A 57,671-nucleotide genomic window follows, 5' to 3' on the forward strand; every position below is an offset into this window, starting at 1 on the left:
GGTATGTTTCGAACGATGTTACAGTACAAATCTAAGAAAAAAGGAAAATATTACATCGTTGCGGATAAGTATTTTGCATCGAGTAAATTATGCAGTGAGTGTAATCACAAAAAAGGGAAGTTAAAATGATCTGAAAGAATCTATACGTGTGATAATTGTGGCACGAAAATCGATAGAGATTACAATGCGGGTCGTAATCTAAAATATTATGGCATTCGTATTCTGCACGAACAAAGTATAATTGCGTAGTTTGTATCGATTTTATTAGCGGTAGGGACGCCGCGAATTCAAGGCTTTGGACATGAGCCGCTAGGCTTGTGGATGAATTAGCAATAAAAGAGAAAGTCTTTTGACTTTTGAAGCCCCCACTTCAAACAGACAGTAAGGTCGTTAAGTGGTGGGTAGTTCACCAGATTAATACCAGCAAATCCTCCGCCTAAAATAACAATATGTTTCATCTTCATTCCCCCTTTACCCTTAAAACGATTTCACCTATTTACTTGTGACATATTGAAAGGAGAAATTTTTAAAAATGAAACAACCTGTCCCTTTTTCATGAAACAAAAAAACATCCCCTATACTAAGGGGATGTTACTATTTATTTTGCTTCTTTATACATAGCTTCTACTTGTTTCTGAAGCTCTTCGTTTTCTAAATACTCATCATATGTCGACTGTTTATCAACTAAACCGTTCGGTGTTACTTCAATAATGCGATTTGCAATTGTTTCAACAAACTGATGGTCATGTGATGTGAATAAAATTGTTCCTTTAAATGCGATTAAACCATTGTTTAATGCTGTAATAGACTCAAGGTCTAAGTGGTTCGTTGGATCATCAAATGTTATTACGTTTGCGCCGCTTAACATCATTTTGGAAAGCATACAACGTACTTTTTCTCCTCCAGAAAGAACAGAAACGTTCTTCTTCACTTCTTCACCAGAGAACAGCATGCGACCTAAGAATCCGCGTAAGAAACTTTCAGACTCATCTTGTGGCGAGAATTGACGTAACCACTCCACTAAGTTATATTCGCTATTTTTGAAGAACTCAGAGTTATCACGCGGGAAGTACGCCTGAGATGTTGTAACGCCCCATTTAAATGAACCGCTATCTGGCTCCATCTCACCTGCTAAAATTTTAAATAAAGTTGTAATTGCGATTTCATTACGACCAACGAATGCAATTTTATCACCTTTATTAACAGTGAAATACACGTTATCTAATACTTTCTCACCATCGATTGTTTTAGAAAGACCTTCCACTGATAATAAATCATTCCCTACTTCACGCTCTGGTGTAAAACCAACGAACGGATAACGACGAGAAGATGGTTTAATATCATCTAATGTAATTTTTTCTAATAATTTCTTACGAGAAGTTGCTTGTTTCGCTTTTGAAGCGTTCGAGCTGAAACGCGCAATAAAGTTTTGTAATTCTTTTACTTTCTCTTCTTTTTTCTTATTAGCATCTTGTGTTAACTTTAATGCTAATTGACTAGATTCATACCAGAAATCGTAGTTACCAACATAAAGTTGAATTTTACCAAAGTCAAGATCCGCCATATGCGTACATACTTTGTTTAAGAAGTGACGGTCATGGGATACAACGATAACTGTATTTTCAAAGTTCATTAAAAAGTTTTCTAACCATTGAATTGCTTTTAAGTCTAAATGGTTGGTAGGCTCATCCAGTAATAAAATATCTGGTTGACCAAATAGCGCTTGAGCAAGTAATACTTTTACTTTCTCTGCCCCTGTTAACTCAGACATTTTTTTCGCATGAAGGTCTTCACCAATGCCTAGACCTTTCAAAAGAATCGCAGCTTCTGATTCTGCTTCCCAACCGTTTAACTCAGCGAATTCGCCTTCTAACTCAGCTGCGCGCATACCGTCTTCATCGCTGAAATCTTCTTTCATGTAAATCGCATTCTTCTCTTGCATTACTGCATAAAGACGTGTGTGTCCCATAATAACTGTTTCTAAAACTGGGAATTCTTCATATTCAAAGTGGTTCTGTTTTAAAACAGCTAAACGCTCACCTGGTGTAATATGAACATCTCCTGTTGATGGATCAATTTCACCAGATAAAATTTTTAAAAATGTAGATTTACCAGCACCGTTTGCTCCGATTAAACCGTAACAGTTACCTGGTGTGAATTTTATGTTAACATCATCAAAAAGTTTACGATCTGCAAAACGTAAACTTACGTTACTTACTGTAATCATGTAGTTCCTCCTAATAATACCGCTGTTTTCAGCGTTTTCTCACACATTCATTCAAAAAGACAGATTACGATTCACGTATTTTAAACTGTATTCACATTATACAGTAGTAAATATAGGAAAGACAATAGATATATTAAACGCTTGACTTTACTGAATTATTAGCGAACTATTCATATCAATTACTACATACTAAATTCTATATCAATAGTTTACTAATCTCATATTTTCTGGGTATATTAAAGTTATAATATAGTAGGTTTTGCTAGTTTTATAAAAATATAGAAGGAATGATGGAGGCAGTTAATATATGAACGATGTTATACAGACTCTTCAAGAAAGAGTAAAATTACTTCAAAACGCTAAAAAAATTGAAGAATTAGCAAAAGGATACTCACCAGATAAAAAATATGTAGCTCATTTTGATAATGAAAAATTATTATTACGAGTAGGTGATATACAGGGCTATAAAAAGAAGAAAATAGAGTTCCGAATATTACAAAATATGAAAAATATTAGAATTAAATCTCCTCAGCCTATTGATATAGGTATGATTGAAGAATTCAACTCCTGCTATAATATATACTCTTTTATAGATGGCGTAGACGCAAAAGATATGATACAAACACTAACAAAGGAAGATCAATATAAAATTGGAATAGAAGCAGGAATACAACTATCTAGGATGCATTCGTATGAAGCTCCTTCAACAATTAATACCTGGTATGACCGCGCGATGGAAAAGCATTATAGATACCTAAGTGCTTACAAGTCTTGTGGTATAAAGATTAAAAATGATGAAAAAATTATTGATTTCATTGAGGAAAATAAACAGCATATAAAAAAACGTCCTAATCGATTTCAACATGATGATTTTCATCTAGAAAATATTATTGTGAAAGATAAAAAATTTGCTGGTGTCATTGATTTTAATAATTTTGATTGGGGAGATCCACTTCATGACTTTGTAAAAGTAGCTTTATTCCAAAGAGAACGAAGTGTCCCGTTTTCAATCGGACAAATTGATGGATATTTTAATAACAATGTTCCCGAAGATTTTTGGAGGCTTTATTCTATCTATTCTGGAATGGTTATCTTTTCATCGGTTGTATGGTCCTTACGTTTTGCACCAGAACAGTTAGAAGAAATGATAGGCCGATTATACGTTATACTGGAAGACCACAAAAATTTTGAAATTCTAAAACCTACATGGTACGAATCAAGTAGTTATTTAACTCATACATCAGTTAGCCCAATAACATCCAAATAATGTTGTTGGGATAGATAAGGTTATTTGTAGTAAGAAGAGAATTTTCTTCTAATACGAAAGTTAAAAGGGTTGGTAACACGTAGCACCAACAATAAATGTACCCCAATACCAAACGCAATCAGACTGTGATTCTAAACTAAAATAATCGTTTAATTTTGTTAGCATTGTGTTACCCCTCATCTTGTACATTCATAGACAGTAACACGCTCAGTAAGCGTTCTTTTTATTGGAGAAATTTACCGTAATATTTGTTATCCTTAACGTAGATAAACTACGGGGAGATTTTCTGAATTATAAGTGGAAGCAAATTGTACGTAAAGGTACAGAAAAATTACTTGTAGTATCTGTAAAAAGTTAACTTGTATTGAATGACGATAGTGAATTGTAGCTATATTATTATCTATAAAGTAGGTGCATTATTATGATGATTTTGGATGACACGAATACGATAGGAGCTCTTGCTTTTCTATTTTTTATGATTTATCTTGCAACTGATCCGAGAGACATGAGCTTACTAGCAATTCCGGCTTACTTCGGTGGAATGTTAGTCACTCACTGGCTTATTGAAAATGGATTTCAAGATACATATATTTATACGAGTTGGATTGTAGCCTATTCCATCACAATGATTTACCTTATCATTGCTTCAATTCTTCTAGGTATAAATAACGTAATTTATATTAAGGAAAAAATAAGAAAACGCAGCGCTTTAAAGAGATAATATATAAAACCGCCTAACATAGGCGGTTTTATATATTAAGGGGGACTAGACTAGTAATGAAAAACAATTTAATCAAAACAGTGACAGTTGGAGCACTAATGACTGGAGTTCTTAATGCTTGTTCAAATTCAATCAAATATTAAATCTATACAATAATTGTTGGTCTCATCGTTTTAGACAACTACCCAATTATGCAAAGACAATCATCTAATATATACAGAACTCAATACACTATAACGAAACTAAGATTAAAACAAGGAGTGATAAACGTGTTTCGTCGTCCAACTTGTATGGAATCTTGTTTAGCACACGGAAAACCGTACCAAGAATGTGAAATATGGTGTTATCCACCTACTGCGATCCCTACCGATTCCTACTTAGTGCCAACGGCTTATACAGTACCTATAGCACCTTATAATTTAAATCAAGCCGTCTCTAACATTCCAACTACACAGCCATATCCGTATTATACCTATGGTAGTCCAATGGCCAACCGTTGGGAATGTTATCGCCGATGTATCCGAAGCGGAGGAAGTCCTGCAAGCTGTTGCTATTATTGCGAATTATGTTAATAGACACGCCTCCTAGTTATACGGATGCCCACTGCCGTAATATACAATCGATTTCAAGTTGGCAAAAGCATCCGTCATAATCTCACAACTGCTGACCGGCTGCACTCCTAATTTTCGCATAATCTCGTCAAACTGATTATGGTCCCAACGTTATTAACCACGTAATCTACTTCGAATGCCTCGACGTATCGCCGCGTATCATACGTTAAATCTTCCCTGATAAATACATCGCCAGCTTTTTCAGCACGCTCAATACTCAAGTCAACTACATCTCTGAATTAATTAGCTTTAAAATTATAAATCGGTTTTATAATACGTTTGATATCAATTGTATCTTTAGTATTTGCTACAATTTCATCCATTGGTTTATATACCATTGGTGCTTCATCTAAAGTACTTTCGGCAACAGAAGTGGTCCAAACATCAGTCATTGTATTCTGAAAGTCTTCTAAGTTAAGTACCGCTTTAGCTTTCTTTCGGCTCATAATACGCCCTGCTCCATGTGGTCCAGAGAAGTTCCAATCAGGATTCCCTTTACCAAATGCGATAATTGAACCATCTCTCATATTGATTGGAATGATTACTCGTTCATCTTTCTGAGCGGAAATAGCTCCTTTTCGTAGAATCATATTTTCCATGTCTATATAGTTATGGATTGTAGTAAATTGATCAGTTACTTTCCAATCCATTCTAGTGACGATTTCATCAATCATTGCTTTACGATTTAATTCAGCATACTTTTGAGCAATCTTCATATCATTCATGTAATCTTTGAATCCTTGACCTTCTAAATAAGCTAGTTCTTTGCGAACATTAGGCTTTTTAACTTCTCGTAAGGCTTCATGTATTTCTTTTTGTCTACCCTCTTTTGTCAATCGTTCAATGATTTCGTCTTTAACAGATTTAACATCTATAAGTTGCTCATATGCGAAGTTTTGATAGTACTCTGCTACTTGTTTACCTAAATTACGGGAACCACTATGAATAACGATATATACATTACCTTTATCATCCTCGTTAAGTTCAATAAAATGGTTTCCTCCTCCAAGGGTACCAATACTCTTTTGAGCACGTTGTAATGTAAATGGTGCTCTCACGCCGTCAAAATGAATCATTTTTGAAAATCTATGTTCTTTATCTCGGATATTGAAGCCGCTTGGAACGTATTTACGAATCGTGTCATCTAATTGATCAAAGTTAATCTCTTCTTTTTTCTTATTAATTACAACGACTTCCATACCACAACCTATATCTACACCTACGAGATTTGGTACGATTTTATCTTGAATTGTCATTGTTGTTCCAATCGTACACCCAGCTCCGGCATGTGTATCTGGCATAATACGAATCTTACTGTCTTTGACGAACTTCTGGTTACAAAGGTCAATAATTTGCCCCATAGCACTCTCTTCAACATGATTAGTAAATACTTTTGCTTCATTGTATTTTCCTTGTAAATTCAACATCTCTCATTCCCCTTTTCTTATAACTATTAAATTGTATTAATTATACGACATTTTATACGTTTGGCCCGGATTAGCGCCTCTATGTAGATTTCTATCCTGTAGCCCTTCACGTAATTGCATTCGTTTGTTTATTCTCCTATTTTCGGCACAAGTCGCTTTTATTTTTCTCAATATGATACATATAGACCTCTACTGACAAAAATGTTAGTATGTGGTTACCCTATTCTTCTGACCTAATATTATTAGGTCTTTTTTTTATGAATTAACTCTTATTATTTCGTTATTCACCGTTTGATTTACGTTATGCATCAGTTCCCATTTCTCTTTTATCCCGCTACTTTAGGGCAGTAAGACCCCCACCTCAAGATTCAGAGAAAGCGAAGAAGATAGGCGGGGAATAACTGCCCGTAAGAGCCCGATTGGTGAGGGCTGATAATCAGTGGGGGATGAAGAAAACCCCCACTGATGGAAGTTTCACTTTATCTGACGATGGTAATTGCGGATTTCCTTAACATTGTAAATTCGTATTTTTTGTTTTAAATAAAACAAAAGATACCCCTGCCGAGATACAGATTAGTGCAGCTCCAAACATATACACCACTCTAATACCTAAATATTCAGCTATAACTCCGACTATAAAAATAGAAATACTTGAAACCGTTGATAATAGAACGTCACGGGAGGCATATACTTTCGGAAGCAATGACACGTCTATATTTGTTTGAAATGCAGTCTGCTGTGCTACATCCCGTATTTGATATGCTGGTCCCATGGCAATACAGAGTATAAGCGATAAGAGAGGCATACTACTAAGCCCGTATAACAAAGTAAGAACGCTGAATAAAAAAGAACCAGCTGCCATACTAAGTACAAGATTTTTTTGAATCTTTTTCGCTAGATATATCGTTATAATTCCTCCTACAATTGTACCGATATAATAACTCGCGTTAATGTAACCCCACCATTGTTCTCCTTTGTGAAGTATTTCTTTTACATAAACCAATGTAATCGCTCCAACCCATATTTGACCTGCAATCCCCTCAATTACATCCATTAATGTAACGAATCGCAAAGTTGCGTTATTCCAAAGATGAATCCAACCTTCCTTCATAAGAATAGATTTAGATGTTCCTTGATTTTCTGTTAACTGATTGTAAAGAGAACGAATTGCTATGTATAAACAAACAATAGAAATCCATAACAAAACAGCCGTTATTAGTAAAGTAGGGGTATATCCTATTTTTACGACAATAAATCCTGTCAGCGTATAGCCACCAATTTGTACCGCTTGATTGGAGATAGATAACAAACTATTAGCTTTTACAAGTTCTTCTTTTAAAACAATTTTAGGAACGATAGAATTTAATAAGGGACTGCCCCATCCTTCAACAAAAGAAAGTATCAATATGTAAGTGAATAAAATATAAATATGAGAAGTTAAGAATGTAAATCCTAATAATAATAAAGTAATCAAAATGGCCTTAGTAATTTGTAAATTTACAAGCACTTTTGCCATAGAAGTATTTTGTAGAATCAATGGCGCTGATAAACCAGCTATTAATCTTGTAACGGCTTTTAAAAAAGGAAATAATGAAGCGAATAATATGGATTCCGTTTTCTGATAAATGTACGTCGTAATAACCATGATATATACAACATCCGCTAACGAAATGCTTGTTTGAGCGATCCAAAATGAATAAAACCTATAATTTTTCATTGTCACCTCCAGATAAGAAATACAATTTAATTAAAATAATTATAAAATAAATATTATTAAAAGGAAACAGGAACTGGAATAATAATAAGAGTATTCAAAATATAAACCCGAGAAATTAGTACATGACACCTATTTGAGATAATTCCCATAGACTTTTGTAACTGAAAAACGCTGTAGACAGTGCATTATTAGTGTTTAAATGAACTCGCTTTCTCCTTTTGTTTTAAACCTTGCACGTGGCAGAAAAAGTCCCTGACCGCTTCTGTGCATGGCCAGATGCTCAACTCCCCCCTAAAAAGAAAGAGGGTTTTTATGTCGTTTTTTTATTTGTATTTATATAACACACCAGAATATCTTTTCATAAATGAAAACCCGATAGATCTTCTATCAATCTACCGGGTTTCTAACTTTAATTTCTCAATCTCTTCAAAAAAACGTGGATACGATACTCCAACAGCTTCCGCATCAACGATCAGCGTTTCTCCATTCGCAATACATCCAGCAATTGCTAGCATCATTCCAATTCGATGATCACCATGACTATTTACGGTATTTCCCTTTAATGATGTTTTCCCATAAATCATCATCCCATCATTTGTTGCTTCTATACGTGCCCCTAGTTTTGTTAGTTCTTCTACAACTGTATCAATTCGATTTGTTTCCTTTACCTTCAGCTCATGTGCATCTTTAATAATAGTAACTCCTTCTGCTTGCGTTGCTGCAAGAGCGATAATTGGAATTTCATCAATTAATCTTGGAATCATATCACCACCAATCTCAACTCCCTTTAACTTTGATGTTTCAATTGTAAGATTAGCAGCGGGTTCTACAGCATCTATATCGTATTGTTCAATTGTTAATTTTGCTCCCATTTTTATAAGAACATCGATAATTCCTGTTCTTGTTGGATTCATTCCAACGTTTTGTAATGTAAGCTTGCTATTTGGAGTAATCGCTCCGCCTACTAAGAAAAATGCAGCCGATGAAATATCTCCTGGTACATGAATATTCGTTCCTATTAGTTGTTGTCCACCTCCTATTGAAACTTTTGTTCCATCTCGCTTCACTTGCACGCCAAATGCTTGAAGCATTCGCTCTGTATGATCCCTTGATACATGAGGTTCTGTGACACTTGTTACCCCCCGCGCTCCTAGACCTGCTAATAAAATAGCCGATTTCACTTGCGCACTTGCAATTGGTGAAATGTAATCAATTGCTTGAAGATTCCCTCCTCGTATCGTTAGCGGTGTATACGTCCCGTCTTCTCTTCCGTCAATTGCTGCGCCCATTAAGCTGAGCGGTTTTGTAACACGTTTCATTGGTCGTTTTCCAATCGAATGATCACCTTGCAAACAAAAATGAAGGTTCGTATTCGCTAATATGCCAAGTAATAAACGAATCGTTGTACCAGAATTCCCAACATCAAGTACGTGCTCCGCTTCTTGTAAACCTTCAATTCCTGTTCCAATTACTTCTACTTCATCTCCATTTTGCGTTATCGATACCCCCATCTCACGAAAACAAGAGATCGTACTTAAACAGTCTGCTCCTGGTAAAAAACCCTTAATCGTTGTTTTTCCGTGGGCGATTGCACCAAACATGACAGAACGATGCGAAATGGATTTATCACCTGGAATGACAATCGTTCCCTGTAACCCTTCTATAGCTGCCTGTACAGTTTTCATATTTATGACACCTTCTTTTCTTTATATATTTTCATACGTTTGATACCGTTCGTGCTGTAAAGATTGCGTTGCTTTCATACGATCTTCCTCTGTTTGAAAACTAATACGTAATACTCCAAGTAACCCTTCGCGTGCTTCTAGTATTTGTAGGTTTGTAATACTAATTTGGTGCCTTGCAAGTATGCTTGTAATATGCGCTAACGCACCGACTTTATCTAAAACATCAACGTATAAATCGTGATAAGCGGGAATTGCTCCGCTTTTGCGGACAGGCATAGAATCACGATATTCTTTTGCCTTTGCGAAATAAGTGTGTAATACTTCGGTATCTCCTTCTGCAACCGTATGCTGCAGTTGCTTCATTTCTGTAATCCATTCCTCTAATAATTGTAATAAATGAAAACGGTTTTGTTTTACAATATCACTCCACATTTTTGGACTACTAGAAGCGATGCGGGTAATGTCTTTAAAACCACCAGCTGCCAGCATATGAATTAACGGATTATCTCCGGCATGTTTCTCTACTTGCTTAACTAACCCTGCTGCAATTAAATGAGGAAAATGGCTGACAACACCTGTTACATAATCATGCTCCTCTGTATTTAACACAAGAAAATGCGAACGCGTTCCTTTTAACCAATCTTTTAATTGTTCAACCTTCTCTGTCTGAACATGACGCATCGGTGTTAAAATGTAGTATGCATTTTCAAATAAATGCGCCTTTGCACTTTCTACTCCCGTTTTATGAGATCCCGCCATCGGGTGTCCGCCAATAAACGTAACACCGTTTGTCAGTAACATTTCTGCTTTTTTCATAATTGTTCCTTTTGTACTACCAACATCTGTCACAATGACATCTTCACGTAATTGGTACGAAGTAAACTTTTTTAGTAACTTAGTTGTTTCTTCGACAGGAGATGCAAAAATAATCAAATGCGCTTCTTCACATATTGTCTGTAAGTTCACTCCCACCTCATCGATTACGTTCAATCGTTTTGCCCGTTCCACTTGCTCACTTTGAATGTCATAACCAGTAATGATTACATTGTGTTCACGCTTTATTGCTAAAGCAAGTGAACCGCCAATTAATCCTGTTCCAATTAATACAACTTTTTTACACATGTACCTCATCTCGAGACCTACTATTATTAAAGTGTTGTTTTAACACTGCAATCACTCCTTCATTTTGCTTACTCGTACCGATTGTAATGCGAACACCATTTGAAAATGGGCGAACGATATATCCAGCCTGTGCACAAAGTTCGTAAATTTCCTCGGCATTGTCTAACGGTAAAAAGATAAAGTTCGTTTGAGATGAATAAAATCGAATCTCATTTTCTTTACAAAAGCTTTCATATTGCTGCAAGCCTTCACGGTTTACACGAATTGTCCTTTGTAAAAATGATTCATCATTCCATGCAAGTACCGCAGCTTTTTGTGCCAGTGATGACACATTAAAGGGAAGACGAACGACATTTAGTTTCTCAATAATTGTTTCATTTCCAATTGCATAACCAACTCGAAATGCTGCTAATCCATAAGCCTTTGAAAATGTTCTTAAGATCAGAAGGTTCTTATACTCTTTCAAAAGTGAAATGGTATCTGGAAAGTCACCAGCTGTGACATATTCATAATACGCTTCATCAATTACAACTAATGTTTCTTTATGAACTTGCTTCATAAATTCACGTAATTTTCGGTCATTCACATATGTGCCTGTTGGATTATTCGGATTACAAATCCAAATAATCTTTGTTTTTTCATTCATGACTGCCGCAATTTCATCTAAGTGATAGACTCCATTTTGAAGGGGAACTTCCTTTACCTCACACCCTTCGATTACTGCGTGATGGCGGTATTGCGGGAATGTTTCTCCAGCCGTCACAATATTATCACCTTGGCAAAGCAGTGTTCGGCTAATAATTTGAATGACTTCATCAAGACCGCTTCCACATAAAATTTCTTCTTTTTTAACATGCAATGTTTCCGCAATCGTTTCACGAAGTTCTACTGCTCCCCCGTCCGGGTATAAAGCATGTTCATTCCACTCTTTTCGTAATCCTTCCATCACACAAGGTGAACAGCCAAATAGATTTTCATTTGAAGCTAATTTTACAAATGAATGGACACCATAATCTGCTTGCATTTGTTTTGCTGATTTACCTGGTTTATAGGGATGCAGCGCACGTAATTGTTCTTTTACTTTCATGAAAATCCCCCCTCTTCAAAATTCTTTCGCGTACTTTTTATGTTGAGCAATATTTTGTTTAATAAGATCCATACGATCTTGCCCAAATTGTTCTACTAACGCCGTTGCCAGTTCCCAAGCGACAACTGCTTCTGCCACTACACTCGCTGCTGGTACTGCACAGCTATCTGAACGTTCGATACTTGCTTGAAACACTTCCTTCGTATCAATATCTACACTTGCTAGTGGCTTATATAATGTAGGAATTGGTTTCATAACACCTCTGACAACAATCGGCATTCCTGTTGTCATTCCACCTTCCAATCCACCAGCGTTATTCGTTTTTCGCGTGTAACCCGTTTCTTCATCCCACAAAATCTCATCATGTACAGCACTTCCTGGTCGCCTCGCTGCCTCAAAACCAATGCCAATTTCAACACCTTTAAATGCATTAATACTCATGACAGCCGCCGCTAGCTTTGCATCTAGTTTCCGGTCATAATGAACGTAACTACCAACACCAATCGGCATTCCTTCTGCAACCACTTCAACAGTTCCACCAATAGAATCTCCATTACGTTTCGCTACATCAATTGCTTCCATCATCGCTTTCTCTGCTTCTTGATCTAAGCAGCGGACAGGCGAATGTTCTGAAATCAGCTGCATCTCTGCTAATGATTTGTCTAAAACTTGCTTAGCTTTTACACCACCAATTTCAAGGACATGCCCTGCAATATTTACTCCTAATTCTGTTAAAATCTTTTTCGCAACAGCACCTGCAGCTACTCTCACAGTTGTTTCTCTTGCAGAAGAACGTTCTAATACATTGCGTATATCACGATGACCATATTTAATTGCTCCATTTAAATCAGCATGCCCTGGACGTGGTTTTGTAATCGTTCGTTTCATTTCTTTACTTTCTTGCTCAGAAATCGGCTGTGCCCCCATTACGTTTGTCCAATGTTTGAAATCATCATTTTTCACAACCAATGTAATCGGTGAGCCAAGGGTATAGCCATGTCGCACGCCGCTTACAATTTCCACAGTATCCATTTCAATTTGCATACGTCTTCCGCGGCCATAGCCCTTTTGGCGTCGTAATAGCTCTATATTTATATCTTCTGCAGTTAAAGATAGCCCCGCAGGAACACCTTCCAAAATAACTGTCAACTGCGGACCATGTGATTCTCCAGCTGTTATATATCTCATTTCTATTTCCCCTTTACGATTTTATATAAAAAAACCCCTACTGATTCTGTTCAGTAGGGGCGACAGTAATCGCGGTACCACCCTAGTTATCGACAAATGTGTCTACCTCTTTTTATTGTTAACGATCATCTTGACCGTCTTTTCCTTCATAAAAACTTCCGTCTTTACTATGAAAAAGATGCTCCAGAGTTGTAATTCACATATATCTCTGTACTGATTTTCACCAACCATCAGCTCTCTGGAACAAGAAGATACATACTACTGCTTCCCTATCAACGCAATGTTTATTTTATTATGATAACTTATTTTTAAACCCTTTTAACTCTTCCATGAAGGCATGAAACTGCGGAATATCCATTTGCTGTGCTGAATCTGATAAAGCAACCGCTGGGTCTGGATGCACTTCTGCCATAACGGCATCTGCACCGATTGCTAATGCTGCTTTCGCAGTTGGTAAAAGTAAATCTTTTCGCCCTGTTGAATGCGTTACATCTACAACAACCGGTAAATGTGTTTCTTTCTTTAAAATTGGAACTGCGGAAATATCAAGCGTATTACGCGTTGCTCTTTCATATGTGCGAATGCCTCGTTCACATAAAATAATTTGATCATTTCCTTGTGCAATAATATATTCTGCTGCATTCACGAATTCATCAATTGTCGCTGCTAAACCACGTTTCAGTAATACTGGTTTATTCACTTTTCCAACTGCTCTTAATAAATCAAAGTTTTGCATATTACGAGCGCCAACTTGAATGACATCAACGTAATCAAGTGCTATTTCTACATCATTTGGATTTAAGATTTCACTAATAATCGCTAAATCAAATTCGTCTGCTACTTGGCGTAAAATTTGCAGTCCTTCTACTCCTAACCCTTGAAAATCATACGGAGATGTTCTCGGTTTGAACGCACCGCCGCGCATTAATTTGATTCCTTGTTCTTTCATCGCCTGAGCAACTTGACGAACTTGATCTAAACTTTCCACTGCACATGGCCCCATAATGAACGTTTGCACGCCGCTTCCTAACAATTCACCTTTTACATCAACAATCGTATTTTCTTGTTTCTTTTTACGTGAAACTAATAAGGCTTTACGATTATCATCTTCTTGCAGTTCTAAGCTGGCTTTAAAAATTGTTTTGAAAATATGTTGCACTGTAGATGTTTCAAATGGCCCTTCATTGTTCTCTGCAATCATATCGAGTACTTCACGCTCGCGAACAGGATCAAAGCGTTTCGTACCTTGCAATTTCTTTCGCTGTCCGATTTCTTGTACAACCTTTGCACGCTCATTCAATAAGTGCAGAAGTTGTAAGTTAATCTCATCCACCTGTTTACGTAATTGTTCTAATTCATGATTTCCCATTGAAAATTCCTCCTTGTATCTTTTTAAATTTATATAATAAAGGATTGAAAATTCCCTATTTTCTGAACTTAATACTTATAACAAAACAAGGTTGATAACGATTTCTCATATGAAATATATAAAAAAATCCCTACTGATCCAATCAGTAGGGACGATAATTATCGCGGTACCACCCTAGTTGCAGACACATTTGTCTACCTCTCTTTATTGTTAACGATCATTTTGACCGTCTTTTCCTTCATAAAGACATCGGCCTTTACTACGAAAAAGATGCTCCAGGATTGTAATTCATGCTTGTTTATGTACTGGTTCACACCAACCACCAGTTCTCTGTTACAGGGAAACAACCACTACTCTATTTCCTATCATTGCGCTTATTATTTTATTATCATGTAGGTCCGCGTATATGCAAAAAATCCCTACTGATCCAATCAGTAGGGACGATGATTATCGCGGTACCACCCTAGTTGTAGACACATTTGTCTACCTCTCTTCATTGTTAACGATCATTTTGACCGTCTTTTCCTTCATAAAGATATCTGTCTTTACTACGAAAAAGATGCTCCAGGACTGTAATTCATGTTTACCTTTGTACTGATTTCCACCAACCATCAGCTCTCTATAACAGGGAGGATAAACACTACTTTGTTCCCTTCAATGCTTTGTTTTTATTAAGTATGATTTGTATTATAAAATGTCATTTCAAAATATGTCAACACTTTTTCATTATTTTTTATATTTTCATTCTCACTGCATCGTATGTTTCATAATAACAAATGTGAATCATTTGCATTTCGATTGATCATTCCAATGCGCATCATCTCATTTTGAATACGTTCCAATAACGTACTTTCAAGCTTTGTCTCATCAAACAATTGCCGAAGATGAATCACTTCATTTTCAATACCATCTGCATCATTTATCTTTGTTAATAAAACGAAAAATAATGTTGCATATACTGTAGGACTTTGATGAATCAACTCGTTTTTTTCCAACAACTGTTTAAATAAATACTTCAATGCTTGTTTTTCTTCTTGCAGTGAAGATATAGAAAAATACGATAAAACAGTTTCAATCCCTTTTTCAGCAATAACATCCATGTATAACACAAACCGCAAAAAGATAATATATTCTTTCTCTGATATTATACTCATTTTAGGACGTTCTATTAAAAAATCTGCAAGCCAATCTTGCCAAAATTTTTGTTGTTCTCTTATGCTCAACGTTTTTACATAATACGATACATTTTCTACAAACTTTACTTTCTCTATCTCTTCTCCTTGTATAAAAAGAGTGTACAACCAATCTATTTGTTCATCCCAATATAAAATACATTTTAAAAAGACGAGACTTAGCCATTTCATAAATACTTCTTGTGTTTGTCCATTCAACAAATGTAAATGCCGAACAGCAAAAGCAATGTGTTTCTTTGTTTGTATAAATAAAGGCAAATTGATTTGTGTATTTACAAATCCTGCCCATGCATACTTTGTTTCCTCTTCATTTTTCTGCAAATCTAAATACGGAATCATATGCTTTCTACACCAATGCTTTTCGATATGATAGAGAAATGTTAAATCAGCTGTTAACCTCGCAATCATAATATTTACGTAGTATGATTTTTTCCGCATTTGCTCTTCAAATACACACAAATAAGCATGTATATTTCGATCATATAAATGTTCATATGCAAGAAGTTTTAATAAAACTGCTGTTATTTTCCCTACTGGATGCAAAGCAGCTTCATTATAGTAATCCGTTTGCTCTTTACCTCTTCCTTGCTCTCCTTTCATAACATGAGGAAACAATGAAAATGCAAGCTGTTTTACTGCTCGAATTGTGTCTTCTTGAAATTCCTCTAACTGATTGCTCTTTTCATACAGAAAACTACTAATAAGCCAATGGTAAGTGGTATGCCTTACAAATTGATGCAGCAGTGGTAAAAGCTCTTGTATTTGCTTATCTGTTAATTGTCGATTATTGCGCCACTCTCTCATGAATATAAACCATACTTCTTTACTCACTTCTTTATATCTAATTAACTGATACGCAAGTGAAATACTCCATTGTACATTTGTTTTACAAGCCTTTGAAAGCATTTCTAAAAAATGATGTTTCTCAAACAATCCTTCTTGTGAATATTGAAGAACTTGTCTTATCATTTCTTCCTCTTTCATATGTAATAAACTATCTGTTGTTAAATTGCATGTAATTGGTTGTAATGTTCGCTCTTCTTGTAAATCTGGAAACTGCCTCGATAAAAAATGAGGGAATTTCTGTTTCATGGATTCATATGTTCGTTTCGTAGATTCATGATTTGGATTGCACATATAAATCCAGTCGATTAAGTTGCAAGCTACATAACATGTCTTTTCTTCAAACTGTTTCACTATGGTTGTCAGCACTTTTTCCTTCGTGTGTTCAGATGCATGCTCATAATGATTCTTTAACAGTTGGAACACTTCATGCTTACAAGTGTCTTCAGTAAGCAATTGATGTTGTAACACCCATTCTATTTTTTCATTTTGCTTCCGGAAAACAGTATGGTTCATACTATGCACGGCAATTCGCTTTTGCAGAGTATTTCCAAATTCAATCATAAAAGAAATATAAAAATTTGCTTTATCTTCAAAATGAGAACAAACATAGTCCATACAATCTCTAACAATATTAATTAAAAAAGAAAATTCACGCGGTTGACTATCTTGCTCATGCGGTTCAATTGCACTTCGCGACTCACTAACTGAATCGTAGATCTGAAGCGCCTGTTGTTTTAGCGTTAATCTCTGGAGTTTTTCTAATCCAATCTGTAAAATTGGGATCGAAAAATAAGAAAGATGCGGCTTTACTTTCGCTTCCCATATGTGCTGCATCTTTGAAAAGGTTGCAGCTGATAGATGGTTTGTTTCAGCTAACTCTACAACATCTTGCATCTCTTGTTCCCATTGCCGAAGTCGCTTCAATTTTAGTTTTCCATCTAATATACAGGTTAGTAAAAGAACCATAATTTCTTTATGCTCTGGATACGTACATTTATGAAGCAAAGAAGGCAGATTTTCAATGAAAAATTCATTTCTTTTTGCCTTTTCTAACAATAATAAAAGCCACTTCGCAAACGAAACTATATGTATCGGCTGTTCCATCTCTACTAAAAATGTACATATCGTATTCCATAACAAGGCAGATATTTCTGTATTATTTTTATACATTAACTGAAATAATTCATTTTGGTGGCTTACTAAAAAATGATCAACAATCCACTTTGCAAGCAACTGATCTTTCTCAGAAGTCTCAGCTTCCTCCGAAAATAAATTTCGCAATTGTCCCTCTTTTTCTAACCATTCCACCCATTCGTAGTCTCTTGCAAATTCTACAAAATAACGAAGTGTCTCAATCTTTTTTATAGATTGCTTAATGTAAGACAGCTGCTCTTGTTCTAAAGATGGCGGAACCGTTACGATATCACGAATTCGTGTTCTTTTTGTAATATAATTATCTCCCATTAACTCTGCCCATCGCTGCACTGCTTTTGCTAATGATTGATGATTTTGCGCCTTATTCGGATATACAATGGGCTTCACCCCTAAATGTTCCCAATGATATGTATTTTCCCCGTGAGCCACAAAAGCATACCGCCTCGTACTCGGTGGTAATCCAGTTGCTAAATATTTCATAACAGGGTCATTATGACTATATCCAATAAACAAAACTGTATAATTAGAAAATAGATCAACTAAAAACCGTCTAGCCCATCCTTCTGTTAAGTAAGCCCTTCCGAAATCACCATCTGTCAAAATTAAATTTTCTTCCTCTTGTTCCACATTACCGTGAATATATGCCAATCCTTTAAAAGCTCTTCCTGTTGGAAGTGCCGGAGCATAGTATATATTTACTTTACGTTTTGATTCCTCAAGTACCGTTGTAAAATGTTGATCAAAATTTGTAGTAACAATCCGAACATTCTCATCAACTGCAAATAATTGCAAAATAGAATAATGCAATGGATTTGGCGTTGAATATGCTACATGAACAAGATTCTTCGCAACTTGATGAACATCTTTCGTTTTTGCAATTTTTCCAAGATAATAATCGTGCGGTTCATTTTCCTCACGTTTTTCTACATATAGAGCGTTCGCAATATCATCCACTAAATCATCAAAATTTGGTAAGTTTGAATTACCTTTCATAGATACTCCAGCTCCAACAAATAAAACCAGTTTCCCTTGTTCAAGTTTATCAAATAGTTCATCTGGAATTTCTACTTCTGAAGTAATCCACACCCCTATCCCTCCTTACCTAAAAATGTTAATTTTCTCTTTCTAATATAACATTTTCTTTGTATTTTTTTAATATTTAGACAAGTAAAATATAATGAAAAATTTAAATTTTTTATAAGAAATTGCACATGAAATAACTGTTAATAAAGGAAACAGAATAAGTACTAAAAAATCAGATTGATTTAACGTATTCATCTTCCTTCTTAAAAAACACCTTGCAAGTTGCAATTTTAAATTCCCATGCATAAAGTCCCTTTTTTCATTCAAACTAAATAGAAAAAGAGAGGTTCAAATGATGAATCATATTACGATTATGCTGATCAAATTTATATCCTGTATGATTGCTTTTGCAATTGGTTTGGATTTATTCTTTGATGCAACAATTGTTGACATCTTTTCTTTTAGTTTATTTGTTACAATCGCTTCATATATGCTAGGGGATCAAATTATCTTACCGCGAGCGGGAAATACTGCTGCACTCATGATTGATTTTCTTTTTACTTATATGAGTGTATGGATTTTCGGCAGTGTGCTTTTAGATAATTATATGCAAATTGCTTGGGGGAGTATTTTATCAGCAATTATAATTACAGGAGCAGAAATTTTTGTTCATCGCTATTTAATGGATCGCATCGCTACTTATCAAACGATTGAAAGAAAACCATTCACTTTCAACAGATCATTAGCTTATGGAACAGAGTTTGCTGAGGAGCAAGATGTTACTGATACGAAAAAACGGAAATGATGTAACGAATATAAAGATGTGAGTTAAACAATACTACACTCTCTTGAACGAAAAGAAAAATCCTGAGAATTACTATTTCTCAGGATTTTTTGTCAAATTGAGATCATTTGTTTATCAAACAACAATTCATTCACTTCACATGTCTTTTATGAAGAAGCTGGTAATGAACGAAATACAATAGTGAGATATTATTAAAGAAACATTTTAAAAAACTTTTCATTTCAACATTTGAGGTTTTCTCCAATACCCTCTATCTTTATGATACAAAATAAGAGCAATCACTAAAATTCCTGATGCAATCCAAATAGCTCTGTACCCTATATGAGTGGTAGTAAATGTGCCTAACAGTGCACCAATTATAAAAGAAAAAATAATAACAAAAAATTCATTAAATCGTTTTTTCTCTTCCTGATCATGTTTTATAAACGCTAAATATGCAGCCTGCGTCAAAGTTCGAAGATTTCCTGTTGTCATCGTTGAATTGTAGGCCCACTTATCAAGTTTATTAAAAGTAGAGATCTGTAAAGATGATACAAACGAAATGCATACTGTTACCACTATGTTAGGAATACTTTTTGGCAAGAACCCTACAATGATTAAAACGATACATTCTAGAATAAGAATAGAGCGCCTATAACTATGCAATGCATGTCTTATATGAGGAATCTTTACTACTTCTGATATTAAAACTCCTAACATAAAAGCTAAAATAGGCGGGATATAAAGCAAAGCATTATGCCATTCTCCGTTAGCTGCTCTTATAGCGAGTAATACTACATTCCCTGTTTGTGCATTAGCAAATACTCCGTCCCTACTGATGAAAGTATACGCATCTAAAAAGCCTCCAACTCCAGCTAACAAAACACCCAAATAAACAGAGTTTGAAGATAATGAGGGGATTGTACCTAGTTTGTCTTTCATATTATTATCTCCTTGTACCTTATGTTACAGATATTATCCATTTATATAAAAACAACACCCTTATGAAATCCTTCACAAGATATTCGCAATTTATATCTTGATGTCGCTTCCTTATACTTTTTCCTAATATGATATAATACCATACCAAGATTTTCACCTACAATCAACACAATTATTTAACATATTATAATTGTTTAATTTCGTTCATATTTTTCAATATAACCTAAAATGCGTAAATAGTAATAAAGAAATAGAACAATTTATCAAAAATAACCCAAAAAGGATTCTTATACAGAATCCTTTTTGGGTTACTCACGCTCGCTTTCTCCCTTTGTTTTACATCTAGCACGTGGCAGGAAAAAGCCCTGACCGCTTCTATGCATGACCAGGTACACTCGCCCCTCGAAAAAGAAAAGGGTTTTATGTTGTTTTTTCAATTTGTATTTATATATACATTAAAAAAGGTTGTTTATCCTTTTTGATAATATTCTTCCATAATTTGCGGTGGTACCATTCCGCCACCTGTTCCCCACATAATATGCGTTGCTTGTTTCATTTTTTCTTGCAAGTGATTTTCTTGAATATATTGCTGTTGTTTAAAGAGTTGTACTGGCCCGTATACACTTGCCAATGCTGACGGCTCTAATTTTATTCCCTCTGTATCAACAAAAGCCTTTAATAGTCTATATAATTCTTGGTCACTAACTGTGTAACACCCGCTTAATAACGGTTCAATTACTTTTCCTACAAACCCTGATGCTCTTCCTACCGCAAGACCGTCAGCTTCTGTTACATTATCAATGCCAAAGTCTTGGACAGAAATTTCATCGTGAAGGCCTGTCAGTAAACCAATTAACATACAAGGAGAATGAGTCGGTTCCGCAAAGAAGCAATGTACATGATCACCAAACAATAATTTTAAACCGAACGCTACACCGCCAGGTCCGCCGCCGACACCACATGGTAAATAAACAAATAACGGATGATCAGCATCAACAATAACGTTTTGATCTTGCAGTTGCTTTTGCAAACGAGAAGCCGCTACAGCGTATCCAAGGAAAAGGTTTTTTGAATTCTCATCATCAACGAAATAACACATTGGATCCGCTTCTGCTTGCCTTCTTCCTTCCTCGACTGCCTTACTATAATCCGCCGCATATTCAATAACTGTAACATTTTTACTGCGTAGTAAATCTTTTTTCCACTGTTTTGCATCAGCGGACATATGAACCGTCACATTAAATCCTAGTTTCGCACTCATAATACCGATGCTAAGTCCTAAATTCCCCGTTGAACCTACCGCGATTGAATATTGCGAAAAGAACGCGCGGAATGTATCACTATCTAAAACGGAATAATCATCTTGTTTATTTAATAATTGATGTTTCAAAGCTAAATCTTCTGCATGTTTCAGAACTTCATAAATCCCGCCTCTTGCTTTAATAGATCCTGATATCGGCAAATGACTATCACATTTTAGTAATACATTACCTGTAATATGTTGATCATATTCTTGTTCTAAATGTTGTTTCATAGAAGGAGTTGCGACTAAAGGAGATTCAATGATTCCATCTGTATCTTTTGTTTCAGGAAAGGCTTTCGCAATATATGGCGCAAAACGTTTTAATCTTTCCTCCGCATCCTTTACATCATCTTTAGTAAGAGGTGCTTTTTGAATTCCTGTTTGGAATTCTTCTTTATTCGGATTCACCCAAAATACTTCCTCTGTCAAAACGAGTTGATTTAATAAAGGATGCTTTTCTTTTAACTTTTGTATAGCTTTGCTGTCATACTTCTTCATTTGAATATTCTCCCTTCTTAATTCCTATCCTATTATCATTTTAAAATTTAAATTTATTTATTATAATTAAACTAAATTTAACACACAAACGAAAATAATTAAATATAAATTAATAAATTTTAATTAAATTTAATTTAAACTATATAAATACAAATTAAAAATCGACATAAAAACCCGCTTTCTTTTTAGATGGACGAGAACATCTGGCCATGCATAGAAGCGGTCAGAGCCTTTTTCTGCCACATGCAAGGTTTACAACAAAAAGAAAAAGTAAGTAGCAGTCATGTTGTATTCTGCATAGCAGCGACTTACAAAGAAAAACGGAGCCGACTGTTTAGGCCCGTTGGCTAAGGTTCTTTCACACAGAAGGTGTTTTTTACCTTCTTGTGTGGAAGGTTCTTAGACATGAGGGCCTAGAAGGCAGAGCTAGACAAAAATGTCGAAAAATTAAAATGGATTTGTATAGTAAAAGGAGAGTAAATATGAATGATATAAATGTTGGAGAGAAAATAGCAGAATACCGAAAAGCACAAGGATTAAGTAGTCGAGAACTGGCAACACTCGTCAATATCACTCCTTCTATGTTAAGCCAAATTGAAAAGGGATCAGCCAATCCATCTCTACAAACTCTTAAATTAATATCCAACGCATTAAATATTCCTATGTTTAATTTCTTTTTGGAAGATACGAATGCTCAAAGTTTAGTTGTAAGAGCTGACAGGCGAAAAAAAATTACCTTTCCTGAAAGTGAAAGCTTATCATATGAGTTACTATCTCCCGATTTAAACGGAGCCCTCGAGCTTGCTCTGATGACTTTATTGCCGCAATCCTCTTCTTCTGAAGAACCAATCGAGCATAAAGGTGAAGAAATCGCATTTGTTTTAGAGGGAACTGTGACACTACAGTTAAATCAAGAGACAGTAACTTTATACAAAGGAGATAGTGTCAAAATTCCTTCTTATATGAAACATAAATGGGAAAATCCCTATAAAAAGAAAGCGGTAGTCATCTTTGCGATTACCCCTCCTACTTTTTAAGTATTTATCAAATGCATGAATAAGACTATATGAAAATCCCATTAACAAATAAGCCAACATTTCTAGAAGTTTATCCTAAAAATGTTGGCTTCATTTTTCTTCTAACCGAAAACATACGTAGCATGTCTAGGCTAACTTTACTTCTTTTATATCGACTATATCCGCAAACCATCCTAATATTGTTTGATGATGTTGAATAATCTCTTCTGCACGTAGTTGCTTCGAATCAAACGTACTATGCGTCCCTTGAATCAACGTTACTTTATATCCTTCACTAAACGCACGGCGAACAGTTGTATCTACGCAATATTCTGTTTGCAATCCACAAATGAACAGATGTTCAATTCCTTTTTCTCGCAAAACTTCCCGAAGATTTGTTTTATAAAAAGAATCTGGCGTTTCTTTTTCCACTACAGCCTCATTTGACATTGGAGCAATTTTAGAATGAATGTGCCAACCTGCAGTACCTTTTTCTAACGGATGCCCCTCAGAGCCATTATGCTGCACATAAATAACCGGAATATCATGCGCGCGACATTTCTGAATGAATTCCTGTAAATTTTGCAATAAGTCAGAGCCATTATGTACAGGTATACCTGCTGTATACATTCCTTCTTGTACGTCAATTACTACAAGTGCTTGTTTCATTACACACCAGTCCCTTCATTTTTATATTCCACCATCCAGCAATCTTCCCATTAAATTGATCCATCCCCTACACATTTTCTCTCTCATCATATCCATATAACGTTTTCCACTCTATATTTAAAGGCTACATTTGTATATATCCAATAGGTTTGTTTTAATATTCTACAATACACTTCTTCTTTTTATCTTCTGAATTACTTATATAACGCTCTCGAACTTGCTGCGGTGATTGTGGTTTATCTCGTCCTTCATAAAGTGAAACTTCCATCAGTGGAGAATTTTTTCATCTCCCACTGATGGTTAGTTGAACCAATCGGGCTTTTACGGACAGTTATCCCCCACCTATCTTCCTCGTTTCTCTCTGAATCTTGAGGTGGGGGTCTTACTGCCCACGAATATCGGGATAAAAGCGTAAAACTTCAGGACTTGATAGCCAGTTTGATAAAGTTTGAACATCATTTTCTGTTACGTATCGAATGAATAAATTTTTTTGTAATAACATAATTCTCCTCCGCTCGTAATAGTTGTAATATTCAGTTTCATTAAACATTACAAAAATAAAGTTGACATAATGTTATTATTACATTTCATTGGAAGAATGCATAACTACTTTTATGTCTTTATCCCTTCTTTTCATATACATTTCAATCATTAAACTAAACAACGCGAAAAGAAAAATAATCCCACCTATTTGAAAAGTTTGATTAAAACTATTAATAACTGCATGTTTATATTTTACTTGAATTTGTTTGTAAAATTTATTATTTTCACTCGCATCCTTCATTACACTTTGCTGTTTCGTTATTAATTTTAACTCTCGGAGCATTTTTTCCTTTTGTAAACTTGTTTGATTGCTTTCATAAATGATTTTTTCCGCTTCCTTATTTACTTTTTCTTTTTCAATAGATAGTTGATGGTTTAAAATAACAACTAAAACAGCTACACCAACAATACTACCTACTGTTCTAGAAATATTTGATACACTTGATGCAATACCCGATTTTTCAGTTGGTACACTTAATACTGCAGTTGTTGTAAAAGGAGCAAGTGTACAACCTGTACCAATACCTACAATCATAAGCCTCCATACATAGTCCCAATCCGTATAGTTTAATGACATATGACCAAATAAATAAGAAGCAATTAAAAATGCAATCATTCCTATACAACCAATAGCAATACTTCCTCGCTTAGCTGCAATTGGTGTCATAATTGCTGTCACGACCATTGAAACAATTGCTAATGTACTAATAATCGTTCCGGCCCGAAGTTCACTCATTCCTTCTACTTCTACTAAATAAAAAGCAAAAACAAATAAAAAATTCATAATGCCCATCCCCACAAAAAACAAAGCGAGATTAGCAAATGAAAACTCCTTGTATCTGAATAAATGTAAAGGTAACATCGGATTTTCACTTTTCTTTTCAATGATAATAAATAATACGAAACTTATAAAAGAAATGATAAACAGAAAACTCATAGTTGCGTAGTTTACACTTGGTTTATTCACTTGTATAAGAGCATATACAAGTGTAAATAAACCAAATGATGAAGTAATCATACCTGGCCAATCTATTTTACGGCTAGATGTAAGATCATAAGATTCTTGAATGAAAAAGAAAACGAAGAGTAAAGAAAGGATACCAATTGGAACATTAATAAAAAACACCCAATTCCAGCTCAATTTATCTGTTAAAACACCGCCAAGAGAAGGACCAATCGCAGCAGCTAAGCCGCCAAAAGCCCCCATAATTCCGCTAATCATACCTTGTTTTTCTTTTGGAACAAGTTCTAATCCAAGTGGCATCGCAACTGGAACAATGATAGCAGCAGACATTCCTTGGAGTACACGAAAAATAACTAACATATGAAAAGAAGAAGAAAATCCACATATTAGTGAACTAATTGAAAATCCTAATAAACCAATGACAAACAACATCTTGCGACCAAATTGATCTGCAAGACGTGCCGCAATTAATAAACATGTAACAAATGCAACGTTATATCCATTTGCAATCCACGAAATATTGTCTATTGAAGTATGAAACGTTTTCGTCATTTCTGGAAGTGCAATACTCACAATATTCGAATCTAAGATCGCCATAAAAAATCCAGAAACTAATGCAAATAGTGCAAATAATTTTCTCATATCCTTATATCTCCCTATTTATTTTCCTTATAAGAAACCCCGTTAACAAAAAGATTTACACTTGTCTCTATGTATTCTTCTAATTTAATATCCTCTTCAGTTAAACTAACATTCATAATATATAAAAATAATTGACCATAAAACATATTTGCTATTAATCGATAATTGCACGGTGCAATGTATCCTTTTTCACTAAGTTTTTGTAAATATGTTTCTAAGTGATCAACTAAATGTGAATTTAATTCATGAAGCAGTCGTTTCATCTCACTATTTTGTCTGGATTCAAGTAAAGCTGCCCAAATGTAATTTAACTTTGGAAGGTTAGTCTGTATGTATGTTTCTGCAATTGTTGTAAGGTCTTTACTTAAATCACCAGTAAACTGTTCATCCAATCCTTCTAACAACGCAACTGGTGTTGTTCGTAAAATAATACTTTCTCGAAATAAATTTTCTTTATTTTTAAAGTTACGAAAAATGGTTAATTCGCTTACCTTTGCCTTTTCAGCAACTTCACGAATTGTCGTTGCTGTGTATCCTTTTTCACCAAACAACAAAACAGCTGCTTCAATAATTTTTTCTCTTGCTGATGTTTTTCCCATTCCAATTCCTCCATCCGATATGTTAGTAAGTAATTACTTACATACTAACATAAAGAAAAATGAAAGTAACTAGTTACTTTCATTTTTCTGAAATATTCTTCTTAATAAACTACTAAAAATTATATTTGTCAATGTTATCCTTCGTAAACACAACCCGCTCTGGCAATACGATAATTCCATTTCCTTCTGCCTCATATTCATATCCTTGAATCGAATTTGGTTCTACTTTAACTTTTCCAACGCCAGGAACTTCAAAAGTATCACCTACTTTTAACTTTTTATCCTTCACCACCATCTCATTTGCAACATAAGTTGCAAGTGCACCTTGTTGCTTTACATCCCATAAACCAAACTGTTGAACTGTCCCGCGTTTTACGTAATCACGCATAACATTAGGGGTTGAAAATCCAGTAACAGCAACTTTCTTATCCATTTTCAAATTTTCTACAGCCTGTGCCATTGCTGGTAATGCAGTTGCATCAGGACAAATAACTGCATGAATGTCTGGATACGTTTTTAAAATACTTTCGCCTACTGCTAATGATTTTTGAGCATTGTTTTCACCATACTGGGTCGTCACAATTTCCCAATTTGGATATTTTTCCTTTATTATCTCTTTCGCTTTTGAAACCCATTGATTTTGATCCGTTACTGTTGGACTAGAATAGAAGAATGCTACTTTTCCTTTATCTCCAATTTGTGAAGCTGTCATTTGAATAAGCAAGTTCGCCAATTGCTCAGGTGTTCCTTGACTAATATAGAAAGAACGATCTTTCGGGTTTACATCAGAATCCCACGTTAATACGGTAATCCCCTTTTTCTTTGCACGCTGCAAAGCTTGAGATAAACCATCAACAGAAGTGGATGAAACCATAATTGCATCATAATTTTGGTTAATAAAGTTATTAATATATTTTACCTGTCCTGATACACTTGCTTCAGAAGGTCCATCATACTTTAAATTTACACCGAGCTTATCAGCCATTTCTTTTGCACCTTCTCCGCCCGATGTAAAGAATCCGACTCCAGTTAATTTTGGAATAAAGGCTAATTTCACATCTTTTGATTTTTTACTATTTGATTTTGTATTTGTACATGCCATAATAGAAGCAACAAACAACAATAGAATGATAAATATACTTACCTTCTTTTTCATGTTGTTTCCTCCTTATGTGAGACACTTTTTTTAGTGAAGAAATATCTTATATTTGAATGGCGCATTATAACTGAAAGAATTAAAATAATGCCAATTACTACATTAGATTGCTCATTTGTTAACCCCGTCATCTGTAATCCATATTGCATGATTCCAATAACGATACTGGCAAGAACGGTTCCTACTATACTTCCTTTTCCACCAGTAATAAGGGCACCGCCTAATACAACTGCTGTAATGACTGGTAAAATTGCTTCATTTCCTAAATCTGCTCGAGCTGATCCAAAATAAGCAGTTAGGAATATTCCCCCTAATCCACCTCCTAACCCCGAAAGCATATAGGCAAAAATGACAATGCGCTTCGTTTGAATTCCAGAATATTTAGCTGTTTTTTCATTTATACCTGTTAAAACTACATATCGACCGTATTTTGTATGCCGCAAGAGAATAGAGAACAAAATTGTCATAATAAGAAGTAACCAAAATAAATTCGGAATCCCTAATAATGCTCCATTTGCAAGTTGAACATACGAATCTGGCAACCCACTAATCCCTTCATATCCGGTTGCTTTAGATCCTCCTGAAATGACAAGAGCAATACCAGAATATAAAAACATTGTTCCTAAAGTTACAACCAATGGTTCGACAGTTGTCATTTGAATAATAAGTCCGTTTAAAAAACCAGCTAGTATACTTATGACAAGAGCAATCATTACAGCAATAACAATAGATATCCCATTCATCCACAATACACCAATAAGAATAGATGTAAGTCCCATAATTGATCCAACCGAAACATCGATTCCGCCTGTCATAATGACAAGTGTCATCGGTATCGCAGCAATTGTAATAAAAATAAAATCGTTCATACTAAACAATAAATTTCCTATATTAAAAAAATCAGCATTTAATAGGCTAAAAGCGATAAACTCGGTGAATAACAAAAGAAGGAGTGCTCCCTCCCACTGAAAAATCCAGCGAAAAGATTTCATATTTCAACCTCCCTTTGCTCCTGTTTCCTCCATTTTTGCACTACACTATCTAGAATAATAATGAGTAATAATAAAAATCCTGAAATTGCGTTGTTCCAAAAGGCTGGGATTTTCAAATATACTAATGAACTACTAATCACCTCTAAAAACAATGCTCCTAAAGTTGCACCAAAAACTGATCCAGTACCACCTTTTAAACTAATACCTCCGAGCACTGCAGCAGCGATTACTTGCAGCTCAATTCCTGTTCCTGTTTGATTCGGTACAAATCCAATATTCATAACAAATAAGCATCCAGCAATCGCAGCGGTTATTCCTGAAATCATAAAGGCCAAAATTTGCACTAACGCTACTTGAATCCCAATCAATCTTGCACCTTCTTTATTATCTCCTACCGCATAAAAATATCTTCCAAACGATATCTTTGTTAAAAAAAGATAAGTGGCTATTAACAAAAGTCCAATGAACCAAACCGTTATAGGAATCTCTAACCATGTTACAGAAGACAATTTTTTATAGTCGTATGGAATATCTTCAATCCATTTCCCTTCTGTATATATAATCATCAAACCTCGAATAATACCGAGCATACCGAGAGTCATAATAATTGCCGGGACACGAAATTTTGTCACACCTACACCATTTACAATTCCAATAAACGCACCAAGTAAAAGTGTAATTATAATTGCATAAAAAGAGTTATTCCCACTCTTCAAAAACATTCCGCATGAAGCAGCACATAACCCCATTATCGATCCAACTGATACATCAATATTTTTTGTAAATAATACAAACGATTGACCAATTGCAAGAACAATTAAAATAAGGCTTGATTTTAAAATAATCGAAAAAGAATCGAATTGAAGAAAATCTCGATTTATCATACTAACAAATATAATATAAAGAACTAACAGCCCTACAATAGAGGTTTCACGCATTTTGAGTGCATATGTAACATATTTCATTCTTTTGAAACCTCCTCTCCACCATAAGCAGTACGTGTAATGCAGTCTAATGAAATTTCTTTCTGTTCTAAATGTGAAACGATATTACCATTTCTCATTACATACACACGATTTGCTAAATTCATAATTTCTTCTAAATCTGAGGAGATCAATAATACAGCTAATCCATTTTCTCTTAGTTTATTAATTGTTTCATATATTTCTAGCCTCGCCTTTGCATCTATACCGCGCGTTGGTTCATCTAAAATAATGAGTTTTGGCTCGCAAGCGAGGTATTTTCCTAACACTATTTTTTGTTGATTCCCTCCCGACAAAGATTCTATTCTTTGGTTTGTATCATGAACCGTAATTCGAAATTTTTTAATATACTCGTTCGTTAAAGCGCTTTCTTTTTCTTGTTTTAAAAAAAATGTACTTAAACGATATAAGAGGACAGAAGTCATATTTTGCTGAACAGAAGCAATTGAGAAAATTCCATGCCCCGCTCGGTCTTCAGGTACATAGATCATTCCTGCATCAATTCTCCTTTTTGTTGTCCACGCTGTAATTTCTGTCTTCTCCAATAGTATATTTCCTGCTGTTACAGATGTAATACCATATAATGCTTCAGCTAGTTCCGTTCTTCCCGCTCCCACAACGCCTGCAATTCCAACAATCTCTCCTGCTTTTACTTCTAGTGAAATATCTCGAAATTTATGACTAGATAAACCATTCACTTGAAGTACTCGTTTTAACGCTGCTTTTTCTCTGTACAGATTCTCTTCCTTTTGCATTTCCTGGTATCCTTCCGGTAATAATCCTTTTAACAACATATCGTAAGTAAATTCATTTACCTTACCTTGATTAGAAATTACCCCATCACGTAAAATAGCTACTTGATTTGCAATTGCAAAAATTTCTGGAAGCCTATGTGTAATATAAATTATTCCAATTCCTTGTTCACTCAAATTTTTCATTACAACAAATAGACTTTTAATTTCGTTTGCTGTTAACGTCGATGTAGGCTCATCTAAAATCAGAATCTCTGCCTCTCTTATTAATCCTCTAACTATTTCTACTAATTGCTGCTGGGCAATAGACAACAATGACGCATGTTTCTCTAGCTGTAAATTCCAGCCAAGTTTCCTCATAAGTACATCTAATTTCGTCCGAAGCTGTCTCTTATTTTGCTTCATACCTAATAAAATATTTTCCTCAATAGTCATATTCGGAAAAATAAGCGGTTCTTGCGGAACTAAATAAATACCATTTCGATGAGCTTCAGATGGATTAAAAAATGTAACAGGTCTCCCTTTTATTTTGATTTCTCCTTCATCATATGTGTACAATCCTGTCAATATCTTCATAAACGTTGACTTTCCAGCCCCGTTACCACCAACTAATGCAAAAATATCCCCTTTCTTTACTGTTAAATCGATTCCTTTTAGTACTGGTTGCTGTAAGAATGATTTTTTTACATTTTTAACTTCCAATAAAGGAAATGGTTCCAAACTTCTTTCACCTACCTTTAACACGAAACAATTTTTCAAGCTCTAATGTTTTTCTCTACTTGTTTTGTAGCATTGTATATCTTTTTCTTCATATCTAGAACTTATCTTTCTCAAGTAATTTCCAACTGCTGACGGTATAAATAAAAATTTATATACATATGTTGAAGAGATGGCAAGCATGATGTAGCTAAACTTTGAAGAAAATTTGTGAACGAAAGCTGCTTGGCATTATTACAAAGATCATCTTATCAAACAAGAAGTTGTCTCCTTACTACATATATCTAGAAATAAGGTTGTCCGTTTACTATACCATTTTACTTTTTCGATATATCAGTCACTGCTATGCAGAATACAGCATGACCCGTACTCGCTTTATCCTTTTGTTTTAAACCTTGCATGTGGCAAAAAAGGCCCTGACCGCTTCTATGCATGACCAGATGCTCTCGTCCGCTTAAAAAGAAAGAGGGTTTTTATGTCGATTTTTTAATTTATATTTATATAAAGAAGGAACGGACTGAAGGAGCGTGGAATATAATGGCTGCTCTATTAGCTTATGATGCCGGAACTGGTAGTATCCGAGCTGTCTTATTTGATTTACAAGGTAATCAACTTGCTGTTAGTCAACGAGAATGGGTTCACATAGAAAACTCCCGATATCCGGGTTCAATGGATTTTGATGTAAAGGAAAATTGGAAACTTATTCAAGACTGCACAAGAGATGTACTACAAACCAGTGGGATTCCTCCTTCTTTTATTCAAGGAATTAGTGCAACAAGCATGCGCGAAGGATTTGTTTTATATGACAAGAATGGTACTGAAATTTGGGCGTGTGCCAATGTTGATAACCGTGCGGCGGCGGAAGTTACACAACTTAAACAAATACGATCTCACCTTGAACAAGATGTATATACAATATCAGGGCAAACATTCGCTTTAGGTGCATTACCAAGATTAAAATGGATTGCGAAACATCAACCTGACATTTATAAAAAAGCACATTCTATTACAATGCTAAACGATTGGATTTTATATAAGTTGTGCGGTGTATTACAAATGGATCCTTCCAATGGATGTACGACGGGAATTTTTAATTTACATACTAGAAATTGGGCTCCAGAATTAATAGAGAAATGCAACCTCTCATCAGTACTCTCACCGAAAATAAATGAAGCCGGAACTATTATTGGAAACGTAACAAAACAATGTGCAGCAGAAACTGGATTATTCGAAGGAACGCCTGTTGTTACTGGAGGCGGAGATGCACAAATGGCTTCTCTCGGTTCTGGAGTTATCAAGAGCGGGCAAACATTCATTTGCGGCGGAAGTTTTTGGCAACAAGAAGTAAACGTAAGTAATCCTGTACCAGATCCAAACGCTCGCATTCGTGTAAATTGTCACGTTCTCCCTACTCTTTGGCAATACGAAACAATTGCCTTTTTTCCCGGTCTTGTTATGCGCTGGTTTCGGGACGCTTTCTGTCAGGAAGAAAAGCAACGAGCAAAAGAACTAGGTATCGATGCTTACGAATTATTAGAGGAACAAGCAAAACATGTCCCAGTTGGATCACACGGTATCATTCCGATTTTTTCTAATGTTATGAACTATATTTCTTGGCGACATGCATCTCCCTCTTTTATAAATTTAAACTTAGATTCTGAAAAGTGCGGGAAGAAAGAAATGTTTCGGGCAATTGAAGAAAACGCAGCTTTCGTAACATATGGAAATTTAAAGTTAATTGAAGAATTAACGGGACAATTCCCGAAAGAAGTAACTTTTGCCGGAGGGGCTTCAAAGGGAAAACTATGGTGTCAAATTGTTGCTGATGTATTAGGCGTTCCTGTAAAAGTACCAGTGGTCAAGGAAGCAGCTGCTTTAGGAACAGCAATTGTGGCGGGGATTGGTGTCGGTATTTATCATTCAATGGAATCTATTTCCGAACAATTTGCAAAATGGGAAACAACTTATATACCGAACAATGAAAATCATAAACAATATCAAAAGCTATACAAAAACTGGAAGGATGTATATCAGCAGCAACTCCAATTAGCTGATCAAGGATTTACTTCTCATATGTGGATTGCACCCGGCGCTCTGTAAATTGTTACAAAAAGGAGTGAAAAGTATGTTAAAGGTGAATGAAGAAGATTTCTCCTATCGCTTCGGCGATAATGGACCAAAATATTTAGTAAAGGGCCCTAATATTGATATAGGTGTAGTTGTCATTAAACCTGGGCAAGATTTTCAAAATCATTATCATACAACTTGCGAAGAAGTTTTCTACGCATTAGAAGGTGAGATAGATTTCTATATTAATCACGTAAAAGTTCCTATTAAACAAGGCGACGTCTTACAAGTTCATCCTCATGAATCTCACTATCTCATCAATCGCTCTTCTCAAAATTTTAAAGCGCTCTTTATTAAATCGCCTCATTTACAAGAAAAAGATACTGTACAAACAGAAAATCCAAACTGTAATTAAGGAGTGATACCCTATGACTTGGGGATTTCAAAATCGCCTAAACACTATTTTGCCTGATGGAAAAGCAGTTATGTTAGCAATTGATCATGGTTACTTTTTAGGACCCATTCATGGATTGGAACAGCCTCATGAAACAGTAAAAAGCTTACTTCCATATACCGACTCCCTCTTTTTAACGAGAGGCGTTCTTAATTCTTGTATACCTGAAGATTGTAAAACCCCTATGGTTCTTCGTGTATCAGGTGGTGCGACTGTAGTTGGAAAAGATCTTGCGAATGAAACAATCGTTACACCAATAAAAGAAGCTTTGCGTCATAACGTAGCTGGCGTGGGCGTATCTGTCTTTATTGGATCTGATTATGAAACACAAACTGTAACAAACCTTGCTAATGTTGTATCTGAAGCGCATGATTACGGCTTACCTGTACTCGGAATCACCGCAGTAGCAAAAGAACTTCAAAAACGAGAAGCACGTTTTTTGGCGTTAGCTTCACGTGTATGTGTTGAAATGGGTGCTGATATCGTTAAAACGTATTACTGTGAAGGCTTTGAAAAAATCACAAGTACATGTCCGGCTCCAGTTGTGATTGCAGGTGGGCCAAAGTTAGACACAATTGAAGCGGTGCTTACGATTACATACAATGCACTGCAAGAAGGGGCAGTCGGTGTCGATATGGGGCGGAATATTTGGCAATCTGAACATCCGGCTGCGATGATTCAATCGATTCATGGTATCGTAAAAAATAGATTAAATGTAAAAGAAGCTTTAGAATTATATAATACGATTACAAGCTAAGCATTCATATATAAGTTAAAAAAACGACATAAAAATCCATTCCTTTTTAGGGGAGGACGAGAGCATCTGGCCGTGTATAGAAGCGGTCAGGGCCTTTTCCTGCCACATGCAAGGTTGAAACAAAAGAAGAAAGCAAGTAGCGCTCATATTGCATTCTGCATAGCAGTGACTTATATGTCGAAAAATGAAAATGAATTTATATAGTTTCTTACTTAACTTTATATGTTTCGTATACTACTAATATAACAATGGACTAGTATTAAGGGAGAGAAAAAAGATAATGTATCTTCAGTTCTATTCATACAATCGTATAACCCCTGACACTCCTAATAAACATAAAAATAAATTACGATTAAGAACAAGAAACATGGTTTATCCACATTTCTTGTTCTTTTTTAACTTCTATTATTGAAAATATTATTTTTTCTTTTAAAGCTACAACAATTTCTCTTTAATTTCTTTTATCGTTAATCCCTGATACTCTTTCAAATCTTTAATCTCTGCCAATCGTTCAAGTGCCTTCACACGAGGATATCTTCTCGTTAGCCTAGTATCTTCTTGTTCAAACGGAACGAGTCCTTCCTCGGTGTAATATTTAATAGTACTGTAGCGAATACCTGAAAGTTGAACCAATTCACTAATACTTACATACTCTGATTTCTGTATTATCTCTAAACTTCGCTGTCTTCCCATCACTTATCACCTTTTATGTTGTTGCTGATGCTGCAATTGTAGCAATAGAGGCATCAATATTCTTAATTGCTTTATCAATAGATTTAATGGTTTCAAACATTTCTTCTTTACGGAGTTGCTCAATTTTTTGTTTCAATGCCTTACGCTCAAACTCAGAAAAATAATCGTTTAGCATTTTCTTCGCATTTAAAAACAGTGCCAACACAATAGTATGCTCTTCCAGATTGCCTTCTTCTAATAGTTCAGCACGAATTTTTTCCACAATGTAATTGCGAGTGTTTGCTACATCTACATATTTTTTCTTTGGTACAACAAACAAGATTTCTGTATTTTCCACTTCTAGAACATCTTTTTCTACAAGCCCCTCTACAACTAACTTATAAACTTCACGTTGCTTAAACATGTGGTTATAGAAATAAGATGCCCATTTTTTCAATTTTTTCGGTTTTTCCGAAGTCATAATTTCTAATAAACGATCAAGAGACTTATCTCTTGTTGAAGTAAAATCTAGAATCGTTACTGTATCGTCGTCTTCAAATTTCACCTTACCTTTTAAAGACAACTCCACTATACAAGCCATAACAGTATAGAGTGCGATATGTTGTCGGAAAATAGATTTTAGTTTATTCGTTTCACGGTCTAAAGATAATAATACAAATTCTTCAGGAATAGTTAATTCTTTTAACAATTGACTTACCTCCCGTTTTTATAATGGATTTGCAATTCAGCACTTACTACTTACTACTTACTACTTACTACTTACTACTTACTACTTACTACTTACTACTTACTACTTACTACTTACTACTTATCATATGTAAAAAAACTAAAAAACACAACAGAATATTATATTTATTTTAAATGTTACAAATTATCAGTATTTTCATCCCCTGTAAAGGATGTATTCTATGTAAATGTAAACCAAAAAAGTCCTTTGACTAAATTGATTAATGAATCGCAATCATATAAACGCTCCAAGCAAGACAAAAATAATACTATTAAAACGAAAAGAAGAATAATAGAAATGATAGTTATGATTGAAAACTGATCTATCATCCTGTTTATTCTTCCTATTTCTGCTTTATTTTATTAGGTTATATTAATTTTCATTGTTAATATTCTACTTAAAAGATCATTAAATTAAGAGGTTATTCCCTTACAAAACTTTAATGTTGAGTCTAATTTTTCTTTCTCTTTCAGCAAGTCCATTAATTGACAAGCAGCTACTGCAAACTCTGCAAATGCAGTACCTTTTGCAGTTATTATTGTGTCTTCCACTTCAATATCTGTTCCTGTATATACTGATGTTTCAAACAGGACTTTGTTATTCTCATATGTATGCTGAAGACACGTAAACTTTCTATCGTTAAGTACCCCTGCTTTTCCCAACAAAATGGCGGAAGCACATATAGAAGCAATGGGAATATGTAAGTTAAAGGCGTTCATTAATGTCTCACTAACAATTCCCTTATCTACTATTTCATGAACACCATCTCCTCCAGAAATAAGGACTAGATCAAATTCATTTACTGTAATTTCAGATAAAGAAGCTTCGACTTGAGTCCATAACCCACCGATACTTTCTACTGGTTTACCATCTACAGAGACGGTAGTAATTTTTGCTTTACCCACTTTTCTAAGCAAAAATAATGCGTGAGCTATTTCGAAATCAGCATATTGTGGATAGGCAAGAAATAATACTTTTTTCATACGATAATCCTTCTCCTTTACACTTGTTATTCAATTACTTATAAAACCTTAAACATTCCTATCAAATACTTTCAGACTATTATCTGCTCTTAAATTGCGAAGGTTTTCATTATCAAATTATTAGAATAGTCAATATAAAATCTTGTATAATGAAAGCAGTAATAAAAATCTACTATATCGGACGGTGTTATATATGAATGAAACTCTTACCTTACAAGAATACTCTTTTAATTATCAATCTCAAATTTTAGATTTAATCCTTTCCATCCAACAAGATGAATACAATATTCCTATTTCAAAAGAGGATCAACCTGATTTACTTAACATAGAAAGCGTTTACCAATCTGGTAACGGTAACTTTTGGGTTGCACTTTATCAAGGAGAGGTTGTAGGCACTATCGCTCTTTTAGATATCGGCAATCGTCAAGTAGCATTGAGAAAAATGTTTGTGAAAAAAGAGTTTAGAGGCAAAATATTTCAAACAGCTAGTCTTTTATTACATAATGCGATTGCATGGGCAAAGACAAAAGAAGTGAAAGAAATATACTTAGGAACGACGTTACAATTTGTCGCGGCCCATAAGTTTTATGAGAAACATGGTTTCGAAAATATAGAACTTAACAAGTTACCTACCAATTTTCCTATCATGCAAGTAGACAAAAAGTTTTATAAATACATCGTTTCCTAACGAAAAGACAATCTAAGACCTGAAACTAAAGGTTTAGATTGTCTTTATTTTTATGTGTTTAACGTACTTTTTGAAGTAATGTCGCCCATTCTTCTTTTAACAAAGAATACATAATCGCATCGTGCATCACATCATTTTGAATCATATATTTTCGAAGTAACCCTTCTTCCGCAAAGCCTACTTTTTGTAATAATTTACGGGATAATTCATTTTCCGGGTACACAACTGCTGAAATTCTCTCAAAATAAAGTGTTTCAAACCCATATGTAAGAATTGCTTGTAGTGCTTCTGTCGCATATCCTTTTCCCCAATACGTTTCATCAAGTTCATAGCCGATTTCAGCTCGTTTATGTCTGTTATTAATAAGATGAAAACCGCACGTTCCAATTAGTTGATCTGTTCCTTTTAATACAATTCCCCAGCGAAATGCAGAACCTTCTTCATATCTGTTCCTAAAATTTTTGATGACGTTTTTTACTTCTTCAATATTTTGAAACGAATCCATTCCAAAATATCGAATAACAGGTTCTTTTATAAAATATTGAAACATTGTATCTGCATCAACTAACGTTAATTCTCTTAACTGCAAACGATCTGTTTCTAAACTAGGAAATCTTTCCATTCTCTTTCCCCCTTAATCTAATGAACTGCAAATTTCAATAAAATTCCCGTCTGGATCAGAAACGTAAGAAACGGTTTATCCCCATGGCTTTATAACAGGCTCTACTAATACTGTTACACCATGTTTTTTTAGCGTATGTATTGTTTCATTCACATCACCAACCACAAATCCAATCTCAAATGTAGATGATTTTGATAACGTCTTCGGAATTGATAATCCCGTTAACTGTTGAACACTTTCTCTACTATTGATTGCCAAAATTGTGGAACCTGTATCGAACTCAACATATGTACCGTGCTCCCCCTTTATTGGTAACTGTAAAATATCACGATAAAAACGGATGCACTCCTCATATTGCTTCGCATATAAAGTGAAACTTCCATCAGTGGAGAGTTTTTTCATCTCCCACTGATGGAAAGCCCGTCCAATCGGGCTTTTACGGGCAGTTATCCCCCACCTATCTTTTTTAGAAAAGCGGAAGCGGCACGCTCAGAGGCGCAGGACGCCCATGTCCCTGACAAAGAGGCGCTTTTTGCCTCGTCGGAGGGGGCGAAACGACCGGAGGTTCTAGCCGCTAGAGCTGGACAACGTTTCTCTCTGAATCTTGAGGTGGGAGTCTTACTGCCCACGAATAGCGGGATAAAATGATATATTTCATTTGAAGTTTCGCGTTTCTCCCCCTCCTTCACATCCTTTCTACATTTGACAAGAAATACAAAAATCCTTTAATTTTTTCATGAATAAACATCCCTATAGTTACAAACGCTAACAATGGAGGTGTGTTAAGATGGAACCAATGCTTTGTCCAAGTTGCAAAACGAACCGTACACGATTCAACATTATTGAACAATCAGTAAAACCGGTAAAATTAAATCCACAGACTGGTCAGATTGAAGAAGAATATACAAATGATAATATAAGTGCATTTCATATGGCTTACCAAGGTCCTACATACCGTGTACAATGCGCTGCGTGTGGATTAATTGAAAACCCAGAGCAATTTATTAAACCCGCACAAAATCAATCTTTTTAATTGTTAAAATAATGCTGCCCCCAAAGGTTATTATTACACAACTTTGGGGGCAACTTCTTTTATTCCTTCTCGATACGTACAAAAAATTGTTGTCATTTTTCTTGCAGTATTCACAGATAAATTATCTTTGCACATTCATTATTATTTAATGTGTAGAGATGAGTTGAATCTTTTCAAAGAATGCTTGTAATCGTATAAATTCTTCTTCATTTCCACGTGTTGTAAAAATTTCTTGTTCCTGATGAAAAACAACAATAGCAGGAAACGTTTTAAAAAGCGCAAATACATGCTTCGTTTCTTTTATTTTATTAATTTGATGAAAAGGTATTTGTAATGAAATCGGGAGCTTTCCAAATATTTCACCGTAAAATAATAACTGCTGTTCAGTATAAGCTAAAATACCTTTCACAGGAATAGGATTTGCATTTGGTGTTCCTACTAAACCAGACATTCCATTTTGCATTTCGTAATAAGCTGAGGTCATTCCTTGTATATTTTCAGTTGAAGATATCCTCTCTTGAAATTCTTTCATTGCTTGTTCTTTTAGACCCATGTTTATCACTCCATTAATTAAGATGTATATGAAATATTTTACTAGAAAAGAGAAAATAAATATGGATAAAAATGTTACTTATTGACTGAAAATTTTCATCCTATATATTTATCTAAAACATCCCTTCTTCTTCGAAAGCCAATCTTCCCATGCATCTTCATGCTGTTTCACAAAGAGCGGCGGGAATTGGTCAATTGGAAAATACTTAAGCTCTAACGTTTCATTACCATCTGTTTTTAACGTTCCGCCTACTGTCTTGCATTGAAAAAAGAACACAATCGTCTGCGCTTGATCTCCATTTGGGTATTCATCGTAATATTTCGTATATACGCCAATTAAATGTTCAACTGTTACTTTTAATCCTGTTTCTTCATATACTTCACGAATGGCCGTTTCTTCAGCAGATTCACCAAGTTCCATCGCACCACCAGGAAAACCCCACGCATTTCTATCTCCTCGTTTTTGCAGAAGCACTTCGCCTTCTTCGTTACAAATAAGTCCACCTGCAAAATTAAGAAAGATTCGTTCAGACCCAACTTTCTCTCGAATAAAACGAATATAATCCAGCTTTTTAGTCATATGCATCCCCCTATATTACTACATACATTTTTTCTAAATCGTACCAATTGAACATGATATAATCATAATATACAGAAAGGACTGAATACAATGTCAACATTACGAGATACAGTAAAAAACCTACTCCATGAAGATGAAACGATCCTTTATCACACACAATGTTCTCTATCTTTATTTCTACATAAAGGACCATCTGTACCGGGAGTTATACTAACAACAAACAAAAGATTGTTGTTTATATATAAAGAAAAAGATACCTCTAATCCTACACGATATGAAGAATACATTTACAAACATATTGAGGAAGTAAAAGAACACCCTTATTTTTTCAGCTTTCACATCGCTATTTACTACAACAATGATTGGGTACAATTTCGAGATATCTATGATAAAAATGCAAGAAAGCAACTTTGTTCCATTATACAAAAGCAAGTTACAAGTAGCCCTATATCCTAAGGCTACTTATTTATGTATCTCTTCACTAAAACATGTTCTACATTGTAGTATAACGAAAAATAGTTTTATTTTTTAGAAAATTTTGTTAAAATATTCAAAAAGATTGTACCGGAAAGGAAGAAACAAATGATACATAAATTAAAAGAAAATATCTCTTCTGTTTTTGTCGGAAAAGAAAATGTGATTGATCTCCTCTTAGTTTCTTTATTAGCAGATGGACACGTCTTATTAGAGGATGTACCTGGAACAGGAAAAACATTGCTGGCAAAAACAATTGCGAAAAGTATTGGCGGGCAATTTTCGCGTGTACAGTTCACACCTGATGTATTACCGAGTGATGTAACGGGTATTGAATACTTTAATCCGAAAACAAGTGAATTTGAGCTGCGTCTTGGTCCTGTTATGACAAATTTATTATTAGCAGATGAAATTAACCGTGCGATGCCACGTACACAATCGAGTTTATTAGAAGCGATGGAAGAAAGACAAGTAACACTTGAAAAGCAATCCACACTTCTTCCGAAACCATTTTTCGTAATCGCAACGCAAAATCCAATTGAATCACAAGGAACATTCCCTCTTCCAGATGCTCAGCTTGATCGCTTTTTAATGACCGTTTCGATTGGTTACCCTTCTCCAGAAGAAGAGCTACAAATGATGCGACGTTTTCGAAAGAATAAACCGTTAGACGCTCTTCATCCGGTCATCTCACTAGAAGATATAATCCAATTACAAAATAAAGTAAAAGATGTTCATGTATCGGAACCTTTGGAAGACTACATCATCAAACTCGCTAACGCAACTCGTAATCATGATTTTATTGCAAATGGAATTAGTCCGCGCGGAACACTCGCTTTAGTGAGGGCAATTCAAGCTCTTGCCTTTTTACGTAATCGCGAATTTTGTACACCAGAAGACGTACAATTTCTACTTCCTTACATTTGGAAGCATCGTATTATTTTATCTATGGAAGGCGCTCTTCGTACGACAAAACAAGAGATGATAGAAGCAATTTTGAAAGAAGTTGATGTGCCGGTGGAGATTGAGCAAACATGAATGGTCAACGTCTCGTCTCCGTCCCATTAGTATTTCAAAAACATATCGTTCAATTAACGATTCCAATTGCCCTGTTGTTCACATTTTACTTACCGCAATCACTTATCATATATCCATTTCTGTTTTACTATATATTTTCTTTTTTTATTTATCGATATGTGACTTACATAGAGAATCACTTTCAAATTATCAATAAGAAACAAACAACAAGGCTATTTCCTGAAGAAAACGGACAACTATCCGTTATGTTACAAAATGAAGCAAAATTACCGCTAGTGAATGGAAAATGTTTTTTTCATATAAATCCATCGCTCGTTATGCAACCAAGCAACAGTCTAGATCAAATATCAAAAACGCTCTTTTCTTTCCCATTTTCACAACGCGCTCGCTCACAGAACATATGGGATTTAACGTTCACAGCGACAAGACGAGGCGTTTTCCAAATTGAACAGTTTGAATGCATCATTGGTGATCCCTTTAACATCATTCAAGTTCATTTACCAATTATGCATAAATTAAAAACAGAAATTATTGTCTATCCTACCCCGAAGCAAGTTGCAGGGCTACAAGAAATACAGCAACTAGTACTAGGCTCTTACAGAACAAATTTTTCTTTTTTTCATGATGAAACGTCCATTGTCGGAGTAAAACAGTATGAAAGGGAATCATTTCGTGCCATCCATTGGAAGGCATCAGCAAAAATGCAAAGTTTGCAAGCTAAGCAATATGAAGCAGTAAAAAATTACAGCTGGACAATTTGTATCTGCCTTGCCTCAGATCGAGGACTTGGATGGAGAGAAAATATGGAAGACTTGATTTCTTATGCAACATATATTTGTCAAATTGCAACAGAAAAGAAAATTCCCTTTGAATTATTTATTAGTATTTTAGTAGCAGATGGACCGCTGCACTTGACGTTGAATGATGGTCCCACGCATTATGCAAAAGTATTGGAAGAACTTGCACGTATTTCAGAAGATAGTACATTACTGCCGCGAGATGGTTTTCTGCATTATATGCTGCGAAAAAGAGCGAGGTCGTCTACACTATTTTTCCTTGGCGTCCCTAAGCACCATATCCCTCATACAATGCAGCCAACATATATTGTTCACGATGAAGGAGTGGTGGAACAACTTGAATACATGGCTACGGTACGTTAATAATTTTATTCTTCTTCTCCTCCTTTCCTTATTAACTGAAAAAGGAGAAGTTGTACACATAGTTTTGTTTCTTCTAGTCAGTCATATTTGCTTGCTGCCTATTATGAAAATTAGTAAAAAGAAAAATAGTTGGCTTACAGCACTATTTATTCTACAAGTCATTGTTTGCTATTGGTTGGCGTTATTTTCTTCTATAAGTTCCGTATTATTGCCGTTTTTCTTTTTTCTTATGTACGCAAAAGATGATGTTTCACCCTTCCATAAATTATTAGGAGCATTTCTATGGTCTTTTTGTTCCTTTCTCCTCCATATGCAATTTCCATCCATATGGGAAATAGGATTACTTATTTTGTATACACTTCTAACATTATGGATTACAAGTTTTAATCGAAACCAACAAATGTTGCGTTTGTTCTCAATTACAGCTATCGGGATTTTGGGTTTTTTATTCATCCCCATACTCTCTTACGTACGAACTGGTATCGCTTATGCTCTGCAATGGATTGCTTTAGGATTAGGATATATTTTAAACCCACTATTTCTATCGGCTGAACGGAAGCAGAAAGATGATTCTTTGAATCTTAATTTAGGTCAGGGTAATTCGCCGCCTCCACCGGTTCCAGAAAAAGAATATGATCCATTCATTTTACAATCTATTACCATCCTTATCATAGTAGTTGCTGCCATATATGTGATTCGGAAACTATATAAGAGGCGTCATGAAATCAAATTTGGGCGTATGTCTTCCTATGACCCTATCGTTGTTGGTCCAGAACAAGGAAATATACAAAAGCGAAACCGAAAGTTACGACCACCAAACAATGCAATTCGCAAAGAAATTTTTAAACTTGAAAAAAAATTAAAACCGCCCTTAAATCGGCAACGTGGTGAAACAGTGGAACAGTGGATGGAAAGACTTGGCACTGAAGAAGACATATATATTCAGTCCAACATTATTATAGAAGCATATAGTACTGCCAGGTATGGAGAGAAAGAAGATAACACCCTTCTTCAGCAATTCAAAACAGAAGCGCATACATTATATAACTACAAAAAGGTAGCTAATAAGAAAAAATAATATAAAAAGCTTTCAAGACCTCCATGAAAGCAATGTAAAAAATAAAGGAGAGTATGCATTAGTCATTTACAACATGTGCTCTCCTTTATTTTATTAAGTGAAAACTACCATCATTATTTTTTTGTTTATTGCTGTCTAAATTTAGAAATTAAGATTTAATCAAAACATGCTCTAATTTATTATCTTTCTCCTTCTAAAATAACAGCCACTAAAAAAAGAATGAATTTCCCTACAATTCCTCTTGCGTAATTCCTTTCTTGTAGTTAGAATGAATTATAGTTAGGTAATCTAATTAAAGGAGTAGACATAAAGAAAATGCGTAAGAACGGAAAAGGAACATATTCAGATGATACCTTACCAAGATTGGGTATTCACCCTTATTTAGACCTTATTAATCACTCTGCATCATCAAGTACAAACCGTAATGATGCCTCTATGGGCTTAATCATGTTATGGTTAAGCGATAATATCTTAGATGTAATGGATCAAGAGTTAGCTCAATTCGGGATTACAGAAAGCAAACTTGATTTGCTAATCTTAATAACTCTGCATGATAACAAAGTGATAACTCCTTCAGCAATAGCTGAACGTTTAGGAATTAGGCGGGCATCTGCAACTTCTATGATTGATTGGTTGGAAAAAAGAAACCTTGTTACACGAAAACCCAGCTCGTTTGATCGTAGAAAAATCTATGTCAGTATTACCGAAGAAGGCCGTACGTTTGTTGAAAAAGTATTGCCAACATATTGGTCCGTTTGTGCCTCTATTTTTGATGAATTAGATCCTACTGAGCGCCAAGTATTTGAGAAAATCATCAAGAAATTAAATGAAAATATGCAAGTACGACTTGGAGTTGGGCGATAAATAACAATTAACAGCTACCTATCCAAAGCGATAGTAGCTCTTTTTCAACTATTTAATTAGGTTATCTAACTATAAGTTAATATAATTAAAATAAAGGTGAAGGTGATTTTATGATCGCGATCGATTTTGAAAAACAGCACAACTATAATCTTATGACACTCATATTATGTTGGACTGGAATGGTTGTTATGTCCAGTTTATATGTAAGTATCCCACTCATTACCATGTTTAGTGATAATTTTCATGTTTCTCTATCGCAAGCAGCTACAACTTCTAGTATATTTTCAATAGGTTTTGCTAGTGGATGTTTTATTTACGGTGCGATTTCTGAAAAATATGGCCGCAAAAACGTTATATGCATTGGACTAATTTCTTTAAGTGTCATTTCATTACTGCTTGGAATGGTTCATTCTTTCTCATATATTGTTATATTAAGAGGTCTACAAGGTTTAGCTGCTGCAACATTTTCACCAGTAGCGTTAGCGTACACACTAGAAGTATTCCCTAACGAAAGAAAGGTTGGTGCTGTTGGTTTTATTAGTACAGGATTCCTCGTTGCCGGAATCGTCGGTCAAGTGTTTAGTGCTTACGTAAGCCAACAATTTCATTGGCAATTTGTTTTTTACTCCCTTTCTGCAGTTTATATTCTTACTGCATCAATAGTGTTCTGGTTACTACCAACAAGTATAAGTCATAATCAAAAGAAAAATATTTGGGAGCCAATGAAGCAACTCGGCATTGTCTTTACTAATAAAAATCTAATATTTAGTTACGTAATAGCGTTTGTTCTACTCATGTCTTTCGTTAGTATGTACACCACCTTAGGACAATATTTAACTAATCTACCTTTCAAAATGAACAATCACGAACTTCTTTATATTCGTTCATTCGGGGTCCTAGGAATGATATTGTCTCCACTAGCAGGTAAATTAGCAAAACGTTTTAGCGTTCTGTTTGTACTTCGGTGGGCGCTACTTCTCTCCATTTTCGCCCTAGCTTCGATGGGCTTTCTTACAAACATATTCTTTTTAACAGTAATGAGTATAGTCTTTGTAAGTGGCATTGCACTCTCCGTACCTTCTTTAGTTTCTCTTGTTGGTCAATTAGGAGGTAAAGCTCGTAGTATTGCAATATCAATGTACACAGTCATTTTATTTGCTGGAACAAGTTTTGGTCCAATTATCTCTTTTACATTTATGAAAGCTTTCAGTTTCACTACGACGTTTATTCTATTTGCAGCCATACTCGGTCTAGGCTTACTTGCAGCTTGTCTCGTTAAGCATGAAAATTCACCAATAGTTGAAGTGAAATAAAGAGATTTCCGCTACTTTTAATATGTAATGATTCATTCCATCACATAAAAAAGAGGATACCTTTATATCCTCTTTTTTATCATACATTTCCCTATTTCTTTACGCTGTCACAATATGTTCCACACACTCAGGTAAATGTTTGAGCTTTGTTTTTAAAAAGGCCGGTTGTGTATTAAACAGATGTAATTCTTCTATTGATACCCACTGAAATTCAAACTCTCGACCACCATCTTCTCTTATAAAAGAACCCGTTTTCGGAATAACGCAATCTTCTAAATGAGTTTCATAGTAAAAACCAATTTCATGAAACTTATGATTATCATATGTAAAAAACTTCTCCACAATCCAGATTAATCGTTTTACATTTGCATTCGCTTCTAATTCTTCTTGAAGCTCTCTTTTCAAAGCAGACTCACTACTTTCCAGCATTTGAACTCGTCCGCCAGGTAAACACCAAAAATTATCTCCCTTCCCGCGATGAAGAAGAACCTGTCCATTCTCTATACATACTGCCACTACGCGATAATTAAAACGTTTCCCATCCTCTGTAAAAACAATATCCATCCCGATTTCCTCCTCATATCTATCTGATCAATAAAAAACCCACAAATTCCATTATAAGAAATTTGTGGGTTTTTTCCTAATTATTCCGCAAAATTTTTCGCAACTTCTCTCGCTTGTGCAATTGCTTTTTCTTTAATACTCTCTGCTTCATTCGGCATTTGATTCATACCTTCTACAAAAATAGATTGCACATCTGTAATTCCAACAAAGCTCATAATGGCCCGAAGATAACGATCTCCAAATTCCATTTCTTTTGCTGGTCCTTCTGAGTATATACCACCGCGTGCTTGAATATGAACGGTCTTTTTACCAGATAACAAACCAACAGGACCCTCTGCTGTATACTTGAATGTTTTTCCTGCAATACAAATTGTATCAATATACGCTTTCATAAGCGGTGGAAAACTAAAATTCCACATCGGTGTTACAAATACATATTTATCCGCTTCTACAAATTGATCTGTTAATTTATTAATTGCAGCGACCTTACTTTGTTCTTCAGCAGAAAGATTTTCAAACGCTGTCCCTTGTTGTAGCTTTCCCCATCCACTAAATACATCCGCATCAATGTACGGAATATTAGTTGTATATAAGTCAAGTTCAATAATTTCATCATTTGGAGCCTCGTTACGATATACTTCTAAAAAAGCTTGTCCAACTGATAGTCCATATGATTGATCTGGTGTTTTTGGATTTGCAGTAATGTATAAAACTTTGTTCAATTGCGATCTTTCCTTTCGAAATATAAATTCAACCCTCCTTATATTGCCTTTTATATTGATTTTTATTAAAAATTTTATATCGTTTTGCTATTTACATCATTTATATACTTTACAAATAACACGCGACTTCCACCTTTTCCGTCATAGTTTGTATGTACAGATACTCCATCCACTTCATCATCCCCTCTTTCAATTTCAAATCCAATCTCACGATGAAATTGAATAGACTTTTTGTTAGCTGGAGATGTTATTGCTTTAACAACGTGACAGCCATTGGAACGAACTGCATCAAAAAAGGAAGAATACAATGCCGATGCAATCCCTTGTCTTCTAAATTGCGGATTCACACCAATGAAATGAACATATGCCTCATCCTCAAAAGTTTGCGAGAAAAAGCCACATAAAAATCCCGCAATTTCACCATCCTTTTCAATAATAAAACTTGTTTCTTGAAAATGAACAAAAAAGAGCTTTGGCAGCATATCTGCCATCGGTCTCCCGCCCCACCAGTCATTCATAACAGAATGAATTGTAGTATAATCCTCAGGTCTAATTTTCCTAACGTGCATATGTCATACCTCTCTTTTTCCATCAATGTTTATATTATTAGATATTAAAATACATATTCCTTTTTAACTTCCAGATTCATATGAGATAATTAAATTAAAATAAATGAAATTAGGTGAAAAATATGTACAAAAAGCCTTCTTTTGGCGAGAAAAAGCAGTATATAGAATACATCTCACGCCCAAGCTCTTATGCAATTATTTTTAAAGAAGATACTAGTAAAATAGCCGTTATCCAAAATGGAGTAAGATACTTTTTACCTGGCAGTGGAATAGAAAATGGTGAAACAAAAGAAAGCTGCTTACATCGCGAACTATTAGAAGAATTAGGCTGGGAAATTGAGGTGCAGCAGTATATTGGAAATGCCGAGCGTTACTTTTATGCTGAAAAAGAAGATATACATTATTTAAATGATGGTCACTTTTACATATGTAGCAAAATACGAGATTATCATGTTCCTACAGAAGATAGCTACATTTTACATTGGGTATCTTCTTCTGAAGCACAGCAGTTGCTTGTTCACGATCATCAACAATGGGCTGTGAGGCAAGCAATGTTAGTACACAAACAAAAATAATTACCTTTTTCGACTCTTTTATTCCACAAAAAGTAAAATTAATCTTTAATCACCATATTTAACCAATACTTTTATTGGTTTTATTTTTTCTTCACTCAATTCTTGAAAACAATGAATTAATTCTCGATGTGTTATTTCATGTTCAAATAGCTGACTTATAAATCGAGTATGCTTCACATACTGTAAGAACCAGTTTGCATGTCTTTTATAATCTAATCCATCACTAGAACCAACTATACGTAGTTCCTTTTCATAGAACTCTGATGTTAAATAAAATTCTTCTTTTTTCCATTCAAGATGCCTTTTTCCGCATAAAACAAGCGAATGTTGTTCCATCTTTCCCCATCCTTTAATAACTATAACTGTCTTCAATTAACATAGTTCCTTTTTAAATAAGTGCATACCATTTCGTATATGATACAACTCGTATTCTCTCTGAAACTCAACAGAAAATAGAATTATATTCCACCCATTCCATTGTATTACTTTTTGCTTATTTTCTTCAATTCAAAAAATTAAAACTGTTTTTCATAACATTATTTACACAATCTGAACACACAAAAAATGACCACACCTCTCTCGGTGTAGTCATTTCCATACTAACTTACCTTCTTTAAATTCAATACTGGCTTCTTCACTGTTCCTTTTTTCACAATATATAACCCAGCGAAAATAACAAATCCACCGAACAACTGCATAATGTTTACCTGTTCGCCAATCGTTACGGCCGCAAATATAACAGCAAATAACGGAACGAGATACATATAAACCATTACTTTCGTTGAACCAATTTTACTAATTCCAACGTACCACATTGCAAGTCCAAAAATTGTGGCAAAAACAATAGAGTAACCTAATGATCCCCAGCTTAACATGTCAGTTGGCCATGTTAACGATTCGACATTTATAAAGCAGTATAATACAAGTGGCACAATTCCTAACAAAGTCGACCAAGCAGTTACGCGCATTGCAGAATATTTCGTTATAAGCGGCTGAGCCAGAATCGGATACCAGCCCCATGCAATCGACGCGGCTAATCCAATAAGATTTCCAATCCATGCATATTCATATGCAGATTGATTCGTATGCCCTGTTAATAACACAAGTGCTGCACCGCTAAAAGATAGTATAGATCCGATTTGTATTTTTAGAGAAAAGCGTTCTTGTTTATGTAATACCGCTAAAATCCCCGTAAAAATTGGCGACATTGCAATTAATAATGATGCATTCGTCGCAGATGTGTATTTTACGGAAAGCATAAACAGTGTTTGATATAAAGTCGTCCCAACAATACCTACCACTAACAGTCTAAGCCAGTCTTTCTTCTCTATACGTAATGAGCGTTCCACAATAAAGGTAATAAGCAACAAAACTGGAGACGCCACTAAAAAGCGCATACTATTAAATTGAATGGATGACATATACGCCACTCCATATTTTCCTATCGTATAGTTTGCTCCCCATACTAAAGCAACTAACATCAGGAGCACTTCCATTTGCCTTTGTTTCATCAAAACCTCTCCTTCCCTCATTTAGCATAGTAAAATTGGCCCAATGTAACACCATCCAATTGGCTGTTTTTTTACCCAGCCAATTTGCTATAATGATGATAATGAAGTAACAAGGAGAGACGTTACAAATGAAATGGACATTAGATACTGATAGTAAAATCCCAATCTATCAACAAGTTGTTGATTATATTGAAAGACGTATTGTGTACGGAGAGCTTCCACCTGGCAGTTTTCTTCCGTCAGAACGCAAGCTAGCAAAGCAACTTCATGTGAATCGAAGTACAATTACAACAGCCTATAATGAACTACGTGCAATGGGAATTGTTGAAAGTACAACAGGAAAAGGAACGCGTGTAAGCACACATATGTGGGGCGTATCTCCGAAATTCACACCAAATTGGAGGGGGTTTGTAGAGGGCGGGACATTTTTACCTAATTTACCACTCCTTCGCTACATTCGTGAGCAAGTGCAGCAAAATGACAATATCATTGATTTTGCAAATGGGGAGCTTGGATGCGATTTGTTCCCGCACCAGCAATTACAAGCGATTTTACGCGAACAACCGTTAACACAATCGTTAAGTTATGATCATCCTCAAGGCTATCTTCCTTTACGGCAAGCTGTAGCTACATATATGAAGGAGCACTTACAAATTGATGCAACTGAACAATCCATCATGATTACTTCCGGCGCCCAGCAAGCACTGCATCTTATTGTGCAATGTTTATTAAATCCAGGCGATGCTGTAGCATTTGAAAGTCCATCACATTGTTATTCCTTGCCTCTTTTTCAATCCGCAGGCATTCGAATTTTCCCATTACCAGTTGATGAACATGGGATTCATCCAGATGATGTACATGAGCTACACAGAAAGCATCGGATTAAAATGATTTTCTTAAATCCAAATTATCAAAACCCGACCGGAACGCTCCTTCATCCGAAGAGAAGAGAAACTCTTTTATCTTTATGTGCCGATTTACGTATTCCAATTGTTGAAGATGATCCGTCTAGCTTATTAACATTAGAAAAAAAAGAACAAGCATGTTCAACCTTAAAATCAATTGATACAAATGGAACGGTCATTTATGTCCATTCTCTATCCAAAATGATAGCACCAGGATTACGAATTGGCTGGCTCGTTGCTCCGCAGTCCGTTGTTGAACGCTTATCAGATGCACGGCATCAAATGGAATTAGGCTTAAGCATTTTTCCGCAATGGCTTATGCAGCAATTTTTTGAAACAGTTCCATTTGAAGCACATTTACAACAGTTACGGTCTGAATTAGTACAAAAAAGAAATATGTTAGCAGATGCACTGCAACATTCACTCCAGAAAGAACTCTCATTTTCCTTGCCAACAGGAGGAATTTATATATGGGGAAAATTACAACAACCTATCAATGAAAAACAGTTCATAATGCAAAGTTTAAAACAACAAGTTGCCTTTATGCCCGGCAGTATTTTTGGCGCAAAAGATGGTTACATTCGTCTATCTTATGGAAAAGTAGATATAAACCACATTACTGAAGGAATCTCTCGTCTGCAACAGGCGATTAAGTTGTCTCATACATAAAATTATTTCTGACATCTCTCTAACCAACTACTAGCCACTAAACGCATGTAAGTTATTTGTATATATACAAGTTAAAAAAACGACATAAAAACCCATTTCTTTTTAGGGGAGACGAGAGCATCTAGCCGTGCATAGAAGCGGTCAGGGCCTTTTCCTGCCACATGCGAGATTTTAAAACAAAGAGAGCAAGCAAGTAGCGGTCATGTTGTATTCTGAATACCTATTATTTATATATCGAAATATAAAATTGTATTTATATATAAGATAATCTACCTTTTGTCCTTTTCCAAATTACTCAGAAGTACAGTAGGTTTCTGTACTTCTGGCAATTTTCATTCAGTTTAATTCCTCCTAAAATATGTACATACCATTCCGTATATGACATACATTCATATTTTCTTCCTTTCCTTGAAACTCTACAGCAAATGGGAATTCACCGTAATTCTTTAATTGATTTTGAACGATACCATTTCCAATCGGTTCGCAAAATTGAATCGTTATTTTCCCAAGAGAAAAACCTTGCGATATCGCATTCCATTCCTTATTTATTTTGGGCGGACTCATTTCTATATGCAGTAAATCTTTCCATCGTTTGCTTGTTTCATTTACATTAGTAACAGCATAGAACACTGTTTTCATTCCAATTATGTGATTATTATGGGGCGAGATTACTCCTTTTTTCTGTAAATCATCCCTTCTTTTTTCATCCGATTCACTCCACTCAATGAAAAATGGGAACCTGGGGCCGTCTCCCTCTTGTTCAATAAATAGCATTTTCCAGCTTAATAGAGTTCCATCATCCCTCATACGTTTCCCTTCCAATGGACCTTTTATATGAAATCCCTTTGCCACCAGTCTCTCAGTAAGCTCTTCCATCTGTTCTGTACGCAGTGCAATTTGAAGCATTCCTTCCTCTATTTGTAACTTATGAATAGCTTGTTGAATAAGGGGATTCTCTGCTTCAATTGCAACCTCTTGATTTTGCACTGCTAAAAACTCAATGTATGCTAAATCAAAATAACATAAACTATTATGTGTCCCCCAATTCGTATGCTCTCCTCCTTGAACTACATGAAATCCATGTCGTTTCATTTGATTTATCACCTCAGCTGGAGAACACCTAACTACATGAACAAGATGATCAAACTGTAACATCTCCTCACCACCCTTACTTTTATTCTTTTAGTGTATTATCTTTCAATTATTTCTTGCAATTTAAATCTTCTGAAAATATGTTAATTCATGTTTATTATAACGAAAAAAATAAAGCTAATTGAAAGACTAAAGGATCTTTTCCACTAGAAAGAGGAGCCTTTAATTTTAATGCGATTCTTCCTGGAAATAAGAATTTCATCTCAAATAGCTTTGTCGAAAAATATTTTTCTGAATTTTCTATTAATTTTAAAGGATTTTTTGAAACACAATGCGAAACCATTGTATAACCTTTTTTCAATAGGTTACCTATTACATACTTTTTAGGATCGGGATGAATTTTGAAAGCACTTTTCTTAAATAGCCATTTTTTTCTATAAAAAAATCCTTGCAATATTTTCAGAAAATCATTACAATTGCCATATATTAAAAATCATAGTAATAGAAAAATCCTCATCAATCCGATGAGGTAGAGGTCGCGGCTTTTATTAGTAATCTAGACGAGACGCAGAGAACGTCAATAACCCTGGATAAAAGGAAAAGCTGCCGAAGTTTATACTTCTTCTCTGGAAGTATATGCTGGGGCTGTTTTCGAATAGGAACAGAACTGTCACGTTTACAAAATTACCGTGTAAACGTGGGGCGCTATCTTAACGGAAGGTATGATGGGGTGGCTATTTTTGAAATGCTCCGCTAAAGTCCTTTGGCGGTTTTTTTATTCCCCCCGCTCCTTCCTATCTTACAAGAAAAGGAGTGTTGAACATGAACGGCGCAACTACTAACGTTACCTCTACAGCTACAAATCAATCTGCACAAACAACTAACGAACTTCGACGCGGATTAAAATCTCGTCACCTTACAATGATTTCTCTCGGTGGTACAATCGGTACCGGACTATTTCTTGCTAGCGGTGGTGTCATTCATACAGCTGGCCCTGGTGGAGCTCTTGTAGCATACGCTGCAATTGGAATTATGGTTTATTTTTTAATGACAAGCTTAGCTGAATTAGCAGCGTACATGCCTGTTGCTGGATCTTTTAGCACATATGCGACAAAATTTGTTGATCCATCGCTTGGATTCGCATTAGGTTGGAATTACTGGTATAACTGGGCAATTACGATTGCTGCTGAACTTGCAGCCGTAACATTAATTATGAAGTTTTGGTTCCCAAATACGCCTTCCCTTCTTTGGAGTGGCATTTGCTTAGTCATTATGTTTCTTTTAAATTACTTATCTGTTAAAGGATTTGGTGAAGCTGAATATTGGTTCGCACTTATTAAAGTAGTTACCGTTATTATCTTTTTAATTGTTGGATTTATGATGATTTTTGGTATTATGGGTGGCGAGCCTGTTGGATTTAAAAACTTTACTGTTGCAGACGCACCATTTAACGGTGGTATTATGGCAATCATCGGCGTTTTTATGGCTGCTGGTTTTTCATTTCAAGGAACTGAATTATTAGGTGTAGCTGCTGGTGAAACTGCCGATCCAGAGCGTAGTATTCCAAAAGCAATTCGCTCAATCTTTTGGCGTATTCTATTATTTTACATCTTTGCAATTCTTGTTATCGGTCTATTGATCCCTTATACAACTGATAGTCTTGCAGCAAGTGACGTAACAGTAAGTCCATTTACACTTATATTTGAAAAAGCAGGGGTTGCATTTGCTGCTTCTGTTATGAACGCTGTTATTTTAACTGCAGTTTTATCTGCCGGTAATTCAGGAATGTACGCATCAACTCGTATGCTTTGGGATTTAGCAAGACAAGGAAAAGCACCGAAATTTTTAGGGAAATTAAATAGTCGCGGCGTACCTGTTAACGCGTTAATCGCAACTTCAGTAGTTGGCTGTGTCGCTTTCCTAGCTTCCTTATTTGGCGACGGTGTAGTATATATTTGGTTATTAAATGCATCTGGAATGTCTGGATTTATTGCATGGGTCGGAATCGCTATTAGTCATTATCGTTTCCGAAAAGCATATATTGCACAAGGAAAAGATTTAAATGATTTACCGTATAAAGCAAAATGGTACCCATTTGGTCCAATTTTCGCATTTGCACTTTGTGTCATTGTCATTTTAGGACAAAATTACGGAGCGTTTATGGGCGAGTCTATCGATTGGAACGGTGTACTTGTTTCCTATATCGGCCTCCCTCTCTTCCTTGCGCTGTGGTTAGGATATAAATTTACAAAGAAAACAAAAGTAATTCCTCTTGATAAAGTAGAACTTTAATCCGGTGGAGATTCTTCATCCCCTGCTGATTATCGGCTCTTACTGCCTGTTAATAAGTGATAAAGGTTAGCCAACACAATGGTGTTGGCTAACCTTTTTTTATCTGAACGAATCCTTGTTCAAAGGTTATAGTTACTTTATGTCGAATAGTGTACTATATATAAATTTTTCTAAAAAAGGATGAGATTAAAATGAATATCGCATTAGAAATTGTCTCCACAGAACAACTAGAAATATTAAAGAATTTTTATGCCCTATACTTACATGATTTATCCGAATTCTCACCTACCCTTCATCCAAATGAAAATGGATTTTTTGAATTTGATGCTTTTGAACTGATTTGTAATCGAGATGAGCTTTCTCCTTACTTTATTACATATGAAAGAAAATATGTCGGATTTCTCCTATTCGCAAAAACACCATTCACGGCACCAGAAACAGACTTCTGCATTAACGACCTTTTCTTATTAAAAGCATACCGCGGAAAAAATATCGCAGATCAAGCAATCTTAGAACTGTTAAAACAAAACAAAGGAACTTATTATGTAATGCAATTAAAAAGCAATAAAACAGCGATTCATTTCTGGGAGAAATTTTACCAAAAGAATGGGATTCAGTATCAAGCAGCTGAGAAAATGGATGGAGATGATTTATGCTTAACACAAACATTTACAGTACCATCATTACTTTCCAAGCTGTAATCCCTTTACTTCCCTATTTCTCATGTTTTTACAATAATAGAATAAGAACTATAAACAAAGGTTGGGGTTTCATGAACATTCGTGTAACTGATGGAGCAAAAACAATACTACGGTGCGTTTATGAGAAAATCTATCGATTGGCGCGGTGTACGCATTTCCTATATCGGCTACCTCTCTTCTTTGCGCTGTGGTTAGGATATAAATTTACAAAGAAAACAAAGGTCATCTCATTAGATAAATGTGAGCTTTCACAACAAAAAACCTGTCAATTCATATTATCAAGACATAAATATGAAAAATACTTAAAAAATAAAGCCTCCATCATATTATATATGACTAATATGTTGGAGGCTTTTGTTTTGTTTGAAGTACTGCCCAATAGCTATAAATGTTGTAAATAATAAAAAACAAACGTATCGATAGACCTTCTATCTATCAAATCATTTCCAATAATTTTTCATTAAATTGATAGACCAATTTGCTTGTCTAATTTCATTCTTTGGAAGAAACTCCTTCATTACAGGTTTAATATCAATGATAGGTGTTCCATCAATTGCATCTAATCCTTTCACCACTAATTTCTTTCCAGTATGCTCTATTAATTCAACTGTAGTTACACCTAATTTATTCGGTCTATTTTTTCCTCTCTGCGAAAAAATTCCGACTTTCGGAAAGTTAAGATTATTCCTCGGATGCCTTGCTTCATACTGAATTTTATCATCAGATACTTTGTCAAAGTAAAAAATTATTTCTAAGTGTGAAAAATCTTCTATTCCTTGTAATGCAGATTCATTTAATTCATCAGTTAGTTCGACTTCTGACACAACACTCCCCCAATTATCATCTTTCATTTCTTTACGAGAATTATGAACGTATGCAACTGGATTCATTATAATTTCCATATAAATCCCTCCCAAAACTTCTTTTTTTAATTATATAAGAGATTTAACTATAAAAAAATTTTGTTTTTTTAAATTAACTTAATAAGTTTTGCTAATAATCTACTAAAAAAATGCTTACTAAAAAATCCTTTCCAACAATAATTGACATCATCTCACCGATAGAACGTCTTCCTTATATAATTTGTTGTCATAAGTTATTTTAATTTTTTACTTAAAACAATGCTTCTGTAATTTGTAATTTCCCAATTGACATATTCAATAAAACGATATCCTTTATCACCGTAGTATTTAATCAGATGACTAGCTCCCTCAGCCGTATCTAATGCGAGTTCCTCTACCCCTTCTTTTGTTGCCGTTTCTTCAGCTAATTCAAGCAATTTTCTTCCAACTCCCATTGATTGATAAGAAGGATGGACTCCAAACTGACCTATTCCTGCTACATTGCTTTTGTTATACCAATTGCACCCTTTATTATTCTCTGGTGAGTAATAGGAAATTGTACCGATAATTTTATTATCCCAAATGGCAATAAAACATAATGCCTTATCAATTCTTTTAAGAGTAACACTAGAGTCCTGATAAGCAGCCAAATAATTAAAACCTACATCCAACAGTTTTTTATATGACTTATTTATTACTTTGGTTAACTCTTCAATATCATCTTTCTTACGATCGAAAGCACGAATATGTATCATATTATAATTAGTAAAAATATTGTTTTGAACTGTGCTCATATATATCCCCCTTTTATTTATGGTTTATCATTAAAAATGACATATATATATATATTATAAATTTTTTAAAACACAGCACAAACAACGCATGGAGAAATGAAATGGTCATGCGTTGTTTATTTTATCCTATCCTTTTAGAACCAAATCTGCATTT

The 57,671-nt window shown here is 35.0% G+C and carries 55 protein-coding genes, 4 pseudogenes, 1 riboswitch and 3 other annotated features (1 of these 63 running past the window's edge); of the genes and pseudogenes, 23 read left to right on the forward strand and 36 right to left on the reverse strand.

Annotation, left to right across the window (positions count from 1 at the left end; translation table 11 throughout):
• Window positions 1-3: 3 nt before the first annotated feature.
• Window positions 4-249, forward strand: a pseudogene (locus WAZ07_RS14195) (zinc ribbon domain-containing protein).
• 77 nt (window positions 250-326) lie between these two features.
• Here WAZ07_RS14195 and WAZ07_RS14200 read toward each other — a convergent pair.
• Both WAZ07_RS14200 and WAZ07_RS14205 read right to left on the reverse strand, forming a co-directional pair.
• Window positions 327-458, reverse strand: a complete 132-nt coding sequence (locus WAZ07_RS14200; protein WP_336472983.1) for a hypothetical protein — start codon at window positions 456-458, stop codon at window positions 327-329.
• A 140-nt stretch (window positions 459-598) separates the two neighbouring features.
• Window positions 599-2,227 (reverse strand): ABC-F family ATP-binding cassette domain-containing protein, encoded by a 1,629-nt coding sequence (locus WAZ07_RS14205; protein ID WP_336472984.1) that lies wholly within the window; start codon window positions 2,225-2,227, stop codon window positions 599-601.
• Window positions 2,228-2,534: 307 nt separating this feature from the next.
• Between WAZ07_RS14205 and WAZ07_RS14210 the strand changes: the two genes are divergently transcribed.
• From WAZ07_RS14210 to WAZ07_RS14220, 3 genes are all read left to right on the forward strand, one after another.
• The gene (locus WAZ07_RS14210) at window positions 2,535-3,494 is read left to right on the forward strand and encodes an aminoglycoside phosphotransferase family protein (RefSeq protein WP_336472985.1); all 960 of its coding nucleotides are present in this window, start codon (window positions 2,535-2,537) and stop codon (window positions 3,492-3,494) included.
• 424 nt (window positions 3,495-3,918) lie between these two features.
• On the forward strand, window positions 3,919-4,215 hold the full coding sequence (locus tag WAZ07_RS14215; RefSeq protein ID WP_336473167.1) for a hypothetical protein: 297 nt from the start codon (window positions 3,919-3,921) through the stop codon (window positions 4,213-4,215).
• Between the two features lie 269 nt (window positions 4,216-4,484).
• Window positions 4,485-4,787 carry a hypothetical protein gene (locus WAZ07_RS14220; protein ID WP_139207640.1) on the forward strand — a complete coding sequence of 101 codons (303 nt, stop codon included), beginning with the start codon at window positions 4,485-4,487 and terminating at the stop codon, window positions 4,785-4,787.
• Between the two features lie 278 nt (window positions 4,788-5,065).
• Here WAZ07_RS14220 and WAZ07_RS14225 read toward each other — a convergent pair whose 3' ends face one another.
• The 8 genes from WAZ07_RS14225 to WAZ07_RS14260 form a co-directional block, all read right to left on the reverse strand.
• Window positions 5,066-6,253 carry an RtcB family protein gene (locus tag WAZ07_RS14225; RefSeq protein ID WP_336472986.1) on the reverse strand — a complete coding sequence of 396 codons (1,188 nt, stop codon included), beginning with the start codon at window positions 6,251-6,253 and terminating at the stop codon, window positions 5,066-5,068.
• A 508-nt stretch (window positions 6,254-6,761) separates the two neighbouring features.
• The gene (locus WAZ07_RS14230; RefSeq protein WP_336472987.1) at window positions 6,762-7,970 is read right to left on the reverse strand and encodes an MFS transporter; all 1,209 of its coding nucleotides are present in this window, start codon (window positions 7,968-7,970) and stop codon (window positions 6,762-6,764) included.
• Between the two features lie 392 nt (window positions 7,971-8,362).
• Complete coding sequence (gene aroA / locus WAZ07_RS14235; RefSeq protein WP_336472988.1) at window positions 8,363-9,655, reverse strand: 3-phosphoshikimate 1-carboxyvinyltransferase; 1,293 nt, start codon at window positions 9,653-9,655, stop codon at window positions 8,363-8,365.
• Window positions 9,656-9,676: 21 nt separating this feature from the next.
• The gene (locus WAZ07_RS14240) at window positions 9,677-10,777 is read right to left on the reverse strand and encodes a prephenate dehydrogenase (RefSeq protein WP_336472989.1); all 1,101 of its coding nucleotides are present in this window, start codon (window positions 10,775-10,777) and stop codon (window positions 9,677-9,679) included.
• On the reverse strand, window positions 10,770-11,864 hold the full coding sequence (gene hisC / locus WAZ07_RS14245) for a histidinol-phosphate transaminase (RefSeq protein ID WP_336472990.1): 1,095 nt from the start codon (window positions 11,862-11,864) through the stop codon (window positions 10,770-10,772). Before hisC ends, WAZ07_RS14240 begins: the two co-directional genes overlap by 8 nt.
• A gap of 15 nt (window positions 11,865-11,879) precedes the next feature.
• Complete coding sequence (gene aroC / locus WAZ07_RS14250) at window positions 11,880-13,052, reverse strand: chorismate synthase (protein ID WP_336472991.1); 1,173 nt, start codon at window positions 13,050-13,052, stop codon at window positions 11,880-11,882.
• Between the two features lie 52 nt (window positions 13,053-13,104).
• Window positions 13,105-13,337 (reverse strand) — a binding site (T-box leader).
• A 7-nt stretch (window positions 13,338-13,344) separates the two neighbouring features.
• Window positions 13,345-14,421: a bifunctional 3-deoxy-7-phosphoheptulonate synthase/chorismate mutase gene (locus WAZ07_RS14255; protein WP_336472992.1), complete on the reverse strand. Its 1,077-nt coding sequence runs from the start codon at window positions 14,419-14,421 to the stop codon at window positions 13,345-13,347.
• 144 nt (window positions 14,422-14,565) lie between these two features.
• Window positions 14,566-14,799, reverse strand: a binding site (T-box leader).
• A gap of 55 nt (window positions 14,800-14,854) precedes the next feature.
• Window positions 14,855-15,088: a binding site (T-box leader), on the reverse strand.
• A 97-nt stretch (window positions 15,089-15,185) separates the two neighbouring features.
• On the reverse strand, window positions 15,186-18,701 hold the full coding sequence (locus WAZ07_RS14260) for a DUF4020 domain-containing protein (RefSeq protein ID WP_336472993.1): 3,516 nt from the start codon (window positions 18,699-18,701) through the stop codon (window positions 15,186-15,188).
• 292 nt (window positions 18,702-18,993) lie between these two features.
• Here WAZ07_RS14260 and WAZ07_RS14265 point away from each other — a divergent pair, with 292 nt between their 5' ends.
• Window positions 18,994-19,443, forward strand: coding sequence for a YndM family protein (locus WAZ07_RS14265; RefSeq protein WP_090915033.1), 450 nt, complete (start codon window positions 18,994-18,996; stop codon window positions 19,441-19,443).
• Window positions 19,444-19,659: 216 nt separating this feature from the next.
• Here the strand turns inward: WAZ07_RS14265 and WAZ07_RS14270 are convergent, their stop codons facing one another.
• Together WAZ07_RS14270 and WAZ07_RS14275 are read right to left on the reverse strand one after the other, a co-directional pair.
• The gene (locus WAZ07_RS14270) at window positions 19,660-20,364 is read right to left on the reverse strand and encodes a YoaK family protein (RefSeq protein WP_336472994.1); all 705 of its coding nucleotides are present in this window, start codon (window positions 20,362-20,364) and stop codon (window positions 19,660-19,662) included.
• Window positions 20,365-20,833: 469 nt separating this feature from the next.
• Entirely contained in the window at window positions 20,834-22,165 is a 1,332-nt protein-coding gene (locus tag WAZ07_RS14275; protein ID WP_336472995.1) for a D-serine ammonia-lyase, read from the reverse strand.
• A gap of 482 nt (window positions 22,166-22,647) precedes the next feature.
• Here WAZ07_RS14275 and WAZ07_RS14280 point away from each other — a divergent pair, with 482 nt between their 5' ends.
• Complete coding sequence (locus WAZ07_RS14280) at window positions 22,648-23,202, forward strand: helix-turn-helix domain-containing protein (protein WP_336472996.1); 555 nt, start codon at window positions 22,648-22,650, stop codon at window positions 23,200-23,202.
• A 126-nt stretch (window positions 23,203-23,328) separates the two neighbouring features.
• On the opposite strand, the gene WAZ07_RS14285 is transcribed toward WAZ07_RS14280, so the two are convergent.
• From WAZ07_RS14285 to WAZ07_RS14320, 7 genes are all read right to left on the reverse strand, one after another.
• Window positions 23,329-23,850 (reverse strand): cysteine hydrolase family protein, encoded by a 522-nt coding sequence (locus tag WAZ07_RS14285; protein ID WP_336472997.1) that lies wholly within the window; start codon window positions 23,848-23,850, stop codon window positions 23,329-23,331.
• Between the two features lie 580 nt (window positions 23,851-24,430).
• Window positions 24,431-25,999 carry an MFS transporter gene (locus WAZ07_RS14295; RefSeq protein ID WP_336472998.1) on the reverse strand — a complete coding sequence of 523 codons (1,569 nt, stop codon included), beginning with the start codon at window positions 25,997-25,999 and terminating at the stop codon, window positions 24,431-24,433.
• A gap of 14 nt (window positions 26,000-26,013) precedes the next feature.
• Window positions 26,014-26,598 carry a TetR/AcrR family transcriptional regulator gene (locus WAZ07_RS14300; RefSeq protein WP_336472999.1) on the reverse strand — a complete coding sequence of 195 codons (585 nt, stop codon included), beginning with the start codon at window positions 26,596-26,598 and terminating at the stop codon, window positions 26,014-26,016.
• 112 nt (window positions 26,599-26,710) lie between these two features.
• Window positions 26,711-27,754 carry an autoinducer 2 ABC transporter substrate-binding protein LsrB gene (gene lsrB, locus WAZ07_RS14305; protein ID WP_336473000.1) on the reverse strand — a complete coding sequence of 348 codons (1,044 nt, stop codon included), beginning with the start codon at window positions 27,752-27,754 and terminating at the stop codon, window positions 26,711-26,713.
• Window positions 27,751-28,746 (reverse strand): ABC transporter permease, encoded by a 996-nt coding sequence (locus tag WAZ07_RS14310; RefSeq protein WP_336473001.1) that lies wholly within the window; start codon window positions 28,744-28,746, stop codon window positions 27,751-27,753. Before WAZ07_RS14310 ends, lsrB begins: the two co-directional genes overlap by 4 nt.
• Window positions 28,743-29,711 (reverse strand): ABC transporter permease subunit, encoded by a 969-nt coding sequence (locus tag WAZ07_RS14315; protein WP_336473002.1) that lies wholly within the window; start codon window positions 29,709-29,711, stop codon window positions 28,743-28,745. Before WAZ07_RS14315 ends, WAZ07_RS14310 begins: the two co-directional genes overlap by 4 nt.
• Complete coding sequence (locus WAZ07_RS14320) at window positions 29,708-31,201, reverse strand: sugar ABC transporter ATP-binding protein (protein ID WP_336473003.1); 1,494 nt, start codon at window positions 31,199-31,201, stop codon at window positions 29,708-29,710. Before WAZ07_RS14320 ends, WAZ07_RS14315 begins: the two co-directional genes overlap by 4 nt.
• Before the next feature lie 205 nt (window positions 31,202-31,406).
• On the opposite strand from WAZ07_RS14320, the pseudogene WAZ07_RS14325 reads away from it, so the two are divergent.
• The 4 genes and pseudogenes from WAZ07_RS14325 to lsrF form a co-directional block, all read left to right on the forward strand.
• Window positions 31,407-31,508 (forward strand): annotated as a pseudogene (locus WAZ07_RS14325) (sugar-binding transcriptional regulator); the annotation flags it as partial.
• Between the two features lie 227 nt (window positions 31,509-31,735).
• Complete coding sequence (gene lsrK / locus WAZ07_RS14330) at window positions 31,736-33,298, forward strand: autoinducer-2 kinase (protein WP_336473004.1); 1,563 nt, start codon at window positions 31,736-31,738, stop codon at window positions 33,296-33,298.
• Between the two features lie 25 nt (window positions 33,299-33,323).
• A complete protein-coding gene (locus WAZ07_RS14335; RefSeq protein WP_336473005.1) occupies window positions 33,324-33,680 on the forward strand; it encodes a cupin domain-containing protein in 357 nt (118 codons plus the stop codon).
• A gap of 13 nt (window positions 33,681-33,693) precedes the next feature.
• Window positions 33,694-34,476 (forward strand): 3-hydroxy-5-phosphonooxypentane-2,4-dione thiolase, encoded by a 783-nt coding sequence (gene lsrF / locus WAZ07_RS14340; RefSeq protein ID WP_336473006.1) that lies wholly within the window; start codon window positions 33,694-33,696, stop codon window positions 34,474-34,476.
• 435 nt (window positions 34,477-34,911) lie between these two features.
• Here lsrF and WAZ07_RS14345 read toward each other — a convergent pair whose 3' ends face one another.
• The 3 genes from WAZ07_RS14345 to WAZ07_RS14355 all read right to left on the reverse strand — a co-directional run bounded on the left by WAZ07_RS14345 (window position 34,912) and on the right by WAZ07_RS14355 (window position 36,879).
• Window positions 34,912-35,169: a helix-turn-helix domain-containing protein gene (locus tag WAZ07_RS14345; protein WP_090914976.1), complete on the reverse strand. Its 258-nt coding sequence runs from the start codon at window positions 35,167-35,169 to the stop codon at window positions 34,912-34,914.
• A 13-nt stretch (window positions 35,170-35,182) separates the two neighbouring features.
• Window positions 35,183-35,857, reverse strand: coding sequence for a GOLPH3/VPS74 family protein (locus WAZ07_RS14350; protein WP_336473007.1), 675 nt, complete (start codon window positions 35,855-35,857; stop codon window positions 35,183-35,185).
• 452 nt (window positions 35,858-36,309) lie between these two features.
• The gene (locus tag WAZ07_RS14355) at window positions 36,310-36,879 is read right to left on the reverse strand and encodes a DJ-1/PfpI family protein (RefSeq protein ID WP_336473008.1); all 570 of its coding nucleotides are present in this window, start codon (window positions 36,877-36,879) and stop codon (window positions 36,310-36,312) included.
• Window positions 36,880-37,072: 193 nt separating this feature from the next.
• Between WAZ07_RS14355 and WAZ07_RS14360 the strand changes: the two genes are divergently transcribed.
• Entirely contained in the window at window positions 37,073-37,567 is a 495-nt protein-coding gene (locus WAZ07_RS14360; protein WP_336473009.1) for a GNAT family N-acetyltransferase, read from the forward strand.
• Between the two features lie 58 nt (window positions 37,568-37,625).
• On the opposite strand, the gene WAZ07_RS14365 is transcribed toward WAZ07_RS14360, so the two are convergent.
• Complete coding sequence (locus WAZ07_RS14365; RefSeq protein WP_336473010.1) at window positions 37,626-38,189, reverse strand: GNAT family N-acetyltransferase; 564 nt, start codon at window positions 38,187-38,189, stop codon at window positions 37,626-37,628.
• A 12-nt stretch (window positions 38,190-38,201) separates the two neighbouring features.
• Window positions 38,202-38,591, reverse strand: a pseudogene (locus WAZ07_RS14370) (VOC family protein).
• 385 nt (window positions 38,592-38,976) lie between these two features.
• On the opposite strand from WAZ07_RS14370, the gene WAZ07_RS14375 reads away from it, so the two are divergent.
• The gene (locus WAZ07_RS14375) at window positions 38,977-39,222 is read left to right on the forward strand and encodes a DNA alkylation repair protein (RefSeq protein WP_090914988.1); all 246 of its coding nucleotides are present in this window, start codon (window positions 38,977-38,979) and stop codon (window positions 39,220-39,222) included.
• 145 nt (window positions 39,223-39,367) lie between these two features.
• On the opposite strand, the gene WAZ07_RS14380 is transcribed toward WAZ07_RS14375, so the two are convergent.
• Window positions 39,368-39,775 (reverse strand): hypothetical protein, encoded by a 408-nt coding sequence (locus WAZ07_RS14380; RefSeq protein ID WP_336473011.1) that lies wholly within the window; start codon window positions 39,773-39,775, stop codon window positions 39,368-39,370.
• 108 nt (window positions 39,776-39,883) lie between these two features.
• Window positions 39,884-40,354 carry an NUDIX hydrolase gene (locus WAZ07_RS14385; RefSeq protein WP_336473012.1) on the reverse strand — a complete coding sequence of 157 codons (471 nt, stop codon included), beginning with the start codon at window positions 40,352-40,354 and terminating at the stop codon, window positions 39,884-39,886.
• 90 nt (window positions 40,355-40,444) lie between these two features.
• Between WAZ07_RS14385 and WAZ07_RS14390 the strand changes: the two genes are divergently transcribed.
• The 6 genes from WAZ07_RS14390 (at window position 40,445) to WAZ07_RS14415 (ending at window position 46,281) form a co-directional block, all read left to right on the forward strand.
• Window positions 40,445-40,810, forward strand: coding sequence for a PH domain-containing protein (locus WAZ07_RS14390; protein ID WP_336473013.1), 366 nt, complete (start codon window positions 40,445-40,447; stop codon window positions 40,808-40,810).
• A gap of 126 nt (window positions 40,811-40,936) precedes the next feature.
• The gene (locus WAZ07_RS14395) at window positions 40,937-41,866 is read left to right on the forward strand and encodes an AAA family ATPase (protein WP_336473014.1); all 930 of its coding nucleotides are present in this window, start codon (window positions 40,937-40,939) and stop codon (window positions 41,864-41,866) included.
• The gene (locus WAZ07_RS14400) at window positions 41,863-43,026 is read left to right on the forward strand and encodes a DUF58 domain-containing protein (protein WP_336473015.1); all 1,164 of its coding nucleotides are present in this window, start codon (window positions 41,863-41,865) and stop codon (window positions 43,024-43,026) included. The genes WAZ07_RS14395 and WAZ07_RS14400 overlap by 4 nt, the downstream gene beginning before the upstream one ends.
• Window positions 43,001-44,104, forward strand: a complete 1,104-nt coding sequence (locus WAZ07_RS14405; RefSeq protein WP_336473016.1) for a DUF4018 domain-containing protein — start codon at window positions 43,001-43,003, stop codon at window positions 44,102-44,104. The genes WAZ07_RS14400 and WAZ07_RS14405 overlap by 26 nt, the downstream gene beginning before the upstream one ends.
• Window positions 44,105-44,419: 315 nt before the next feature.
• Window positions 44,420-44,968, forward strand: a complete 549-nt coding sequence (locus WAZ07_RS14410) for a MarR family winged helix-turn-helix transcriptional regulator (protein ID WP_336473017.1) — start codon at window positions 44,420-44,422, stop codon at window positions 44,966-44,968.
• Between the two features lie 110 nt (window positions 44,969-45,078).
• Entirely contained in the window at window positions 45,079-46,281 is a 1,203-nt protein-coding gene (locus WAZ07_RS14415) for an MFS transporter (protein WP_336473018.1), read from the forward strand.
• A 99-nt stretch (window positions 46,282-46,380) separates the two neighbouring features.
• Here the strand turns inward: WAZ07_RS14415 and WAZ07_RS14420 are convergent, their stop codons facing one another.
• From WAZ07_RS14420 to WAZ07_RS14430, 3 genes are all read right to left on the reverse strand, one after another.
• Entirely contained in the window at window positions 46,381-46,845 is a 465-nt protein-coding gene (locus WAZ07_RS14420) for an NUDIX hydrolase (protein ID WP_336473019.1), read from the reverse strand.
• 80 nt (window positions 46,846-46,925) lie between these two features.
• The gene (locus WAZ07_RS14425; protein ID WP_336473020.1) at window positions 46,926-47,567 is read right to left on the reverse strand and encodes an FMN-dependent NADH-azoreductase; all 642 of its coding nucleotides are present in this window, start codon (window positions 47,565-47,567) and stop codon (window positions 46,926-46,928) included.
• A gap of 74 nt (window positions 47,568-47,641) precedes the next feature.
• Window positions 47,642-48,136, reverse strand: a complete 495-nt coding sequence (locus WAZ07_RS14430) for a GNAT family N-acetyltransferase (protein ID WP_336473021.1) — start codon at window positions 48,134-48,136, stop codon at window positions 47,642-47,644.
• 122 nt (window positions 48,137-48,258) lie between these two features.
• On the opposite strand from WAZ07_RS14430, the gene WAZ07_RS14435 reads away from it, so the two are divergent.
• A complete protein-coding gene (locus WAZ07_RS14435; protein WP_336473022.1) occupies window positions 48,259-48,711 on the forward strand; it encodes an NUDIX hydrolase in 453 nt (150 codons plus the stop codon).
• 45 nt (window positions 48,712-48,756) lie between these two features.
• Here WAZ07_RS14435 and WAZ07_RS14440 read toward each other — a convergent pair whose 3' ends face one another.
• Window positions 48,757-49,047, reverse strand: a complete 291-nt coding sequence (locus WAZ07_RS14440) for an MDR/zinc-dependent alcohol dehydrogenase-like family protein (protein ID WP_336473023.1) — start codon at window positions 49,045-49,047, stop codon at window positions 48,757-48,759.
• Window positions 49,048-49,310: 263 nt separating this feature from the next.
• The gene (locus WAZ07_RS14445; protein ID WP_336473024.1) at window positions 49,311-50,222 is read right to left on the reverse strand and encodes a DMT family transporter; all 912 of its coding nucleotides are present in this window, start codon (window positions 50,220-50,222) and stop codon (window positions 49,311-49,313) included.
• Window positions 50,223-50,350: 128 nt separating this feature from the next.
• On the opposite strand from WAZ07_RS14445, the gene pdxR reads away from it, so the two are divergent.
• Window positions 50,351-51,796: a MocR-like pyridoxine biosynthesis transcription factor PdxR gene (gene pdxR / locus WAZ07_RS14450; RefSeq protein WP_336473025.1), complete on the forward strand. Its 1,446-nt coding sequence runs from the start codon at window positions 50,351-50,353 to the stop codon at window positions 51,794-51,796.
• Between the two features lie 351 nt (window positions 51,797-52,147).
• Here the strand turns inward: pdxR and WAZ07_RS14455 are convergent, their stop codons facing one another.
• Window positions 52,148-52,951 (reverse strand): VOC family protein, encoded by an 804-nt coding sequence (locus tag WAZ07_RS14455; protein WP_336473026.1) that lies wholly within the window; start codon window positions 52,949-52,951, stop codon window positions 52,148-52,150.
• Window positions 52,952-53,045: 94 nt separating this feature from the next.
• The gene (locus tag WAZ07_RS14460; RefSeq protein WP_336473027.1) at window positions 53,046-53,249 is read right to left on the reverse strand and encodes a hypothetical protein; all 204 of its coding nucleotides are present in this window, start codon (window positions 53,247-53,249) and stop codon (window positions 53,046-53,048) included.
• Between the two features lie 161 nt (window positions 53,250-53,410).
• A riboswitch (Lysine riboswitch) is annotated at window positions 53,411-53,604 on the forward strand.
• 106 nt (window positions 53,605-53,710) lie between these two features.
• Here WAZ07_RS14460 and WAZ07_RS14465 point away from each other — a divergent pair.
• The 3 genes and pseudogenes from WAZ07_RS14465 to WAZ07_RS26260 form a co-directional block, all read left to right on the forward strand.
• Window positions 53,711-55,180, forward strand: a complete 1,470-nt coding sequence (locus tag WAZ07_RS14465; RefSeq protein WP_336473028.1) for an amino acid permease — start codon at window positions 53,711-53,713, stop codon at window positions 55,178-55,180.
• 191 nt (window positions 55,181-55,371) lie between these two features.
• Complete coding sequence (locus WAZ07_RS14470; protein WP_336473029.1) at window positions 55,372-55,881, forward strand: GNAT family N-acetyltransferase; 510 nt, start codon at window positions 55,372-55,374, stop codon at window positions 55,879-55,881.
• 102 nt (window positions 55,882-55,983) lie between these two features.
• Window positions 55,984-56,129, forward strand: a pseudogene (locus WAZ07_RS26260) (amino acid permease); the annotation flags it as partial.
• 192 nt (window positions 56,130-56,321) lie between these two features.
• On the opposite strand, the gene tsaA reads toward WAZ07_RS26260, so the two are convergent.
• The 3 genes from tsaA to WAZ07_RS14485 all read right to left on the reverse strand — a co-directional run.
• On the reverse strand, window positions 56,322-56,783 hold the full coding sequence (tsaA, locus tag WAZ07_RS14475; RefSeq protein ID WP_336473030.1) for a tRNA (N6-threonylcarbamoyladenosine(37)-N6)-methyltransferase TrmO: 462 nt from the start codon (window positions 56,781-56,783) through the stop codon (window positions 56,322-56,324).
• Between the two features lie 194 nt (window positions 56,784-56,977).
• Window positions 56,978-57,517: a GNAT family N-acetyltransferase gene (locus WAZ07_RS14480; RefSeq protein ID WP_336473031.1), complete on the reverse strand. Its 540-nt coding sequence runs from the start codon at window positions 57,515-57,517 to the stop codon at window positions 56,978-56,980.
• A gap of 126 nt (window positions 57,518-57,643) precedes the next feature.
• Window positions 57,644-57,671: the final stretch of a kinase gene (locus WAZ07_RS14485; protein WP_336473032.1), read on the reverse strand. It continues 566 nt past the right edge of the window; only the last 28 of its 594 coding nucleotides appear in the window; its start codon lies off the right edge, out of view; it ends in the stop codon at window positions 57,644-57,646.

The organism is Bacillus bruguierae (assembly GCF_037104725.1).
Classification (GTDB): Bacteria; Bacillota; Bacilli; order Bacillales; family Bacillaceae_G; genus Bacillus_A; species Bacillus_A bruguierae.

Excerpts from the sequence above, each read along its gene's own strand:
- WAZ07_RS14240 (WP_336472989.1), bottom strand. The coding sequence starts at position 10,777 with ATGTGTAAAAAAGTTGTATTAATTGGAACAGGATTAATTGGCGGTTCA.
- WAZ07_RS14435 (WP_336473022.1), top strand. The coding sequence starts at position 48,259 with ATGTACAAAAAGCCTTCTTTTGGCGAGAAAAAGCAGTATATAGAATAC.
- lsrK (WP_336473004.1), top strand. The coding sequence starts at position 31,736 with ATGGCTGCTCTATTAGCTTATGATGCCGGAACTGGTAGTATCCGAGCT.
- WAZ07_RS14205 (WP_336472984.1), bottom strand. The coding sequence starts at position 2,227 with ATGATTACAGTAAGTAACGTAAGTTTACGTTTTGCAGATCGTAAACTT.
- WAZ07_RS14345 (WP_090914976.1), bottom strand. The coding sequence starts at position 35,169 with ATGGGAAGACAGCGAAGTTTAGAGATAATACAGAAATCAGAGTATGTA.
- aroC (WP_336472991.1), bottom strand. The coding sequence starts at position 13,052 with ATGAGATATATAACAGCTGGAGAATCACATGGTCCGCAGTTGACAGTT.
- WAZ07_RS14380 (WP_336473011.1), bottom strand. The coding sequence starts at position 39,775 with ATGGGTCTAAAAGAACAAGCAATGAAAGAATTTCAAGAGAGGATATCT.
- WAZ07_RS14455 (WP_336473026.1), bottom strand. The coding sequence starts at position 52,951 with ATGTTACAGTTTGATCATCTTGTTCATGTAGTTAGGTGTTCTCCAGCT.
- pdxR (WP_336473025.1), top strand. The coding sequence starts at position 50,351 with ATGAAATGGACATTAGATACTGATAGTAAAATCCCAATCTATCAACAA.
- WAZ07_RS14365 (WP_336473010.1), bottom strand. The coding sequence starts at position 38,189 with ATGGAAAGATTTCCTAGTTTAGAAACAGATCGTTTGCAGTTAAGAGAA.
- WAZ07_RS14255 (WP_336472992.1), bottom strand. The coding sequence starts at position 14,421 with ATGGGAAATCATGAATTAGAACAATTACGTAAACAGGTGGATGAGATT.
- lsrB (WP_336473000.1), bottom strand. The coding sequence starts at position 27,754 with ATGAAAAAGAAGGTAAGTATATTTATCATTCTATTGTTGTTTGTTGCT.
- WAZ07_RS14415 (WP_336473018.1), top strand. The coding sequence starts at position 45,079 with ATGATCGCGATCGATTTTGAAAAACAGCACAACTATAATCTTATGACA.
- lsrF (WP_336473006.1), top strand. The coding sequence starts at position 33,694 with ATGACTTGGGGATTTCAAAATCGCCTAAACACTATTTTGCCTGATGGA.
- WAZ07_RS14355 (WP_336473008.1), bottom strand. The coding sequence starts at position 36,879 with ATGAAAAAAGTATTATTTCTTGCCTATCCACAATATGCTGATTTCGAA.
- WAZ07_RS14410 (WP_336473017.1), top strand. The coding sequence starts at position 44,420 with ATGCGTAAGAACGGAAAAGGAACATATTCAGATGATACCTTACCAAGA.
- WAZ07_RS14420 (WP_336473019.1), bottom strand. The coding sequence starts at position 46,845 with ATGGATATTGTTTTTACAGAGGATGGGAAACGTTTTAATTATCGCGTA.
- WAZ07_RS14285 (WP_336472997.1), bottom strand. The coding sequence starts at position 23,850 with ATGAAACAAGCACTTGTAGTAATTGACGTACAAGAAGGAATGTATACA.
- WAZ07_RS14395 (WP_336473014.1), top strand. The coding sequence starts at position 40,937 with ATGATACATAAATTAAAAGAAAATATCTCTTCTGTTTTTGTCGGAAAA.
- WAZ07_RS14390 (WP_336473013.1), top strand. The coding sequence starts at position 40,445 with ATGTCAACATTACGAGATACAGTAAAAAACCTACTCCATGAAGATGAA.
- WAZ07_RS14200 (WP_336472983.1), bottom strand. The coding sequence starts at position 458 with ATGAAACATATTGTTATTTTAGGCGGAGGATTTGCTGGTATTAATCTG.
- WAZ07_RS14210 (WP_336472985.1), top strand. The coding sequence starts at position 2,535 with ATGAACGATGTTATACAGACTCTTCAAGAAAGAGTAAAATTACTTCAA.
- tsaA (WP_336473030.1), bottom strand. The coding sequence starts at position 56,783 with ATGGAAATTATAATGAATCCAGTTGCATACGTTCATAATTCTCGTAAA.
- WAZ07_RS14335 (WP_336473005.1), top strand. The coding sequence starts at position 33,324 with ATGTTAAAGGTGAATGAAGAAGATTTCTCCTATCGCTTCGGCGATAAT.
- WAZ07_RS14270 (WP_336472994.1), bottom strand. The coding sequence starts at position 20,364 with ATGAAAGACAAACTAGGTACAATCCCCTCATTATCTTCAAACTCTGTT.
- WAZ07_RS14430 (WP_336473021.1), bottom strand. The coding sequence starts at position 48,136 with ATGCACGTTAGGAAAATTAGACCTGAGGATTATACTACAATTCATTCT.
- WAZ07_RS14360 (WP_336473009.1), top strand. The coding sequence starts at position 37,073 with ATGAATGAAACTCTTACCTTACAAGAATACTCTTTTAATTATCAATCT.
- WAZ07_RS14280 (WP_336472996.1), top strand. The coding sequence starts at position 22,648 with ATGAATGATATAAATGTTGGAGAGAAAATAGCAGAATACCGAAAAGCA.
- WAZ07_RS14310 (WP_336473001.1), bottom strand. The coding sequence starts at position 28,746 with ATGAAATCTTTTCGCTGGATTTTTCAGTGGGAGGGAGCACTCCTTCTT.
- WAZ07_RS14440 (WP_336473023.1), bottom strand. The coding sequence starts at position 49,047 with ATGGAACAACATTCGCTTGTTTTATGCGGAAAAAGGCATCTTGAATGG.
- WAZ07_RS14470 (WP_336473029.1), top strand. The coding sequence starts at position 55,372 with ATGAATATCGCATTAGAAATTGTCTCCACAGAACAACTAGAAATATTA.
- WAZ07_RS14315 (WP_336473002.1), bottom strand. The coding sequence starts at position 29,711 with ATGAAATATGTTACATATGCACTCAAAATGCGTGAAACCTCTATTGTA.
- WAZ07_RS14225 (WP_336472986.1), bottom strand. The coding sequence starts at position 6,253 with ATGTTGAATTTACAAGGAAAATACAATGAAGCAAAAGTATTTACTAAT.
- hisC (WP_336472990.1), bottom strand. The coding sequence starts at position 11,864 with ATGAAAGTAAAAGAACAATTACGTGCGCTGCATCCCTATAAACCAGGT.
- WAZ07_RS14230 (WP_336472987.1), bottom strand. The coding sequence starts at position 7,970 with ATGAAAAATTATAGGTTTTATTCATTTTGGATCGCTCAAACAAGCATT.
- WAZ07_RS14265 (WP_090915033.1), top strand. The coding sequence starts at position 18,994 with ATGAATCATATTACGATTATGCTGATCAAATTTATATCCTGTATGATT.
- aroA (WP_336472988.1), bottom strand. The coding sequence starts at position 9,655 with ATGAAAACTGTACAGGCAGCTATAGAAGGGTTACAGGGAACGATTGTC.
- WAZ07_RS14300 (WP_336472999.1), bottom strand. The coding sequence starts at position 26,598 with ATGGGAAAAACATCAGCAAGAGAAAAAATTATTGAAGCAGCTGTTTTG.
- WAZ07_RS14215 (WP_336473167.1), top strand. The coding sequence starts at position 3,919 with ATGATTTTGGATGACACGAATACGATAGGAGCTCTTGCTTTTCTATTT.
- WAZ07_RS14295 (WP_336472998.1), bottom strand. The coding sequence starts at position 25,999 with ATGAGAAAATTATTTGCACTATTTGCATTAGTTTCTGGATTTTTTATG.
- WAZ07_RS14465 (WP_336473028.1), top strand. The coding sequence starts at position 53,711 with ATGAACGGCGCAACTACTAACGTTACCTCTACAGCTACAAATCAATCT.
- WAZ07_RS14400 (WP_336473015.1), top strand. The coding sequence starts at position 41,863 with ATGAATGGTCAACGTCTCGTCTCCGTCCCATTAGTATTTCAAAAACAT.
- WAZ07_RS14275 (WP_336472995.1), bottom strand. The coding sequence starts at position 22,165 with ATGAAGAAGTATGACAGCAAAGCTATACAAAAGTTAAAAGAAAAGCAT.
- WAZ07_RS14445 (WP_336473024.1), bottom strand. The coding sequence starts at position 50,222 with ATGAAACAAAGGCAAATGGAAGTGCTCCTGATGTTAGTTGCTTTAGTA.
- WAZ07_RS14375 (WP_090914988.1), top strand. The coding sequence starts at position 38,977 with ATGGAACCAATGCTTTGTCCAAGTTGCAAAACGAACCGTACACGATTC.
- WAZ07_RS14385 (WP_336473012.1), bottom strand. The coding sequence starts at position 40,354 with ATGACTAAAAAGCTGGATTATATTCGTTTTATTCGAGAGAAAGTTGGG.
- WAZ07_RS14480 (WP_336473031.1), bottom strand. The coding sequence starts at position 57,517 with ATGAGCACAGTTCAAAACAATATTTTTACTAATTATAATATGATACAT.